At 46.2% G+C, this 57,671-nt stretch carries 55 protein-coding genes, 3 tRNA genes and 1 pseudogene (1 of these 59 only partly in view); 15 read left to right on the forward strand and 44 right to left on the reverse strand.

Annotated features, from left to right (window positions below):
- From MKY54_RS23170 to MKY54_RS23225, 12 genes are all read right to left on the reverse strand, one after another.
- Positions 1-798: the 5' portion of a PTS transporter subunit EIIC gene (locus MKY54_RS23170; protein WP_076148309.1), read on the reverse strand. The gene continues 501 nt to the left of window position 1, outside the view; the window shows 798 of its 1,299 coding nt (coding positions 1-798); the start codon lies at positions 796-798; its stop codon lies off the left edge, out of view.
- A 3-nt stretch (positions 799-801) separates the two neighbouring features.
- Positions 802-1,107 (reverse strand): PTS sugar transporter subunit IIB, encoded by a 306-nt coding sequence (locus MKY54_RS23175; protein WP_036683292.1) that lies wholly within the window; start codon positions 1,105-1,107, stop codon positions 802-804.
- A 1-nt stretch (position 1,108) separates the two neighbouring features.
- The gene (locus MKY54_RS23180; RefSeq protein WP_339191261.1) at positions 1,109-1,447 is read right to left on the reverse strand and encodes a PTS lactose/cellobiose transporter subunit IIA; all 339 of its coding nucleotides are present in this window, start codon (positions 1,445-1,447) and stop codon (positions 1,109-1,111) included.
- A gap of 29 nt (positions 1,448-1,476) precedes the next feature.
- On the reverse strand, positions 1,477-3,414 hold the full coding sequence (locus tag MKY54_RS23185) for a BglG family transcription antiterminator (RefSeq protein ID WP_254848768.1): 1,938 nt from the start codon (positions 3,412-3,414) through the stop codon (positions 1,477-1,479).
- Between the two features lie 312 nt (positions 3,415-3,726).
- Positions 3,727-4,185 carry a TIGR00366 family protein gene (locus MKY54_RS23190; protein ID WP_248549335.1) on the reverse strand — a complete coding sequence of 153 codons (459 nt, stop codon included), beginning with the start codon at positions 4,183-4,185 and terminating at the stop codon, positions 3,727-3,729.
- 88 nt (positions 4,186-4,273) lie between these two features.
- Positions 4,274-6,232 (reverse strand): carbohydrate-binding protein, encoded by a 1,959-nt coding sequence (locus tag MKY54_RS23195; RefSeq protein WP_076279257.1) that lies wholly within the window; start codon positions 6,230-6,232, stop codon positions 4,274-4,276.
- A gap of 381 nt (positions 6,233-6,613) precedes the next feature.
- Positions 6,614-7,624, reverse strand: a complete 1,011-nt coding sequence (locus MKY54_RS23200; protein ID WP_139330107.1) for a glycoside hydrolase family 130 protein — start codon at positions 7,622-7,624, stop codon at positions 6,614-6,616.
- A gap of 56 nt (positions 7,625-7,680) precedes the next feature.
- Positions 7,681-8,517 (reverse strand): carbohydrate ABC transporter permease, encoded by an 837-nt coding sequence (locus tag MKY54_RS23205; protein WP_036683306.1) that lies wholly within the window; start codon positions 8,515-8,517, stop codon positions 7,681-7,683.
- A gap of 14 nt (positions 8,518-8,531) precedes the next feature.
- Positions 8,532-9,434, reverse strand: coding sequence for a sugar ABC transporter permease (locus tag MKY54_RS23210; protein WP_036683309.1), 903 nt, complete (start codon positions 9,432-9,434; stop codon positions 8,532-8,534).
- A gap of 104 nt (positions 9,435-9,538) precedes the next feature.
- A complete protein-coding gene (locus tag MKY54_RS23215; protein ID WP_339188107.1) occupies positions 9,539-10,921 on the reverse strand; it encodes an extracellular solute-binding protein in 1,383 nt (460 codons plus the stop codon).
- Between the two features lie 172 nt (positions 10,922-11,093).
- Positions 11,094-12,725 (reverse strand): response regulator, encoded by a 1,632-nt coding sequence (locus MKY54_RS23220; protein WP_339188109.1) that lies wholly within the window; start codon positions 12,723-12,725, stop codon positions 11,094-11,096.
- A 3-nt stretch (positions 12,726-12,728) separates the two neighbouring features.
- Positions 12,729-14,537 carry a sensor histidine kinase gene (locus MKY54_RS23225; RefSeq protein WP_339188110.1) on the reverse strand — a complete coding sequence of 603 codons (1,809 nt, stop codon included), beginning with the start codon at positions 14,535-14,537 and terminating at the stop codon, positions 12,729-12,731.
- Between the two features lie 200 nt (positions 14,538-14,737).
- Here MKY54_RS23225 and MKY54_RS23230 point away from each other — a divergent pair, with 200 nt between their 5' ends.
- Entirely contained in the window at positions 14,738-15,025 is a 288-nt protein-coding gene (locus tag MKY54_RS23230) for a hypothetical protein (RefSeq protein ID WP_036683320.1), read from the forward strand.
- Positions 15,026-15,321: 296 nt separating this feature from the next.
- Here MKY54_RS23230 and MKY54_RS23235 read toward each other — a convergent pair whose 3' ends face one another.
- The 5 genes from MKY54_RS23235 to MKY54_RS23255 all read right to left on the reverse strand — a co-directional run bounded on the left by MKY54_RS23235 (position 15,322) and on the right by MKY54_RS23255 (position 17,795).
- A complete protein-coding gene (locus tag MKY54_RS23235; protein ID WP_339188112.1) occupies positions 15,322-15,456 on the reverse strand; it encodes a helix-turn-helix transcriptional regulator in 135 nt (44 codons plus the stop codon).
- 205 nt (positions 15,457-15,661) lie between these two features.
- Positions 15,662-15,922 (reverse strand): hypothetical protein, encoded by a 261-nt coding sequence (locus MKY54_RS23240; RefSeq protein ID WP_305954154.1) that lies wholly within the window; start codon positions 15,920-15,922, stop codon positions 15,662-15,664.
- Entirely contained in the window at positions 15,916-16,131 is a 216-nt protein-coding gene (locus tag MKY54_RS23245; RefSeq protein ID WP_076128872.1) for a hypothetical protein, read from the reverse strand. The genes MKY54_RS23240 and MKY54_RS23245 overlap by 7 nt, the downstream gene beginning before the upstream one ends.
- Before the next feature lie 275 nt (positions 16,132-16,406).
- Positions 16,407-17,093: a cyclase family protein gene (locus MKY54_RS23250; protein ID WP_076218835.1), complete on the reverse strand. Its 687-nt coding sequence runs from the start codon at positions 17,091-17,093 to the stop codon at positions 16,407-16,409.
- 183 nt (positions 17,094-17,276) lie between these two features.
- Positions 17,277-17,795 (reverse strand): TetR/AcrR family transcriptional regulator, encoded by a 519-nt coding sequence (locus MKY54_RS23255; protein WP_076128868.1) that lies wholly within the window; start codon positions 17,793-17,795, stop codon positions 17,277-17,279.
- A 199-nt stretch (positions 17,796-17,994) separates the two neighbouring features.
- Here MKY54_RS23255 and MKY54_RS23260 point away from each other — a divergent pair, with 199 nt between their 5' ends.
- Positions 17,995-19,020 carry a 2-dehydropantoate 2-reductase N-terminal domain-containing protein gene (locus MKY54_RS23260; RefSeq protein ID WP_076218836.1) on the forward strand — a complete coding sequence of 342 codons (1,026 nt, stop codon included), beginning with the start codon at positions 17,995-17,997 and terminating at the stop codon, positions 19,018-19,020.
- Positions 19,021-19,218: 198 nt separating this feature from the next.
- Here the strand turns inward: MKY54_RS23260 and MKY54_RS23265 are convergent, their stop codons facing one another.
- The 4 genes from MKY54_RS23265 to MKY54_RS23280 form a co-directional block, all read right to left on the reverse strand.
- Positions 19,219-20,811, reverse strand: coding sequence for a sensor domain-containing diguanylate cyclase (locus MKY54_RS23265; protein WP_076302546.1), 1,593 nt, complete (start codon positions 20,809-20,811; stop codon positions 19,219-19,221).
- 318 nt (positions 20,812-21,129) lie between these two features.
- Positions 21,130-21,215, reverse strand: a tRNA-Leu gene (locus MKY54_RS23270).
- Between the two features lie 159 nt (positions 21,216-21,374).
- Complete coding sequence (locus MKY54_RS23275) at positions 21,375-21,851, reverse strand: WGxxGxxG-CTERM domain-containing protein (RefSeq protein WP_076136668.1); 477 nt, start codon at positions 21,849-21,851, stop codon at positions 21,375-21,377.
- A gap of 75 nt (positions 21,852-21,926) precedes the next feature.
- Positions 21,927-22,613 carry a M15 family metallopeptidase gene (locus tag MKY54_RS23280; protein WP_076220018.1) on the reverse strand — a complete coding sequence of 229 codons (687 nt, stop codon included), beginning with the start codon at positions 22,611-22,613 and terminating at the stop codon, positions 21,927-21,929.
- A gap of 117 nt (positions 22,614-22,730) precedes the next feature.
- Here MKY54_RS23280 and MKY54_RS23285 point away from each other — a divergent pair, with 117 nt between their 5' ends.
- The gene (locus MKY54_RS23285; RefSeq protein ID WP_169744799.1) at positions 22,731-22,895 is read left to right on the forward strand and encodes a hypothetical protein; all 165 of its coding nucleotides are present in this window, start codon (positions 22,731-22,733) and stop codon (positions 22,893-22,895) included.
- Here MKY54_RS23285 and MKY54_RS23290 read toward each other — a convergent pair.
- Both MKY54_RS23290 and MKY54_RS23295 read right to left on the reverse strand, forming a co-directional pair.
- A complete protein-coding gene (locus MKY54_RS23290) occupies positions 22,892-23,227 on the reverse strand; it encodes a YolD-like family protein (protein ID WP_076185234.1) in 336 nt (111 codons plus the stop codon). The two genes, MKY54_RS23285 and MKY54_RS23290, sit on opposite strands and share 4 nt — an antisense overlap.
- A gap of 214 nt (positions 23,228-23,441) precedes the next feature.
- Positions 23,442-24,002: a hypothetical protein gene (locus MKY54_RS23295; RefSeq protein ID WP_076128860.1), complete on the reverse strand. Its 561-nt coding sequence runs from the start codon at positions 24,000-24,002 to the stop codon at positions 23,442-23,444.
- 117 nt (positions 24,003-24,119) lie between these two features.
- Here MKY54_RS23295 and MKY54_RS23300 point away from each other — a divergent pair, with 117 nt between their 5' ends.
- Positions 24,120-24,611 carry a PH domain-containing protein gene (locus tag MKY54_RS23300; protein ID WP_339188114.1) on the forward strand — a complete coding sequence of 164 codons (492 nt, stop codon included), beginning with the start codon at positions 24,120-24,122 and terminating at the stop codon, positions 24,609-24,611.
- A gap of 73 nt (positions 24,612-24,684) precedes the next feature.
- Here MKY54_RS23300 and MKY54_RS23305 read toward each other — a convergent pair whose 3' ends face one another.
- Complete coding sequence (locus MKY54_RS23305; protein ID WP_339188116.1) at positions 24,685-26,160, reverse strand: glycosyl hydrolase; 1,476 nt, start codon at positions 26,158-26,160, stop codon at positions 24,685-24,687.
- A gap of 174 nt (positions 26,161-26,334) precedes the next feature.
- Positions 26,335-26,751 (reverse strand): cytidine deaminase, encoded by a 417-nt coding sequence (locus tag MKY54_RS23310; RefSeq protein WP_339188118.1) that lies wholly within the window; start codon positions 26,749-26,751, stop codon positions 26,335-26,337.
- Between the two features lie 100 nt (positions 26,752-26,851).
- Here MKY54_RS23310 and MKY54_RS23315 point away from each other — a divergent pair, with 100 nt between their 5' ends.
- Complete coding sequence (locus MKY54_RS23315; protein WP_076128851.1) at positions 26,852-27,289, forward strand: NucA/NucB deoxyribonuclease domain-containing protein; 438 nt, start codon at positions 26,852-26,854, stop codon at positions 27,287-27,289.
- Positions 27,290-27,370: 81 nt separating this feature from the next.
- Here MKY54_RS23315 and MKY54_RS23320 read toward each other — a convergent pair whose 3' ends face one another.
- On the reverse strand, positions 27,371-27,520 hold the full coding sequence (locus MKY54_RS23320; protein WP_155288175.1) for a hypothetical protein: 150 nt from the start codon (positions 27,518-27,520) through the stop codon (positions 27,371-27,373).
- Between the two features lie 149 nt (positions 27,521-27,669).
- Here MKY54_RS23320 and MKY54_RS23325 point away from each other — a divergent pair, with 149 nt between their 5' ends.
- From MKY54_RS23325 to MKY54_RS23355, 7 genes and pseudogenes are all read left to right on the forward strand, one after another.
- A complete protein-coding gene (locus MKY54_RS23325; RefSeq protein WP_076098563.1) occupies positions 27,670-27,846 on the forward strand; it encodes a YjfB family protein in 177 nt (58 codons plus the stop codon).
- Between the two features lie 174 nt (positions 27,847-28,020).
- Complete coding sequence (locus tag MKY54_RS23330; protein ID WP_036683410.1) at positions 28,021-28,572, forward strand: ImmA/IrrE family metallo-endopeptidase; 552 nt, start codon at positions 28,021-28,023, stop codon at positions 28,570-28,572.
- Between the two features lie 66 nt (positions 28,573-28,638).
- A complete protein-coding gene (locus tag MKY54_RS23335) occupies positions 28,639-28,800 on the forward strand; it encodes a hypothetical protein (protein WP_155288176.1) in 162 nt (53 codons plus the stop codon).
- A gap of 356 nt (positions 28,801-29,156) precedes the next feature.
- Complete coding sequence (locus MKY54_RS23340) at positions 29,157-29,492, forward strand: DUF3139 domain-containing protein (RefSeq protein WP_076279280.1); 336 nt, start codon at positions 29,157-29,159, stop codon at positions 29,490-29,492.
- 96 nt (positions 29,493-29,588) lie between these two features.
- Positions 29,589-29,726 (forward strand): annotated as a pseudogene (locus MKY54_RS23345) (phosphomethylpyrimidine synthase ThiC); the annotation flags it as partial.
- A gap of 330 nt (positions 29,727-30,056) precedes the next feature.
- On the forward strand, positions 30,057-30,551 hold the full coding sequence (locus tag MKY54_RS23350; protein WP_076136658.1) for a sigma-70 family RNA polymerase sigma factor: 495 nt from the start codon (positions 30,057-30,059) through the stop codon (positions 30,549-30,551).
- The gene (locus MKY54_RS23355; RefSeq protein ID WP_339188120.1) at positions 30,548-31,537 is read left to right on the forward strand and encodes a hypothetical protein; all 990 of its coding nucleotides are present in this window, start codon (positions 30,548-30,550) and stop codon (positions 31,535-31,537) included. The genes MKY54_RS23350 and MKY54_RS23355 overlap by 4 nt, the downstream gene beginning before the upstream one ends.
- 885 nt (positions 31,538-32,422) lie before the next feature.
- Here MKY54_RS23355 and MKY54_RS23360 read toward each other — a convergent pair.
- The gene (locus tag MKY54_RS23360) at positions 32,423-32,926 is read right to left on the reverse strand and encodes a hypothetical protein (RefSeq protein WP_076185238.1); all 504 of its coding nucleotides are present in this window, start codon (positions 32,924-32,926) and stop codon (positions 32,423-32,425) included.
- Between the two features lie 407 nt (positions 32,927-33,333).
- Here MKY54_RS23360 and MKY54_RS23365 point away from each other — a divergent pair, with 407 nt between their 5' ends.
- Positions 33,334-33,699, forward strand: a complete 366-nt coding sequence (locus MKY54_RS23365; protein ID WP_076128842.1) for a hypothetical protein — start codon at positions 33,334-33,336, stop codon at positions 33,697-33,699.
- A 207-nt stretch (positions 33,700-33,906) separates the two neighbouring features.
- Positions 33,907-34,950 (forward strand): sialidase family protein, encoded by a 1,044-nt coding sequence (locus tag MKY54_RS23370; protein WP_254857084.1) that lies wholly within the window; start codon positions 33,907-33,909, stop codon positions 34,948-34,950.
- Between the two features lie 636 nt (positions 34,951-35,586).
- On the opposite strand, the gene MKY54_RS23375 is transcribed toward MKY54_RS23370, so the two are convergent.
- The 15 genes from MKY54_RS23375 to lspA all read right to left on the reverse strand — a co-directional run bounded on the left by MKY54_RS23375 (position 35,587) and on the right by lspA (position 52,847).
- Positions 35,587-36,099 carry a DUF3189 family protein gene (locus tag MKY54_RS23375; RefSeq protein WP_339191266.1) on the reverse strand — a complete coding sequence of 171 codons (513 nt, stop codon included), beginning with the start codon at positions 36,097-36,099 and terminating at the stop codon, positions 35,587-35,589.
- 476 nt (positions 36,100-36,575) lie between these two features.
- Positions 36,576-36,649, reverse strand: a tRNA-Ile gene (locus MKY54_RS23380).
- A 44-nt stretch (positions 36,650-36,693) separates the two neighbouring features.
- Positions 36,694-36,770: transfer RNA gene (locus MKY54_RS23385), tRNA-Met, on the reverse strand.
- An 82-nt stretch (positions 36,771-36,852) separates the two neighbouring features.
- Positions 36,853-37,017 carry a hypothetical protein gene (locus tag MKY54_RS23390; protein ID WP_167347621.1) on the reverse strand — a complete coding sequence of 55 codons (165 nt, stop codon included), beginning with the start codon at positions 37,015-37,017 and terminating at the stop codon, positions 36,853-36,855.
- A 112-nt stretch (positions 37,018-37,129) separates the two neighbouring features.
- Positions 37,130-38,617, reverse strand: a complete 1,488-nt coding sequence (locus tag MKY54_RS23395) for an extracellular solute-binding protein (RefSeq protein ID WP_339188124.1) — start codon at positions 38,615-38,617, stop codon at positions 37,130-37,132.
- 1,404 nt (positions 38,618-40,021) lie between these two features.
- Positions 40,022-40,660: an orotate phosphoribosyltransferase gene (gene pyrE, locus MKY54_RS23400; protein WP_076128834.1), complete on the reverse strand. Its 639-nt coding sequence runs from the start codon at positions 40,658-40,660 to the stop codon at positions 40,022-40,024.
- Positions 40,657-41,403, reverse strand: a complete 747-nt coding sequence (gene pyrF / locus MKY54_RS23405) for an orotidine-5'-phosphate decarboxylase (protein ID WP_076185241.1) — start codon at positions 41,401-41,403, stop codon at positions 40,657-40,659. The genes pyrE and pyrF overlap by 4 nt, the downstream gene beginning before the upstream one ends.
- 111 nt (positions 41,404-41,514) lie before the next feature.
- Positions 41,515-44,742, reverse strand: a complete 3,228-nt coding sequence (carB, locus tag MKY54_RS23410) for a carbamoyl-phosphate synthase large subunit (protein ID WP_339188125.1) — start codon at positions 44,740-44,742, stop codon at positions 41,515-41,517.
- Position 44,743: 1 nt separating this feature from the next.
- Positions 44,744-45,925, reverse strand: a complete 1,182-nt coding sequence (carA, locus tag MKY54_RS23415; protein WP_051491286.1) for a glutamine-hydrolyzing carbamoyl-phosphate synthase small subunit — start codon at positions 45,923-45,925, stop codon at positions 44,744-44,746.
- 115 nt (positions 45,926-46,040) lie between these two features.
- Positions 46,041-47,324, reverse strand: coding sequence for a dihydroorotase (locus tag MKY54_RS23420; RefSeq protein WP_076128828.1), 1,284 nt, complete (start codon positions 47,322-47,324; stop codon positions 46,041-46,043).
- A 109-nt stretch (positions 47,325-47,433) separates the two neighbouring features.
- A complete protein-coding gene (locus MKY54_RS23425; protein WP_036683376.1) occupies positions 47,434-48,339 on the reverse strand; it encodes an aspartate carbamoyltransferase catalytic subunit in 906 nt (301 codons plus the stop codon).
- 4 nt (positions 48,340-48,343) lie between these two features.
- Positions 48,344-48,907 carry a bifunctional pyr operon transcriptional regulator/uracil phosphoribosyltransferase PyrR gene (gene pyrR, locus MKY54_RS23430; protein ID WP_036683379.1) on the reverse strand — a complete coding sequence of 188 codons (564 nt, stop codon included), beginning with the start codon at positions 48,905-48,907 and terminating at the stop codon, positions 48,344-48,346.
- Between the two features lie 1,004 nt (positions 48,908-49,911).
- Positions 49,912-51,165, reverse strand: coding sequence for an LL-diaminopimelate aminotransferase (locus MKY54_RS23435; RefSeq protein ID WP_339188126.1), 1,254 nt, complete (start codon positions 51,163-51,165; stop codon positions 49,912-49,914).
- Between the two features lie 205 nt (positions 51,166-51,370).
- On the reverse strand, positions 51,371-52,342 hold the full coding sequence (locus MKY54_RS23440; RefSeq protein ID WP_076192046.1) for an RluA family pseudouridine synthase: 972 nt from the start codon (positions 52,340-52,342) through the stop codon (positions 51,371-51,373).
- On the reverse strand, positions 52,335-52,847 hold the full coding sequence (gene lspA, locus MKY54_RS23445; protein ID WP_036683603.1) for a signal peptidase II: 513 nt from the start codon (positions 52,845-52,847) through the stop codon (positions 52,335-52,337). Before lspA ends, MKY54_RS23440 begins: the two co-directional genes overlap by 8 nt.
- Before the next feature lie 246 nt (positions 52,848-53,093).
- Between lspA and MKY54_RS23450 the strand changes: the two genes are divergently transcribed.
- Positions 53,094-53,816 (forward strand): TraR/DksA C4-type zinc finger protein, encoded by a 723-nt coding sequence (locus MKY54_RS23450; protein ID WP_076098553.1) that lies wholly within the window; start codon positions 53,094-53,096, stop codon positions 53,814-53,816.
- Positions 53,817-53,908: 92 nt separating this feature from the next.
- On the opposite strand, the gene MKY54_RS23455 is transcribed toward MKY54_RS23450, so the two are convergent.
- Positions 53,909-54,205: a DUF5665 domain-containing protein gene (locus MKY54_RS23455; RefSeq protein ID WP_051491300.1), complete on the reverse strand. Its 297-nt coding sequence runs from the start codon at positions 54,203-54,205 to the stop codon at positions 53,909-53,911.
- A gap of 329 nt (positions 54,206-54,534) precedes the next feature.
- The gene (gene ileS, locus MKY54_RS23460; RefSeq protein WP_076281230.1) at positions 54,535-57,627 is read right to left on the reverse strand and encodes an isoleucine--tRNA ligase; all 3,093 of its coding nucleotides are present in this window, start codon (positions 57,625-57,627) and stop codon (positions 54,535-54,537) included.
- Between the last annotated feature and the right edge of the window lie 44 nt (positions 57,628-57,671).

Below are 57,671 nucleotides of genomic sequence, written 5' to 3' on the forward strand. Positions count from 1 at the left end.
TTGGTAAGCGTCCAGATTCTCAAGTCCCAAAGCCACCCAAATCGGGCCGACAACGGAATAGACTACCAAGGTGCCGTGAACTCCAAAGAACCACAGCAGGTGAATTACGAAGATGCAGATCAGCATCGCCCACCAGGTACCCCCCAGACTAGTCAGTGGCAGTTGGATGATCGAGAAGACAAACTCGTGCATATTGCCATATTTCGTTGCGGCGAAAATCGCCGTCAGCACCAGCATCAGAACCGCTACGATAAAACCAGGCGTAAGCGCGGCAAAAGATTTCTCAACCGTGGGCGGAACACCCTTCGGCATTTTGATATAGAATTTCTTTTCCAATACAAAGGTATAGATCTTACCTACCAGCAGTGCCAGGATGATTGCCACGAACAATCCTTTGGCGCCCAACCAGGAGTAACCAAATGCTTTGGTCACACCGTCATCCAGCAGTCCTTTTGGTGTAACTAGCAAGAAACTCATCAGCGCCAAAATCCCTGCCGAAAAGCCTTGCTGCTTATGTTGGGTAGCGAAATTGTAAGCGATGGAGAACACCGCGTAGAGTGCGATCAAATCGGTGGTTACAGTTGCCGGAATCGAAGTATAAGTTTTGAGTCCAGTGCTTTCCAGGAAATTCTGATAAGGATCAAGCTTGAGTGCATTAATCAGGGAAAAAATAGCGCCCAGAATCAAAATTGGCATCAAGGCCATCAGACCGTTGGAAATAGCGCTGATATAGGTATTTTTTTGGATTTTCGTGCTGACTTTCTGGATCTTGGCTCTCCATTCTGCGCCGCCTGCCATGACTTAAGCCCCCTTCTCCATCAGTTCAAGTGCTGTAGCCAGCACCTTGTCCCCATCCATCATGCCATAGTCCATCATATCGATCGTAGTTACTGGAATGTTCGGATATTCTGCGGCCAGATCGCCTTCGGCATGTCCCATTTGTGGTCCAAGCATAATGATGTCAAAAGGCTTTTGATCGGCGATGTCACTCTCCGCCACCGCATCAATAACCACTTCAACCCCTTGTGTCCGTGCCGATTCTTTCATCCGTTCCACCAGCATACTTGTCGAGAATCCGCCTGCACAGGCGAGCAATATTTTTTTCATCTTAGTTCACCGATCCCTTCAATTCTAGTTCGAGCGCTGTGCGTTCTTTGATTTCTTCGATCAGTTCCACAGCCAGTTCTCTAACCGTCAGGGCATTCATCAAATGATCCTGCGCGTGAATCATCAGCAGCGTAATTTCTGTCTTTTCGCCCCGGCCTTCAGCCTGGATCAGCCCCGTTTGTACTTTATGTGCTTTGGTCAAGCTGGTCTTGGCGTTCTTAATCATCTCGCCCGCTTCTTCCAGGTTTCCGGCGCGCGCGGTTCTTACCGCTTTTAGGCTAAGGCTTCTTGCCTCTCCGCTGCTGGCAATAATCTGCATAATCGTTTGTTCATAATCCATGGGTTCTCCACTCCGTATCGTCATTTTATTTATAGTAGGTTCTCTATCTCATTCATAAATTGCTCATAACTATTCGTGTTTAGCAGCCGGTTACGGCTGTCTTCCTTCTCCATTAGAACCAGTAGCAGCTTGCTGATCTCTTTGTGCAGGAATAACTGCCCCGGACCCAGATTGATCAGAAAAATCAACTGGACCGGCTTACCCTCATAGATCAGCGGTTTCTTCAACACGGTTACACTGATACAGTCGCGGATCGCGCTCATCCGCATCGGATGCGGGCCGGCCACCCCATTTTTGTAAATGGTGGTGAATTTCTGCTCTCTGAGCAGCACTTGTTCGGGAAAATCGTCAGCTGCATAATGATTGCCCACGATCTCCCGGCAGCGCTGCTTTAACAGCTCCATGTAATCTTCGTCCGAACCAGACAGATGAAACAGCTCCCTGCGGAACAAATCCTTGAAATCCATCAGCTTGTAGGATGGTTCTGTGCGATTAATCTGCAAAGACAATATTTCTTTGATCCGCTGAATCTCTTGATCATCCAGCAGCTGTTTGATATGGATCACCGGTTTTTCCTTAATCTCTGTTGCCAGCGGCACAGTAGAGAGGATCAGATCCACAGGCTTGCTGCTGATCTCCTCCACCTCCGTGATGGAGGCTGTGATCACCGACGCTTTGGGGAATACCGCTTCCAGCTTCAGCCGGATTAACTGGGCACTGCCCCCTCCCGTCGAGCAGATCACGGCAATCCGCTTGAACTTCTCCAGATTGCGCTGCTGCATCCGTTCCAGATGGGTGGCAAAATGCAACGCGACATACCCTGCCTCATCGCGCGACATCCGAAACCCGTACTGCTCCTCTACAATCTCAGCGAAGCGGAAGGAAATGACGAACACATTGGCATACTGGCTGTAAACATCCTCCACCAATGGGTTGCCGAGCTGAAGATTGTAATACAACCGGTTCAGCAGCGGGAACATATGCAATAGCAGTGCTTCGCGCAGCTCTTGATCTTGCGTGAATCCAGTAAGGAACTCGCGGTCCAAGCGCTCCAGAATAGCCGTGATTCCCTCCCGCAGATGCGATTTGGTCTCTTCCGACATCCGTTCCATAATGGTCTTGCCAGAAATGTGCAGCGCCAAATAATCAATCTCATCCGCCGGAAGCTTAATCTGGTATTGAGAGGAGATGAAATCTGCAATACTCCCGGCAATATCCTGATACAGCGGCTCAGGTGTTCCCTGCAAGGCTTGTCCAGCCACAATGAAATTGTGCTTGGAAACCCGGTAAAGAAGAATGAACAGATGGGTCAAGATATTATCCAGAAACACATCCGAGATCTTCAGTTCTTTTTCCTTGAGGATTTGCAGTAGAAATCCCTTAAGCTGCTCAGCATCAAAGTCCTGACTAAAAGCATGAAAATCCTCCGTATGCTGCAGCGTATGACCCGATTGCAAGATAAAGTAAGAAAAGGCTTTACGGAAGTCTTGCTCTTCCCCCTCGATTTTCATGCCATAATGAGCCCGACGTTTCAAGCTAAGCCGGAAAGCGGCAAGTCGCTGCTCTACTTCCTTCAGATCGGAAATAATAGTAGAACGGCTAACGCCGATTTCTTCCGCCATGTTATCCATAGACTGATAGTTATCGTTCTGCAAGAGATAGAATAGTAAATACTGCTGGCGTGATTGCTTATTATCGAGATCCACCTGATCCAGCTGCAGCATTCCTTTTTCCTGGTAGCTACTGAATTTGGCTTCATCGCCAATCTCCAGTAGATAACCCTGGCCGCGGATCATACGGATACCGAAACCATTCGCCTCTCCTGTTTTGTCGAGTGCACGGATCACGTCACGGAGAGTCCGTTCGGACAACCCCACTTCGGCAATCAGCTCACTCATGCGCACAGGACTCTTGCGGGTATATAAAATATTAACAATCGTATATTCTCTCACCTTAAATTCCCTCATTTGTGATACTAGTATCGGATGAAGCACTCAGCTGGTTATGAATACATCATACGTGGAAGCGTTATCTTCTGAACAGTTTGTATTCTGCTGTTTGGAACGGCAGAAACTGACGGATAGGTAAATAACGGATTAAATTCTTAGCATACATTATTTGTGGCCACAAATCAGGAGGAAATATACAACAACGAGGAGAGTGTGATGTGAGGGGAATAGGATCAATATGTAGAGTCAAAAATCCCAAGGTCAGTATGACCTTGGGATTTTGATTATCTTCTGCGGGAAATCCCGCATGGCTTTGCAATATGTTATCCACTACATGCCCACAGCTGAGGAAACTGCAGCAAAGATTGCCGCCACCAGCCAAAGAATCGGAAACAGCTTGAGTATTACCTTTAACCATTGTCCAAAATTGATCCGGGCGATGGCCAAACCTGCCAGCAGCACACCACCTGTTGGCGAAATGAGATTCGTTAATCCATTTCCAAATTGGTATGCGGTTACTACCGCTTCGCGGTTAACACCCACAAGATCGCCTAATGGTGCAAGCACAGGCATCGTCAAGGCCGCCTCTCCTGATGAAGAAGGAACCAAGAACGTAATAATATTATGCACGACCAGCATGATGGTGGTGAACAAGTAATTCGGCAAACCCTTAAGCATAGTAGCCAGGCCATTCAAAATGGTATCGATAATCATCCCGTTCTCTGCAACGACGAGGATCCCCCGGGCCAAACCGATGATCACAGCAGCGTAGTGTGAGTTATATTTCATCTTGGCATTAAAAAGGCCTCAATTCGGCGATTCTGCCACAATAATAGCTAGATCCATCTTATTGCAATTAAATCAAACCGTTTCCATTCTATTTGAACTGGAACCAGGTTAAATTTGCAACTGTGGTTGAATCTGACTTAACAAAAGTTACATATACGGTATGGGTCCCTACAGCGGTCCCGGCATTAAGCGGGATATTCTTGACTGACCATGTCTGCCATCCGCCTGTGCTTTCTGCTGTCCAATAACCCAGCATAGTGCCCGTAGGACTGTCCAAGTGGAATTCTATTCTTCCGCCGGAATTAGCGGATGCAACCTTCAAATCAATACTTGTTTTAGCTGTACTACCAAAATCTACATTTTTAAATGCTATATAGTCGCCATTACTCCCTCCACCAACATCCAGCCCACCATCAGTGCTTGCCTCATAGGAAATAACACCTGAACTAAGGTTATAGCCTTCCGCTTCAAATTTCAATGTGTTGAATTTTGGAGCTGCAGCATAGCTGTTAGTATCTGTTATTTTCAATTCTGCCAATGTAGTTGCCGCAACTCCACCGACGCGAACATTGTTTAATGTAACTCCGGAGACAGTAGATGTGTCACTCCAACCCTTCATTATTGAAACTTCACCTAAAGCGCGTAAATTTATATTATTATAGACCACATTTTTTATCGGACCGGTTTTCGCAGAAAGATCAAACCATCTGGAGTGAACACCGGATCTTGGCCAGAAGCCTTCTACATCTATATTGTCAAATATGATGTTTTGTGCTGCTGGAGTTCCATAAAGATGACCTACTGCTAAAGCACGCCAGCACCGGTATACATAAGAGTTTTTAACAACTATGCCATCCTGAAGCTGTTTCACTCCATCTCCAACCTTAAATGCTCCACATCTGCTCCAAGCCAAAGCATCATCCACAACTACATTTGACTGGCTTTCAGGACTTCCAGGCCAGTTTGCAGCTATATCCGTAGTTTCTACATCCCATGTCTTAAATGAGTATGTGTCATCCTCCGATACTGCTACAGTGTGCTTTATGAGTACATTCTGGCTCTCTTGAATGTCGATTGCATCATTTTCATAATCAAGTTCATTGTTGTTGAAGTGCTTTGTATTCTGGAATGTTACGTTATTAGATCTTGTAACTATTGTAGCCCAGCCACCGCTGTCTCTTATTGTTATGCCGTCAACCGTGAAGTTGCTGCACTGCAAGGGTACAAGAATATTGTTCAAATAATTGTTTGTATTTCTCATATAATGGCCATTGCCGTCAATAGTCCCCCTGCCGTATATCTTAATATTGTTTGCATTTGTTTCAGTATAAATAAACCATGTTCCATCCTTACCCAGAGAATTCTTATGAAAATGGGTAGTGTAATCGCTTGGATTTCCTGAACCCCTTATAACAGAACCACCCTCCAGATAAACCGAAACATTGCTTTTTAAAACAAGGTTTCCGCACTTATAAACACCGGCTGGAACGTATACTATACCGCCACCTGCTGCGTTAGCCGCATTTATGGCGTTTTGTATTGCAGTTGTAGCCATAGCGGCACCGGTACTGTCGGCACCGTACCCGGTTTTAACATTGTATATACCTGTACCGGATGAAGCCGGAACATTGGTTTCAAGAGCATCTGCCGCAATAACCAGATCTTTCAGGTTATTGATTTTAACTATAAGATATGTTGGTGATGAAAGTGTAAATGTAAGTGTATTTCCGCTCTTTGTTGCAGTGATTCCCAAAGCTTTGGGAGAAATATTATAGGTATTGATTGTCTCGCTTGCTGTTATTGTGATTGTAGTAGTACCTGAAAAAGAGAAATTACAATAATTATAGTTTACAAATACCGCCGAAGTGTCGATTACCGGTATATTTGTAGAGTCTGCTGTTACCGTGTATTGACTGGTCGTGGTATAGATCGACGGTAATGGATAGCTTACAATTGTGCCCGCCGCTCTTGCTGTCAAAGGAACGACAGCTAAAAGACTGGCGAGCATACAAACAATTAAACTTAATAGTTTTAACCTTTTTAGCATAAATAAACACCTCTTTCATATCTTCAGAAAATACTCTGTCATCAGTGAATAATGATTTCACCAGTGATGCTCTATTACTCTTTTCATAAAGTCGACATATTCCTGTTCAGCTTCGGAAGTGGCAGAGTAATACTAACCTTTTCTGCATCAGCAAAGTTTCCTTTTAAAATACAGCCCCGGTTTTGTTCACCTTTTGCAGGATTTCTGCGTTGGTCGCTACTACTGAGCTGTATTGTTGCATTTTATGCACAATCTCCCCACGGTCACTGCTATTGATTTAGCATTGTTGCACTTCATGCACAATCTCCGCGCAAGCCGCTCCAATCATGGCACATGGCCCTACTGTTACTCCGCATTTCCGCCCTCAGCCTGCTTCCAATCTTATCTATGCTCCGGCTCCAGACAGAGCCGGAGCAGATCGTCCACAAGGGCCGTTGCCAGACATTCCACCGTATCCGCAGAGCCGTAATAGATCTTGACCTCGCCGTCATCCTCCAGAATCATCCCTCCCGGAAAAATCACATGATTGCGGAAGCCCCCGCCAATCTCATAGTCTGTCTCCGGTGCCAGCAGCGGTTGCCTGCTCATGCCGATCACCTTGCGGGGGTCCTCCAGATCCAGCAGCATAATTCCGGCGGTATAGCGCTTCTTCCAGGTGTCCTCCCAACCTTGCTTGCCTCTGGCCGGGTCCACATCCACCGCATGGAAGGTGGTCAGCCAGCCCTTATCCGTCCGGACCGGAGGTGCGGCCGGGCCAACCTTGTCATTGGCAAACGGCACCTGCTCGACGGCGAGCAGTAGGCTGGAGTTGCCCCAATGCTTCAGGTCCGGCGACTCGGAGATCCAGGCATCGAAGCGGTCCCGGCCGCCGCGGCTGTATACCGTGAAGGGACGCTCCAGCCGGACATACTTGCCGCCGATCAACTCGGGAAACAGTACCATATTGCGCAGGTCCGGTGTAGACAGGCTGAGCACCTCGAAGTGCTCCAGATCATCGGTAACGGCAATTCCGCCGCGGATGCCATGGTGCGTATCCACGGCAAAACACATATAACAACGGCCGCCGATCACGGTCAGGCGCGGGTCGTAGGCGCGGATAATTTCCTCGTCATGAATTTTGAACACTGGCTTCGGGCCGGCGGTCCAGCTCAGCCCGTCGTCACTGTAAGCAATGCCGAGATCCGTGGTGTGGTGCGGCTCAAGCGTCTGATCTACCAGTGAGCCGTAATCATTACGGAAGATCATCACATACTTGCCGTTAAATTTCGTTACACCGGCATTGAATACCAGTGCGGTGGGGTAAGGAACCTTCGTTGCATCCAGCACAGGATTGCCCGGATACCGCCGGATGAACGGGGCAGATTGCAGAATTGCCGGAGCGTGTTGAGTCATGGGGTGTACCTCCTTGAATGTCAAATATGGAATATGGGTTGCGCAGGGCCGGACCGCTACCCTTTGAGGGAACCGGCTGTCATCTGCATAAAGGATTTGTTGGCGAACAGATAGGCTACGAGAATCGGCAGAATGGACAAGCAGGCGCCTGCCATCATATAGTGGGTCTGGGAAGCGGCCGAAATCCCGTATTTCAGGTTCGCCAGCCCGACAGTCAGCGTCTGCAGCTCCGGCTTCGTCATCGTGAACACGAGTGGCAGCAGATATTCATTCCACGCGCCGCGGAAGGTGAACAGCGCACCTACGCCGAGTCCGGGTCCGAGCAGCGGCAGAATAATCCGCCAGAAGGTGCGGCCGGGGGAGCTGCCGTCCATCAGCGCCGCCTCATCCAGCTCACGGGGAATCCCCTTCATGAAGCTGGACAGAATGAAGAAGATCGAAGCATGGGCGGAGATCAGAATCAATATGACCCCCCACAGGCTGCTGTGCAGATGAAGCTTGACCATCAGATCAAACTGCGGACGCAGCACGACCGCCCCTACTGCCACGAACATAGTGAAGGATTGCAGGCCGATATACAGTTTCTTGCCTGCAAAATCCATCCGGTCCACCACATAAGCCGCCATGGATGATACCAGCAGCGTGCCAACCACCGCCGCCAGAGAGACAATCAGGCTGTTCAGCGTATATCTGGAGAAATTCGCCTGTGCCCAGGCTTCGGCATAGTTCGAGAAATGCCAGCTATCCGGCAGGAAGGTGGCTCCCGCAGTCAGTTCGGCATTTGTCTTGAAGGAGCCGAGAATGGTGATAACAACCGGAATCAGGGTGATAAAAGCAAATGCCAGCAAAAAAATCCACAGGATGATATTGCCCAGTATGGTTCTTATTCTCATAATAGCCTCTCTCCTCAATCGGTCTGATTCATACGTCTGGATGCGTAGAAATAAATGAGCGATATGATCCCGACGATGACCGCAGACACGAAGGCGACCGCACTGCCGTATCCGAACTCTTGGACCTGGACCGCCGCGCTGCCTCCGCCGACAGGGAAAAATAATTTGTACAAATACAGGAACATCACCTCTGTCTTGCCTACAGGACCGCCTTCGGTCAGCACCATAATGCTCTCGTATCCCTTCAAAGCTGTAATGATCGCCAGCATAATGACCATCTGCATGACAGGCCCGAGCATCGGCAGGGTGACATAGCGGAACTGCTGGAGTCTGCCTGCTCCGTCCAGGGAAGAGGCTTCATAAACATCCTCCGGGATATTTTGCAGACCGGCGAGGAAGAGCAGCATGTAATTGCCGACCGCCCCCCAAGCCGCAACCAAAATGACGGTGAGCATGGCATATTTCGGCCCCAGCCAGTCCACACCGGAATCGGAAAGGCCGGAACGGATCAGGAACTGGTTGAGAATCCCGTTATACGAGTTAAAGATCGTGAAGAAGACTACGGCCATTACGGCGGTACTGATGACGGTCGGCATGAAGAAAATCCCCCGCAGCAGCTGTCTGCCCCGCAGCCCCCGATTCAATATGGAGGCCAGCAGCAGAGCCAGCGGAATAGTGATCAGCAGCTTGCCGCCTGCATAGACAAACGTGTTCACCACCGAATCCCAGAACTGGGTATCCTTCAGGATGCGGCTGAAATTGGCCAGCCCGGTAAACCGGGCCGTTCCGAACCCTTTGTAATCATAGAACATATAGCGGAACGCCCAGGCAATCGGATAAATCCCGAGGACCAACGTGAGCAAGGCACTTGGAAAGATAAAGCTGTATGAAAATAAGGCTTGTTTTGTTTTGTTCATCTGGTTTCTTCCGGCTCCTCTCCCTTGCGGCCAGAGCAGAGGGATGGGAAAGCTGCTTCCTCATCCCTCTGCTTTGGCCTATATCTCTATCCCTGACCTTCCATCTACTTGGCGAACTTGCCGCCCAATGCGGCGGGGTCAAAGCCGGCATCCGGCTCGGCCTTCACGCCATCATTCGCAATCACGCTGTCCAGTGCAGTGTTATAGCGTTTGTTCAGATCGGCGATAATTGCCTTCAGATCGCCGCCGTTCAGCATATACTTGAAGAAGGCGTCATCCGATTTCATCCCTTCCGGTGCTACAGACGGATAGACCGGCCACACTCCATCGTGCTTGTTCGGCAGGAAGCCTTCAATGCCGTTCACATCCGGTGTCTTGGCTACTGCGCTGACGGATGGAACCATGGAGATGCCAAAGCCTTTTTCCTGATAATCCGTCAGCACCTGATCGCCGTACATGAACTCCATGAACTTCCAGGCTGCTCCTTTGTGCTCCGACTTCGAGCTCAGCGCCAGCCACTGGCCCCCGAGGAAGCCCGAAGCCCCCTTCACGGTGCCGTCGATGGTCGGAACCGGAGCGGCTGCCCAGTCAATCTTGGCCGGGAACTGATTCTTGTAGACGCCCGGCTCCGAGGAGTAGGACATATACATTCCGATTTTGCCCTCTGCAAACTGCGCCCGCAGCGGATCAATATCCAGCGATTCCACACCCGGCAGCATGCTGCCGTTGTCCCGGATCTGCTTAAAGGCATTGATGATCGACTCGAAGCCGCTGAAATCGTAGCGGGCCGTCTTGAAATCATACCCGAAACCGCCGTAGCCGCTCATCTCCGCAATCACCCGCGCCGAACGCGCAAACGCGCTTCCGGGGCTTTTGAAGTTCTGGGCGAAGCCGTAAGCGCCGTCCGCTTTACCGGCTTCCGTCAATTTTTTGGCGGTATCCACCAGCTCCTGCAGGGTAGCTGGCGGATGCTCAACGCCTGCTTTGGCGAACAGATCCTTGTTGTATACTAGACGCATGGTTGTTCCATAATTCGGCAGACTGTAACGCTTGCCGTCAAATTCATTCAGATCCGGCATGACCGGGAATTTCGTCTTCAGCTCATCGGTGAGGAACTCGTCAATGGGAGCGAGAAAGCCTTTTTTGTAGAAGGTCTGGATGGTATTCTCCTTCACCCGGATTACATCCGGCGCATCGGAGGTCTGGAAGGACAGATCGAGTGCGGTATCGAAGTCGTCGCCCTTGACGACCAGCTCCACCTCAATCCCGTCAGTATTGGTTGCGTTGAACTCGGCTACCTTGTCCTTCACGAAATCCGCATCGTGACGGTCGCCGGTCCAGTAGCTGATTTTGGTCTTGTCCCCCGAGCCGTCTGTCTTCCCGTCTCCCTTACCTTCTGCAGCATTGCCACCGTTACCGTTGCCGCAGGCTGTCAGGCCAAGTGCCAGGACCAGGCTCAGAGATGTTATTAGCATACGCTTCATCATTGGTAGTTCCCCCTTATATATCCCTGTTGTATTCGCTTACAACCTGATTATAGACGGATTGGCGCATCCGGATAAGGCGGGTAAGCCCACTTTAAGGGCAGATTTCTGCAGGAGCTTTATACAGTGAAGGGAGGCCACCTCCGCCCTGCGGACATGCCTCCCCTGCGCATTTTTATTCTTTTCCAAGATAATGCAGTTTGAACTCGGACGGGGTCATTCCGGTATATTTCTTGAACACCTCGCTGAAATAGCGCCTGTGCTCATACCCGAGATCCTGGGCGATCTCCTGAACCTGCCGGCCGCTGATCAGCATCGCCTTAGCCTTCTCCATCTTCTCGTGCATCACATACTGCTGAAACGAAATCCCCTGCACCTTCTTGAACAGGTTGGAGAAATACCCCTGGCTGAGGTTAATCTGCTTCGCCACCTGCTCCAGCGACAGCCCCGTATCCAGATGGCTATCGATATAAGCGGCGGCCTGGCGGATAATCCGCGTGGACTCCAGGGAACGGGCCTCCGTAACCAGCGCACAGGCCTCCCGGCACAGCCCGGACAGCAGGTCCCGGATATCCTGCAGGGAAGGATGCACCCGGTTCTTCAAGACGGCAATCCTGTGCTCCAGCGGCTCCACCTGCCCGTAGGGGAACTGCTCCAGCAGGACCCGGCAGATCCTGTAGCCCAGCTCATAGCCGACGCTTTCCACATAACGCGGCTCAGGCAAAAGCCCGCTGTCCAGCAGCTCCGCGAATAGTTGATCGAGCATCTGCAGGCTTTTGGCAGAATTGCCGGAACGCAGGGCGAACAGTAACTCCTGCTCAACGGCGGCGGAGTAGCTGTGAAGTGCGAGCGGTTTATTCTCGACATTGCTGTAAATGTAGACCCCGTTTCCTCCGGTGTAGAAATGATAACCCAGCGCGCTAATCGCCTGCCTGTACGCTGTGCCCAGCTCCTGAATCGCCACTGCGCTCAGCCCCACGCCAATGGAAAGCGTATGCCGGGAGAATCGGCTTACATTCGTGCAGCAGGCCTCCGTAACCAGCGCGGCCGTATCCGGGTCCGAGCCGTTCATGATGCAGACGTATCGGTCTGTCGCCTCCCGGATGATAACGCCGCGGGTCCAGGCGGAAATCGTCTCTTCGAGAATATTATGCAGGCTGAACCGCAGCAGCTCGACCTCCTGCACAGGCTGGCCGCTCAGCTTCTCCGTGAAATGATCGATTTCGGCGACAAACACGAAGAAATCATGCTGGTCCAGAGGGATATCGAGATAGGCCCAACGAGAACGTGCATCCGATTCTGTCGTCTGGTGGTGCAGCAGGAAGATGAGATATTCCTGGCGGAGAATAGGTAGACTTTCTCTAATTTTTGCCTCCATCACAGCAAGTCTGGTGGTCTCCTGACGCTCCTCCCGGCACAACTCCCTGGCCTTCAGCACAGCCTGCACAATCTCGTCCAGGGAAAAGGGCTTCTTGACGAAATCAAGCGCCCCTAGTCGGATGGCTTCCTGGGCATAAGAAAACTCCGAGTAGGCGCTGAGGATAATAATCTTGCAGTCCGGCAGTTCCTCCAGAATCGCCCGGGTCATCTGCAGACCGTCCATTCTTGGCATCCGGATATCAGTCAGCACAATGTCCGGCCGGGTCTCGCGGATAATCTGCAGCCCCGCTTCACCGTCCAGCGCTGTACCGACTACCTCAATACCGTGCTCCTGCCATGGCGGCTTGCTCGAGACCATCTCCACCACACTTTTAATATCGTCGATTACACATAATTTGAACTTTTCCAGCTCCAGCTTCCGGTCCATCCTTCATCTCTCCTCTTCTGAGGGAATCCACAGATCCGTCCATGATCCCTTACTTGGTTCGCCGCCCACATCCATACGGGCTTCGTCCCCGTAATACAGCGCCAGCCGGTGCCTGATGTTGAACAGGGCATAACCTTTCCTCGACTGCGGAGCCCTGACCATCCCCTGCTTGACCCGTACAGCATCAAGTCCCCGTCCATTGTCGGTAATGCAAATATGCAGCAGCCCCTGCTCCCGGCTGACCGTGATGTCTATCCTGCCTCCTATAGTCCGGTCGCTGAATCCATGCTGGATGCTGTTCTCCACTACCGGCTGCAGGATAATCTTGGGCATCAGACAGGTAAGCAGTGCCTCATCCTCTACCGTCACCGTGTATTCGAACAGACCTTCATAGCATTTCTGCTGAATAGCGAAATACTGCCGCACGTGGGACAGCTCATCCGCAAGGGTAATCAGATCCTTGCCGCCGCTGAGCCCGATCTGGAACATCTGCGACAACGACAGGATCATCTCATTTACATCGTCATTCTCCCCCATGACCGATTTGCAATAGATGGTATTGAGTGTATTGTACAGAAAGTGCGGCTCCATCTGGGCCGTAAGCGCGCGGATCTCTGCATGCCGCTTGTCCTCCTCCTTGGTCTTCACATCTGCGATCAGCGTCTTAATCTCTGACATCATCCGGTTGAACTGAAAGCCGACCTGGGCAACCTCGTCCTCATAACGGCTCTCATACACCACGCTGAGCTGGTTCTCTTCGACTCTGCGCATCAGCCGCCGCAGCTTGAACAGGGGCTTCAGCAGCACAGATGTCAGCTGGTTGGAGATCAGCCAGGTGGCCAGCAGGAAAACAACGATGACATAGAGGGTAATGCGCTGCACCCGCTGCAGCTTGCCCAGCAGCTGGTCCCGCGACTGCATGCCGGAGATGATCCAGTCGGGTGATACCGCTGAGCTTGTATAATTAACCAGATACTCCTTGCCGCCATAGCTGTAGTAGTGGTCCTGCGGATCGGCCGCTTTCCCGGCTTCGGCAAGCACCGGCTTCCAGGGGAACCTGCCCCGGAACGGCCAGCGGGACTCCACCACCGCCTCTCCTTCCCCGCTCACCAGATAATAATTTCTCCCTGCTTGTTCTCCGCCTGTATTCAGCAGCTCATCTATCCGGCTCTCCCTGATATTGACCACAATAAATACATTGCTGATCGGCGTGTAAGGGTATTCATAAATCCCCCGGACTACGAAGGAGACCACCCGCTGGCTGCCCGTGAACAACCGGTCATAATGTCCTTTGGCCCAGTAGCCGCCCGGCCGCTCCTTGCTCAGATCATATAATTCCGAGCCGTAGAACGAGTTGTCCTGCGCCCGGATCTGCGTAGTGGAATAGAAATCGCCAATCGGGGTAACGATCAGCACGTTTTCGATGATCGGCTGATTGAACGTTACCTGGGAGAGCACATATTGCAGATCCGACAGATGGACATAGTAATTCGACACATCATGGCTGAACACATCGAGCATCATCTTGCGGTACGCATCGCTCAGCATCAGGGACTGCACAGACAGCGCCACATCATTCAGGCGGGAATCCAGCAGCTGTGCCGTCTTGCTTACGGTCTCCCGGCTGCCGGCGTAGGCATTATCCTCGATCTCCTGCGCGGCAATCCAATACGAGAAGCTGCCCATTGCACCGATGGACAGCGTAATCAGCACGATGAACGAGAACAGAATCCTCTGTTTGATGGATATCCGGTAATACCTGCCGGCGATCTGCTGCCGGATCTTACGGCCATAGGCTGTGAATGTATTCATAGTTCCCCCTTCTTGAGCATGTATCTCCCTATGTTTGTATGTTCTTGTCACTTGTACCATATGGCTGCTCCAGTCCGGTGTCAAGACAGGGCATGATTATTTAGCGGATTCCGTCCCTTATTATCAATAGGCAGGGGGCCCTCCGCATAACATGGTGCGGAGTCACTAATCATGGCTCAAGTTGACGGGAAGCTGCGCGATTGAGTAATTATGCTTGTGACGGTCAGTCCATTCCGTTTGATGCCTTTCTGCGGCAAATGTTGAACGATCCAACAGTAGCAGAGCTCACTGATTTTGTTGCCTCATACGTAAAAAATAATACAATTAGCCAAACTGACGGTTTCAAGGGCGATTCTATGAAGCATGAAACAGAGATGGGGGGAACGTTGAGCGAAGTCCTGCCCCAACTGAATACTGGCGGCAACGCAGTGTTCACTTATTATGGCGGCGGGCAATCTGGTCTGCTTCATGTGGTATTCCATGTATAGGTCTGGTAACAATATACTGCTTCCATTTGCTGCTTCGACATCTGGATGTGAAGATGTAAAACTACGTCAAAATTTCAATTTTACGTTTTTATTTCCGCTTGATCATCTTTACAGTAAATCACGCTTAATTTTTGCGATCTGTCACAGTTCTAGCTGTTCTCTAGGGTTAAGCCCCTTAACAGTCTGCAATAACTCCACTACTGTACCACTTAATTCACCAATAGTTGAATGCTCCTTCCCGGTTAAAAGCCATTCATAAGAACAACCGAACTCAGAGCAAATTGAGAAAACCGTCTCTATTGCCGGCTTCCTTTTCCAGATTCCAAATCACTAAGGCTGCCTTGAGAAACACCGATTTTATTAGCAAAATCCGTTTGATTAAGATTATGTATTTTTCGTAGTTGTTTAATATTTGCCCCAATAGTGTTCATTTAACCGCCTCCACACTACGATTTGTGCCAACAATTGATCCACGAGCTTTTGAACCTAAAATCAGTTTTAGCCATTTAGAGTATCTTTAATAATACTCAAGGAAAACCATTAAAAAAGCCCTGATAAATCAAGGGTTTCTTGACCATCAGGACTAAGATACTTGTGCCAAAAATCGTTACAAACGCTGACAAGATGAATTACAACTCACACGTAGATAAATTCTCCGCAACCTTTAACAAAATTCTCGGCAATTTCCTTTTGACTCACCCGGGTTACAATCCCCGAAAAAATACCAAGTGCAAAGAAAAGCGCTCCGATCTCAGTCATATACCAGCCTTTGCTCAGTATTCCCCAGACAATAAGCCCCAAAGTAAAGATGAAGCCGCCAATAATTAATTTATCCCGATTCGAGAAACTTACTTCTATCCCATCGTTCTCCTTGATGAAGTGTTGGCGGTTTAGAATATCATTTTGGAATACCGCTGAAAATCACCATGGCTATCGGAATCACTTTTGAGTCTTCCGGCTAAAGCCATCAGTGCCCGGTCAATCGCCCCCGTCTGCAGAATAATTCTAAAAGCTCCCCCTACAATTAGGACGAAGGCGACGACATCAGCAGCATTGATGATTCCCTCCAACGGCGCACTGGCAATTTGGGCAAATCCTTGTCTCAAATCCCCTTGCTCACTGATTTTAGGAACGATATGATAGGTTCCTTGTCAACTATTAATTTATTCAGAATTCAACTCCAAATTATCTTCGGCAGCGACGATCTGTAATGCTCTGATTTTTAAAATAAAAAAATCGCATGACCTCAATATTTCATGAGAGTCATGCGATCTTCTGGTCAAGGATGATAAGACGGGGATAGAACCCCTACGGTACAGGAACAGTCCGAGATGATGTTGCAGATATAATCACAGGCGAAACAACTATTACTGAATAGCCTTTAATCTTCTATTTCAACGATTACATTAATGATAGAAGCATCATGGTCTTTAATACGAAGTGGTGCTGCGAAGGCAGAAATGAGTTTTTTGCCAACTAATGGAGCTGGGTTAATATCTTCATAAATGAGCATTGTCGGCTCTTTATATTTCTCATGATCTAAAAAGGCATGATGGACAAAATAGCCGTTTCTTTTTGCTTCTGCCAAATTTTCAATGCTCAAGGTATCAATAGCTACTGCTTTGCAGTTTGGGAGCTTCGTCCGGATGTATTCGGCAGCTTCCGAAGAGACAGCAGGAAAATTATTGGCGTATTTTTCGAAATCCGTATCTCTGTGTTTCCAATAGCTCGTGTTGAAGATTAGAATATCCGCTTCATTAAGTTCTTCATATTCCTCAAGCATGTTGATTGTGATAAAGCCGTTTGGGCCAAGCGGGCAGTCAATTAATAGTGGGCTTCTGTAGATGAAGTCTTCTATAGGAACAGCATCTATCCCCTTACCGTTATTCAAATGATGCCATGGTGCATCGACATGGGTACCAGCATGAAGATAAATGCTTAACACACTTCCGTTCCATTCATCTCCTTTAATCAAGCGCTCTCTAGGATCTAATTTCACTTCTGGTAATCCTGGAAAAATAGGCATTCCTTCATAAATTGGGTAACCAATTTCGACGAATTTTGAAATAGTAACACGCTCCTATAGATCACATAATTCCCCTCTACGTATACTCATTTTTTGTACAGGATTTATGCTGGTCCGATAATGTAACGATAATATTACAGCTTAAAGTTGTTGATAAATAGTACATTATTGCAGTAATTATTATATAGCTTCCTAAAATGCCACTCTTAGTGTGTATTTTTCAAACTATTTGTTCTGATGACCCAAAGAATAAATTATATTGGCAATGGTTTGCGGACTTTCTCCACCATTGGACTCGAGCCACTGATTAATGACTCCAATAGATCCATAAACCTTGTAAGTGAAAGAATAGTCCCTTAGAAAGGGTTCGTTCCAATTTTGTTCAAGTAAGACTCGTGTTAAAAATTCACTTTTTCCACTCTCTGAAATTAGAAGCTGATACATGGTTTTCTTATCTTGAATAATGTTTAACAGTTTGACCATGGATTCTTCCGATGTGCAAGGACTGCCTCCTTCTTGTAATGCTTCCACCAATTCTTTATTAAATTCATTCTGCATCACTTCAAATAATTCAAAAGGATCTTTGTAGTGCAAATAAAAGGTGCCACGGTTGATATCAGCGTAGTTACATATTTCAGTGACCGTTATTTGAGGTAACTTTTTGGTTTCTAATAAAACCAGGAAGCTCTCTTTAATGAGATTAATCGTATATTTAGTTCTTCTATTATTCTTGGTTCCAACCATATGCTCCTCCTGTTCTATCCTTTCAACATAATAGATGTAATCTGTTTACTTCATAACATTTACAAAGGTATTGATTATTGTGATTGTTCAGACGTGTAGATTATACTGACAACACGACATTAAATCAACACATGTCCACTTAATGAGGAATTAATAAGCCAAAATCTATTTTTATATAATACAAGGAGATGAACTAACAATGACAATCACTTCAGATAAAACAAACATTCTTATAGTAGGTGCAGGAGCAGTAGGTTTCTCTGTAGGTTACCATCTACACTTATCAGGCACCGATGTTACCTTTCTTGTACGAAAAGGACGAAAAGCAGACTTCGCTCCTCCTCAGAAACTATATTGCTATGACGATGCTACATTGAAAGATTTTAGCAACTTTAATGTCATAGAAGATATAGAAGAAATAGAACCTCAGCAGTATCAATTTATTATTATTACATTGGACGGAAATGTGAGCCGTTCACCAGAAGGCGTAGCTACGTTATCCAAATTGGGAGATGTCGTTCGTAATTCTAAAACTACGGTGATTATGAGTGCGTTTGGAAGCGGGATTCGTGAACATTACATTCAGTACATGAGAATTCCGGAAGACCAGCTGTTAAGAGGAATACTGGGTACGTTAAGTCATCAATCCAAGGCTGATTTGCCTGTGCATGCACCAACAGACCCCAAACTCATTAACCAAGCCATTGTCTGTTACAAACATCCGGCGAACAAGGTCGGTTTCCAGGTCGAGAACAATAATAAATCAGCTGCCAAACAATTTAGCGCACTGTACAATAACTCTGGGGTCTCACGCTGTGGTCAAGTAAGTCCGGCGATGTTCAATATTTACTCTAGTATAGGTTTTCCTGTATACGCTGCTTGTGATATCGTAGGTTGGCCTAAATTCTCAGCCGTTATTGCAAATAAAGATCTTTGGCAGCTCGCTTGCCGTGCTCAGGGTGAAATAGCATCCCTGCCCAAGCATGGTCTAATCGGTAAGATTATGAGTTTTGTGATGGGGCCACGCATGACAGCAAAAATACATCTCAAAATGGAACAAGATATGCTGCCGCTAGATTATCAAGCATTCAATCGTTTCCATCATGGGGGTAAAGTGAAGGCTCAGGATGTAGAATCTATACGGAATTCGATTGTAGAGGGAGAACTTCAAGGCCGGCAGATGAAGGCTTTAAAGGAATTATTGCAACGTGTTGAACATAATTAACATCCGCACAAAAAACAGTATTTCATCAAAGATGAAATACTGTTTCCGCTCCGAACATTCATAATAGCGAATAACATTTTCCTTGTTCAGCTTAGAAGGTTACACTTTCGTCCTTTGCTGCCCGCTGACTTCGTGCCACCCGTGCTGATATGCAGCATTCGGTCAGCCCACATATGGCAGGTCTGCGTAGCCATTGTTTCAAACATCAGCGACCATCGTCTGGTTTCTTCCCCTGCTCTTGGCCAAGTATAACGCCTGATCCGCCTTCTCCAGCAGCCCCTCCCGCTCCAATGTATGAAAAGGATAATGGGCGATTCCTAGAGAGATTGTAACCTGTGTCTCGATTGGCCCCCTGCTTTGTTCCATTGCCCGCCGGACTCTTTCAGCTATGATGAAAGCTTCCTCAGGTCTTGTGTGGGCTAGCAAGATGATGAACTCTTCACCGCCGTAGCGGTAGCAAACATCGTCTGGACGAACCGAGGTAACTATAACTTTGGCTACAAGTTTCAGCACTTCGTCGCCGATGAGATGACCGTAAGTGTCGTTCACGAGTTTGAATTTGTCTACATCCAGTACAATGAGCGAAAACGGTTGTCCTGAGTCAATCCACTGACTCATCGTATACTCTAACGATCTCCGGTTCATTAAACCGGTCAGAGCATCCGTCGTAGCCTCTTGGGTCAGTTGATCCGTCTGCTTCTGAATATCCGTCACGGCAAGCAACACAGCCTTGGTCAGCAGATCTGCCTCTCGGCTCCATTGCGGCTTCGCTTCTGGCAATTCAATCCTTTCCTTGCCCATCCTGCTCACCAGATTTGCCAGGTACACAAAAGGCCGGGCCAGCTTGCGTGCTACGAGAATGACGCCCATCAGGAGGATAATGAACGGAAACAACGAATACCAGAGAATGGTCCGAAGGTGCCCCATCAGTTGATGATGGATGACACTAATCGGCGAAACGACCACAATTCCCCATCCGTTGGCTGGAACGCTGGAGTATCCGGCAAGCATTTCAACGTCACGGGTGTTACGCACTTGCTGTTCCCCACTCTCCCCATTCATGAGTTTCTGCACAACCTTGTTATTGCTGACATCCTCCCCAATGAGCTGCTTATCCGGGTGGTACAACAGATGCCCGCTTGAATCCACAATATAATAATAGGAGCCAGAATCGTCCACGTTATTGTCGCCAAAAATCATAGACAAAATATTGTTCTCCTGCAGATAAAATGTGCCGCTCAAAATACCGCGATATGTACCATTCTTGCTAAAAATCGGCTGACTCATAAAAACGATTAGTCTCTTTGTGGTTTGGGTCATGTAGGGGGAGGATATGTAAGGTTTTTTTAACGCCAGAGCTTCCAAACCGACCTTAGAAGTAATATGGTTTCCTGCTGACCCCAAACTAGTCGGTACTACATTGCGGATCAGCCCGTCGGCATCGAGCACGGCGATAGAATTGAAGTAATTGCTACTATTGCGCATCAGTTCCAAATTATCATCCACTTGCTTCGGCGTTGAGGTTTCGTCATCGGAGAGTGTGTCAGCACTGTATTCCAAACTGCTGCGCATGGACTGAAATAAGGAATCCATTGTTTTGGTCATTCGGTCAGCGTTGTAGTAATTCAGATGGAGTGTAGTCTCCATCAATGATTGTTTTTTAGACTCGTAAGAGCCAATCAGAAGGATGCTTGAGGTTAGTAGAACCACCAGCGTAACCAAGCCCGTAAGCAGCGATGTAAGACTGAGCTTTTTACTTTGACCCGGGTCGGCTCTTCTCAGTGTAAGCAAACTTTAACCCTCCTTGGTTCTTGAAAACTAGATTAATCAATAATACAACAAATTAAGATGTTATTCGACAGTAATCAAAAGGCTCGGATCTCTCATACCACTGTGCGTACCGTTTGATATACGGCGGTTGATGAAATCTTACATATTAAAAAACTCCCTCCAGAGCTTGTGATTAGACAAGCACTGAAAAGGAGTGTTATTACCCTGAGTCCTGTGTGTTTGAATGTGATTCCCAGATATACAGAACCTTAGCTTTTGATGGAAGCTTTACTCAAGAAAAACAAAAAAAACCTTGATTTCTCAAGGTTTTCACTGTGATGCCGAGGACGGGGGTCGAACCCGTACGGTACTCACGTACCGCAGGATTTTAAGTCCTGTGCGTCTGCCTGTTCCGCCACCCCGGCATATTATGTGTTGAAGCTTCATACGTTGTTCACATATAACGCGACAAGAAATATAATATCATGAATATCGATAACGCGCAATCCTTTTTCGAAAAAAATTTATTCACAATAAAAATAACCCGTTCAGCCAGAACCGACACGGGTTATTATAGACGTGGATTATCTACGCTCGTCACTTCTGCTTCTCATTCCGGCAAGACCCAAAAGTCCAAGCAGACCGAGCCAGCCCCAGTTAGATCCTTTGTTAGTTGCAGCATTCGTTGTTGTACTAGTTGCACGGTATTTGCCGGTCTGTGTGGTGTTGGTTGCCGGGTTGACAGTGCTGTTGGTTCTGTAGTTATTTCGGGTGTCATTGTAGTTATTGGTGTTGTAGTTGTTAGGTCTGTAATTATCATCGATGCGGATCTTATCTTTCATAATGCTCTCATGCTGATTCAGCGTTCCCGTGGTGCCGTTCATTAGATTGCCTTCCGTGTTCATCATCCGAGTGTGTTCCGCAGTCCCATCCATCCCGGTATTCGCGGCTGGGATACCGCCCAATGCTGCTGATCCCACGGCATTTGATGCATAGCTAGCTCCCATTAGACTCATTGATAATACAGTACCGCATGCAAGGCTTGTTATCAGCTTGTTCACAGTGTTATGCCTCCCTTTAAGGTTAGTTATCACTGATAATTTCCCCTTGGACGGCACTGTCTATGCATGGTGGTTTTACTCTTTTACTACATTAACTGTCTTTGTCACAGCATCATAAGTAACCTTTGCTCCAAGCGCCTCAGCCAGCGCACGTATGGGTACATAAGTTGTTCCGGTATCGAGAACGCCATCGGTAAGCTTGCGGCCGTTTAGGTTAATGGTCACTGTAACGTCTTTGTTCACCTGATCATCCCCTCCGGTAATCTTTTTTAAAGCCTCTTTGGCTTGGTCCGTCGTTGGACGTTTACCTGCCCGAAGTTGATCTATAGTTAAACCGAAAGTCATTTGCAGATGTGAATAATCTTTAAAAGAGGTCCAGTCCCCGCCCCATTCTAAACCAAGCCGCTTAGCCTCCTGTACAACCTCTTGCCAATCTGCTGTCTTATCCTTATCACCATCACGATTGATATCCCAAGAAAGGCTAGTGCCATTCGGCAGCAAAAGCGCAAAATCAAACGCAAGACCATAATTATGATAGCTGGTACCGCCTTTAGCGTTGGTAACTATCGGTCCTGGTTTGCTTCTACCCTGCGCATACAAAGCATTTTGCTCAGCAATGGTCCGTAGACCCTGAGTAATAACGATAGGGACTCCTCTCGCATGGCTTTGCTGAATCAAAACATTCGCACCTGCCGCCAAGACAGGATGAAGCCCGACCAGACGCGCCGCGGATTTTTCCCTCAATTGCTCCAAAGTCAGCATAGAATCACCCCTTTGGTATATTCAATGATGCCGCTGCCCTATTTGCCTGTACCCCTGTCCCCTTTAGGATGATTTCCACAAAAAAGGACAAAATATTTAACGAAAGGTGGGAGACATATGGATATTCATAGCGATAGCTATAAAGTTGCAGCCCTTAGTGAACAGGAAGAAGCACTGGAAATTATTCGGAATGCTGAAGCTTCCATTGCACATCTGACCGGTAATCCTACCGTTACCTTAATCGCTTATGAAAAAAGCGAAGGCAACGGTTCTCAGCATTAAACGATGTAGACCTCGACAATATCATCCACATCGATCCACTTCCATTCCTCCGCCCACTGCAGCTTAAACTCACGCGAGTGGGTGTGAATGGAAGTCACAAAACCACTTAACATCGTATTTTCAAAAGGGTCAAAAAGAATAACTGTCACTCGTACATGACTCCGCAACGACAAAGCCAGTGTACATTCAATCTCCTCCAGCTTCTGCTCATCCAGAATAGGCTTGATGCGGCGCAGCGTTTCCCGTTCATCTCTTATAATTCGTATCTTATGCTCCGGCAGCATCATGCGGCTGCTTTCCCACAGCCCGTTTTTCTCCAGCTTTTTGCCCATGGTAACCCCTCCTTAATTATATATCTATTCCTCTGAACACGAACGTATGTTTGTATTATATCCGCATCTTCGCATATTAATCAATAATCAGGAAAAAGATACCTTTTTAAGGGTCACTCTTTATTCAAAAGATGTATATTAATGTATATCTATCCAAGCTAAAATTCGCAGCAAAAAGACGCTGACAGATAAACTGCGCAGCGCCTGATTTGATTTATTCTTGAACAACGTCCCCAGACTCTGAGGTAGCCTGACCTTCGGAGTCTATAAGTCCTGTTGCTTCTCTTGCCTCGTTAAGCTTGGAAATACCGAATAACATCGCTACATCAGCGTTCTGATTCAATTCATTAAATTGCTCAGCCGTAACGTTTGCGGAATCAGCACCTTGAGAGGCCTCTTCTTTTAAAGAATAAGCACTTTCAAAGGCAACTTTAGACTCTTCGAGCAACTTACGAATGTCTTCAGGCAAGCTGGAGGAAATTTTTACTTTCTCGGCTTGATTCGATAAATCAGTTGCGGTACTCTGGAATTGCTTAATTTTCTTCTCCAACTGCTTGTCCGTGAGTTCTCCTGCTGAATAACCCGCAATGGCTTCGTTGAACTCCGCTAAAGAAGTTTTTCCTGACTCTTCAAGTTTAGACATTTCATTGTAGAAGTTTTGCACGGTCTCCTGCACTTCTTCCTCCGTGGCAGGTGCCGATGAAGTTGAATTATTGCTGCAGGCGCTAAGGATGACAGTCATCATCAGCATTCCTATTAGTAAAGCTTTTTTCATTATTTATCCCTCCACTTAACAGGATAATGTCGGTTTGTGTAAAGCGCAAATGAAATATATGTAAAATGACTGTTATGTTATAATTATTTTAATTGTGATCAGGAAAGGAGAGTATTTATGCCTTATTGCACCACCTGTGGAGCGGAATACAAGCAGGGCGCTAAATTTTGTGGAGTATGTGGAACCAGCCTTGACGGTACCGCTCCAGTAACCGCTCATCGACCCGCAGTAGATAATAATCATGTCATCCAAGAAGTCGTGCTCTGGAAAGGCAAACCTGCCGGCATCTCGGATCGACTCAAAGGAATCGTAGGACTTAACACAACTTCATATACCATTACAAGTCAGCGTATTATGGTAAAGACCGGACTTATCGGTAAAAATGTTGAAGAAATCGAATTGCTGCGCGTACGCGATTTATCCGTAAAACAGTCTATCATGGACCGGATGCTTGGCATTGGATCATTAACTGTATTTTCTGATGATGCCTCAGCGCCTCAGCTTCTTTTTCGAAAAATCCATGATGCCCAAACCGTCAAAGATGTTCTGCGCAAAGCCGTTCGTGACGAGAAGATCGCCAACAACATTAGCTACCGCGAGCAAATTTAAGACGTTCATACGTAAAAAGGCCCCGGAAAACCGGGGCTTTTTGCTTGCGCTTGCACACTTGAAGTACTCTTTTTTAAGGAAGATAAAATGCCCCCGCTGGGATAACCCCCTTGATCTGGCTCGGACTCTCCCACTGCAAAACAACCCGGGCGTCGCCCGCATTCTCATAATACTCCACCTTTATTTCATACGGCTTACCTGCAATCAGGTTTATACTCCCTTTTCGTTCCTGGCCGCTCTGATTCACCCAACTATCAATGACTAGCCCGCCATCAATCCATACCCGTATCCCATCATCAGAGTAGGAATAAATGGTATACACCTCGCTAAAAGCAGCCGTCAGCTTCCCACTCCACCGCACAGAGAATGCATCTACACGAATGGCAGGATCAGGCGAACCTTGTCTCCATGAAAAGTTAATATTGGCATCCGTTCGCAACAGTGCAGGCGTGCCGCTAAGCGTCATGTTATTGTAATATTGGCCACAGAGTCCACTCTCCAGCACACTATCCCCAATAGCAGCGAAAGCGGCGGCCTCAGCAGCATACTCCTCTCGTGTGAATACCATTTTGTCGTTCATAAAAGCTTTTATCACAGCGTCGGTATTCTTCTCATAGAGGAGTTTCCCCCAGGTCAGCTGATAAGACCATTTGGGCTGTGTTTTGGACAACAGTTCAGCAGACGGAAGCTCTCCATTCTCACCAATCGCAATCAGCTTGCCACGACCCAGATCCCATAAATTATCATAATGACTAATCTTGAAATCCGCGTCATAAATGTCGAGCGCCAGCACATCTACCTTATCACTGCCCGGATAGTATTCTGCCGGCTCATCACACCACTGATTTTTTGCATTTGGACTCCAAACCCACAATAAATTATGCAGCTTATGATAATTGGTAAAACGATCGAACATAAGGTTCCACAATGCAGCGTAATTGCTCTTTTGCCCCCACCAAAACCATCCACCATTCATTTCATGATACGGCCGCCAAAGTACAGGAACCCCTGCGTCATTAAGCTTTTTCAGCGACAGGGCCATCTTATCCAGATCAGCTAACAGAGCATTATACTGGGTGGTACCTGGGGTTATATATTTATCAAAATCAGCATTGCTTAGGCTCGTATTTACATTCCCCCAAGTTGGCGCTGTCCCCGGTAATGCAGCGTGATAACACATCGTTACGATCCCGCCGGCCCTAGACCAGCGTATCGCACTGCTGACGACCCAATTCCGTTGATTGTCAATTAGAGCCTGTGACTGATTATTGATTGCGCCCAGCTCGTAGCCATGCAGCGCAGCATATTGCCCGCTGCTATTTTTAAGCTTCTCCATGAGCTCGTCTGCACTTTCCAAATAATCATGTTGGCCGCTTATCACACCCTTTCCCTGCAAGTAATAGAGGGTATTCAGCAATAGCTGAGCCGAGGACGACAGCCCCGAATCCGCCGGAGCCATTTGTAATCTGCGAAAAGCCATCTGCCACTGCACATCGCCCACGAACCTTGATGCTGAATCAACCATCTGACGAATAATCCGCTGCTCCATCTATTCTCACCATCCTTTTAAATCTTTTTAAGTTATAGTATGGGGACAATAATGACATGAACTCAGCGAATGGACATGAAGTTGTAAAATAAGTTGGGACGATATAAGGAACTGCTGAATAAATTCACGGCTCAACAAAAAAAGGAGCTCCGCGGCTCCTCATTACTTTTTTTCTTATCTCGTGTACCTTAAAGGCAATAGTTCAGTGATTTCATATTTAGCTAATCGGTCATCCTCCGATACAATTATCTTGCAGTCTATTCCGTAATCCGCAATTAACTCTCGGCACATGCCGCAGGGAGAAACTACTTTAATCTCTTTTCCCTCGCTGTCTGGATCAGAATGCCTTACCGCAACAATCGTATCAAATTCCTTATAACCTTCGGATATCGCTTTGCCAATCACCATCGCTTCTGCACAGACTGTAATCCTCCCCATGCTGGCTTCCACATGTACCGCTGTAAAAATCTCTCCTGTTTTAGTACGAAGCGCTGCACCCACATGGTGCCGTCCCCATTCATAACGCCTGATAATTATATCTTCGGCAGCCGCAATAAGCGTCTGATCCTCAATGGTAATTATGTACTCCATATCCAGTTCCGTCCTCCTTTATTTTACCTAATTATATTAAATCGCACTGAATTATGATATAAGATATACTATTTTAAGTGCCAAAAAAGGAGGAGCAGAATTGAAAGTAAAAAAATGGATCTCCAGTCTCATCATTGTTGCATTACTTGCTTTGGCTAGTTACTGGTTTGAACAAAACGGAGAGCCTACAGACCCCTCGTCTCCATCCGATTCGAGTGTTGTTCAGCTAACCTTCCCATCAGACCGCTATCCTGAGACCGCCAAACATATTCAGGATGCCATTGCGAAAGGTGAATCCGCCACATGTACGATTAACCGAGAGCAGGCTGAAGAGAACCGTAAAGAGTCCTTAAAAGGGATTCCCACTAAAAAGGGGTATGACCGGGATGAATGGCCAATGGCTATGTGTAAGGAAGGCGGCGTTGGTGCCGACATTGAATACATAACGCCAAGCGATAACCGCGGGGCAGGAAGCTGGGTTGGCAATCAGCTGGAGGATTATGCAGACGGAACCCGGGTAGAATTTATGTTTAAATAACGGTCTGTCTGACCAGCCCCAGGCAACAGAATAGCCCCACCTGGCATTCGCCAGATGGGGCTACACTGCACATCAGCTAACTTAGAATAAGCAAGCTTTAGTGATGATAACCAGCAAGATGAAAAGTACCAGAATTGCTCCTGTTGAAGTCCAAGGACTACACACCGGACCTACTGATGCTGGACTTACTACCGGACCTACGTTACAACCACAACCATGTTCCATTCCCATTTTCAATTCCTCCTAATGATTAATGACTACAGCACAAGATATGTAAAAAGGAGATAAGCCGTTTGGGCGAATTGGCAAACAAATGCCAATCACCTAATGAATTGAAGGTGGACAGTCGATAAACAGGATATACACAAAGGAGGTGCAATATGGATATAGCTGCATTATCAATGGCAATGAGCCAAGCATCCTTAGCTCAAAATGTTGGGATACAGGTCATGAATATTGCCAAGAATCAGGCTGAAACCCAGAGCCAAACCATGGTGGAAATGCTGGGCAAAAGCGTTGCTCCTAATTTGGGAAAAACACTTGATATTAGTGTGTAATTGCTTTATGCTAAGGATACATGAGAACGAATGTTCCTGTGTATCCTTAGACTTTTTTTACTCTACATAGCCCTTCGGGCTTTTCTTTTGCGCATTTATGCGAACATACGATCCCATTAGTGATTTATTAGTGATTTATTAGTGATTTTAAACGAGGTGAATAAGTTGGAGAACATGAAATCATATTATCAAATGACTGTGCTTGAGAAATGGACGGAGGATTTATACAAGCGATTAAATCTTCATCAGCCTTCACAAATTTCAATATCGTATATTGCAGAGCGGCTTAATATCTGGGTTCATTATTTGGATGTGAGAAGCAAGAGCATTGAAGCGTCTGCAGGGATGTACAGCCTGTTTATCGACAACCGCCTTCCAGCCAATCTTCAACGGCTAGAGTTTCTTCATGAACTGTGTCACCTCCTTCGCCATGGCAGTGATAATCAGACCTTGATGCCAGAGCATTTCACGCGGGCACAGGAGGATGAATCCGAGCGGTTTATCTTGTATGCGGCGATGCCTTACTCCATGATCTCCCGCATGACATTGCCTGAGCAACGAGAGGATGCCATCTCCTATCTCGCAGCAGAATTTCAAGTTCCTGCCGAGCTGGCCTTACAGCGGATTGATCAGATCCAAAGACGTGTGTTCCAAGGGCAATTATTGGCCGTGATGGGAAGAAACGAAGAACGACTGACACATATTCGCAACGGATCACGGAGATAATAAGCTTAGTTGCAATAGTGCTCTGCATATTCATTTATGGTGGAATTTCTCGTGAGGGGGAACGACATGGAAGCCATTAAAGTAATTGAATTATTACTGACTCATCCGGATTATAATGTAGATGCAGTACACCCCGAAATCCCGGATTTCGTGGGCATTGAGACGATTGAGGTGGATCACGAAACGGGGACCTTCTCCATTTTATTGCAAGAACCCAAAGAGGACTAAAAGAGAATCATTATTCTTCATAAGTTAAAAGGCAGCAAATATAGTATGTCCCGGCAATTCTTCGTTCGCTTATGCCTGGATTACTATTGTTATTTGCTGCCTTTTTGTATAATCTGTTATGCAGATACAAACTGTATCACCAATAAGAACTAGAATAATGAATACACCGACAAAACCCCATATTAAAAACCATTAGATTTCCACCCCCGGCAGCCTTGGACTTACCTTGTTCTCCAACATCTTAATTCGCTGCTCCAGTATTTTCTCTTCCTCCTGCGTCATATATCTATGAATGACATACCAGTCTCAGTATATTATCTTATACTATATACAAATTATTTATATGGAGGGAATTAATGAAGAAAAAAACAAAACTAATCTTCATCGTTCTAATCCTTTTAATCTATGGAATAACATCCTTAGCCCTCCACTCCTTCCAAAATCATATGAACAGAGAAGTCATTCATTATCTAGTAGAGACGAGAAATTATAAGAAAGAAGATTTTGATAAAGTATACACCCAGATTGCCAAAGCTCCCCTCGTAAGTACCACGGTGATTTTTGCAGACGAACCCTACGCAAGATACTTTTATCGAAAAGAAAATGGAAGGATCTTTCAATACAGCAGGGCTCCTGTTAAAGGTAATGATCCTAGCTATACATATAAACATATCGAGGAGAATCTCCCGTGAAGGAGTTGCCCTATAAAAAAGACGCGTTTGTCCAGCAGTCAGCACTTGGCTGCTTGGGCAAACGCGTTTTTTTGATCTTCCCTGCTCTAAATAGGTAAACATCGTTTGCGTAGACAGGTGATGGTAGAGGGTTCAGGACATGTGCCGATGTACTTGATTAAAGAGAGTATGGATAAGCAACTTGAAACTTGTAACGAAGCCCCTTTTTATACATTAGGTCCACTGACTACAGATAACATTGGCGTGGTTCTTAGCAGCTATCGGACACAGTTGATCTTATGCGCGGTATAACCCTCCATTTCAAAGTGTAGCGGACCCCATAGCCTTTATTGGCATGAAAAACACCATATAAGACCTCCTTTTTAAGGAATAGCGTCACTGGAGTCCGCGAACCTGCTCAAAAGCCTATAAATATGCAAATAACGACTTCTGAGTCCGTAAGCCTCTGGAGATAATTTATGAATAGGTATTCTTTACGCTCAAACACAAAGGAATTTTCTCAGGAACAAAATGTGACCTAATGCCGTCCTAAATGGTGTTATAGGTAAAGGGGGGCACAGTATCATGCAGCGATCCATGACCCGGCCGGGAAATCATGTGATGAAGAGTTACGAAATCTACGCAGATATGCTGTTCCGGATCGCTTTGGTCCATCTAGGCAACCGGCAAGATGCCGAAGAAGCCACTCAGGATACCTTCATCAAGCTAATAGAAAAAGCGCCGGAGTTCAAAGATGCCGAACATCAGAAGGCATGGCTGATCCGGGTAATCACCAACCATTGTAAAACACTACTGGGCAGAGGCTGGCGCAAGCGCGAGGTTAAGCTGGAGAGCGCTGAGCCAATTGCGGCAGACAGCCCCGAGGATTGGGCTCTGCTGCAGTTAGTTATGGCGATGCCCATGAAGTATAAAACCGTAATCCATCTTTATTATTACGAGGACTATCCCATCCAGGAGATCAGCAAGATTCTGCAGATTAGTCAGTCTGCCGTGAAGATGAGACTTCAGCGGGGACGGCAACTGTTAAAACTGGAGCTGGAAGGAGCGGAACCACAGTGAAGGAAGATCAGTTTCGAACAACATATAAGAAAGCGGTGGATTCGATGAAACCAGGTGAAGAGATGAAAAAAGAATTGTTCAATAAAATAGAGCAGCGGCAGGAGCGGAAGCGTCCGCGCAAAACCGTTTATATCGCGGCAAGTGTCGTGCTCGCCGCAGGAATAGGTCTGGCTGGGCCAAGTATATGGCAGCAGTTGAACAGTCAGAGCTCCCCAGGGCAGGTTGCCCAGGTAACTCCGGAAGCAAGTAATGCTGCCAATTCAGGCACAGCTACATCCGGCAGCATTGTCATTCCCAAGCTGAAACTGCCAGATAAGGAGTCTGGCGTGAAGGCAGATATGATCGCCTTGGTCGTGTATAAAAATAATATTTATACACAGTCAGCGACTCGCATTGACGCTGCCGATGCTGCTGCTCTACGCGGTGATAAGTTGGGACGCACTACAGGCGGCATCAACGAATGGAGCGGTAACGACGAATATATTGAGTTAGCCTCGAACATCGGCGAAACGGATCTCTATTCCGTGAAGGGCTATGACCCCAGCTTTCTGATTATGTCCTATTCGGTAATCAACGGCGAGGTATTCGCCGAACTGTATGAGCACACCAACGGCATCACCATAAACAGCGGCGCCGACCTGTTCGGCAAGCTGAATCTTGAAGGCCGAGTTACTTCAGCTCAATGGGAAAGCTTCAACAGTTGGAACAACGGCCTCCAGCAGCAGGCGCCACTCGCCAATGGCGAGGCGCTTGATAGCTTCCTGACAGCCCTCCAAGCGGCTAAACCACTGGCAGCAGAGCCGCTGATCGAGCAAGGCATCTACGACAGCGAAGACCGTAAGATCATCTATTTACAGCTGGAAGACAACGCCCGAGTAGAGCTGACGCTGTTCGGTCAAGGACTTGTTCGCTACGGTCAAGCACCGGTATTCTTCGAGGTCGAATCCGGGGCATTCCAGCAGCTGTGGAACAGCATGAAACTTTAGGAATGCTGGTGGAAACCCAGGGATAGCGGTTGGGACTGCGATCGGGACTGTAATCAGAACTGCGATCGGGACTGTAATCAGAACTGCGATCGGGACTGCGATCGGGACTGCGATCGGGACTGCGATCGGAACTGCGATCGGGACTGCGATCGGGACTGCGATCGGGACTGCGATCGGGACTGTGATCGGGACTGCGATCGGGACTGTGATCGGGACTGTGATCGGGACTGTGATCGAGACTGCGGTTGGACTGCGATCGGGACTGCGATCGGAAGCAATTAAGGACAACGTTTCGGTCACCCTGCTCTCCATTGGACAATTTAGCTGGCTGCTAACAAAAACGGCGCTGCTTCAAAACCATTTCATGGTTTGGAGCAGTGCCGTTTTGTGCTTTACTGAATGGTTTATGAACTCGCATACTAGATATGCTGGTTGTAGAGGTGAGACTACTGATTGTTCCTTTAAAAGCTGCTTCTCATTGTAATTTCTGCAACTAAATCTGTGAGGAGCACGGCACTAACGAGCTAACGAATTAACGAACTAACCTCCTCCACCTCGAGCTATCGGACCCAGATGTCGCTATTTGCTGATTTTCAGCCTTAAGAGCATGGTTTCGGACTCCATGGACGCTAATGCCTAGAAAGAGGCTCACATGCGGTACTTTTTATGCCCATAGCGACTATGGAGTCCGTTAGAATTGCAAATGTGGAAAAAACCGCTTTAAGGGTCAGCTGTGTCCGACAGGAGAAGCATCGTTCACGTAATTGTTATCGAATCAAATTTCAAAAGAACACAGGGTCTCTCTCCACTTCCGATTGCTACAAAAAAGGAACGCCCAACATGGACGCTCCTTTTTTTCTTATTCGTCTACAAAATTCTAGCTAGTTACGCATTTACACTTTCCGTTTTACGATCCTGTCTTGCGTGTAATGTTTTCATTGCAAATCTTGCGATCGGCTGCGCAACCAACAGTTCAATCCAAAATGCTATTCCAAAGTTTCTCGGCCAGATGTGAAGGAAGTTTTTAAGTGGATCCAGGCTTATTTGTTTCGTCCCAACCCATGTGCCGATAATTGATAGTAAAATAGATAACACTGTGACATTCAATAAAGTATTCAACAGAATCCTTGCATTAAATCCATCGGTTTGTCCCGTGAATTTCGGCATCACTTTTCCAACAATCGGTCCTGCAACTAATCTTACGGATAAAACTACGATCATCCACATAAACGGAATAACCTTTAGTGTATCTATATACACTTCCTTACTGAAGCCGCGTTCCAACCCCACAATAATAGGGGCAATAGTGTTAACTGAAATGATTGAAATAATGAGTAAAAATAGTATACCTTCTTTTCCGTTTCTGGGCAGTCTTGTGTCTCCATGCATGTTTGTCATCTCCGTGAATAATATTTCAGATGGCAGACGTATCATGAGACATATATTTTTGGCCCAATAAAAAAGACCAATATCTCTACACACTGATATTATAATTATAACATTTATTTAAAATGAATGTCAGACCTTCTATTTAAAATTCTTAAAATTCTCGCTGATAACGAATAGTTACCTGCATGCGCCTTACAAGAGCAGCAGTGGCAGAGAAGTCGTAAAAATCGTCAATTGCTGTTCAACTTATAATCAAGTTACTTCAGATCATGCTGAAATTTTATATGTATTTCCCCACCTAATAAGACCCCTCAGTATTCATTTCCGCGATTTTTCTGATTCCCTTGTCCAAACACAATGAATCTCAATTCATATATATATAGCAAACTAATAAAGAGGTGAAGCTCATGGCAACAACAACAGGCATCATTACGAACACAGGGACTACCCCAGCATCCAACGTGCTCATTAATATCGATAATGACAACCTTAGTTTTTCATCTAACGTAGTCTATCACGTTTACGTATGGAATACCTTGGTTAGTAAAGGTTTAGTCTACTCCAACTCATTAAACGTTAATGCTAACACCAGCCAGTTTCTCGGTTTTAATATCGCAGGCAATTCAGCTTATGAAGTCCAATTTCTCGTAACAGGAAACGCACCGGCAGACACGATTATCACGGTGTTCGGAACGGATTCGTCAGGAAACGTCATTCCCCATCAAAGAGTGCTGCAATCCGAACTTACTTTCATAGCTCAGCTGAACCCATAAGTACCGAAAACTCTCTGACGAAAGGAGCTTAGCATGGCTAATATTCAAATTTCGCCGAGCGCAAGCGTTCAGTTTGAGCCCACCATCGCGGTAAATTGGCTTAATCCTTCAGTTATGGTTGCCGTAGCTGTAGATCTTCGATTAGGCCCTCCTAATATAGGTTTATACAAATCTATTGACGCAGGTGCCACTTGGACAACAACGTTATTGCCGTTACCGACAGGATTTGCAGGCATCGAAGCACCACATATTGATTATATTTTCCCGACCACTTTCGTGGTATTAGCCCACGCCTTCGATTCAGACGGTCTCAGCGGGTCGATCGTTTCCTATACTTCTGCCGACAATGCCTCATCATTCGGACCGCCAGTCATCGTGAATCAAGGGTTTGGGCAGTTTGTAAATGATGATCAGGTGGTCGTTGTCACCGACAAAGCTGGATCAAGTCCCTTTTTTGGAAATGTATATACTGGTTATACACATGATTACAACACACAATTCATACCGGGAAATACGATATTCTTCAATCGTTCCCTAGATAACGGTAGTACCTATTCCAGTCCCTCCCTGCTGTCTTCGGTCGAAGAATTCGAAGAATTCCCCGGTATAGCAATTACATTAAATGGGATTGTTATCGTGGGATGGATCAATCAGCCTCCCGGTAATACTGATCTTAAAATTCGCACATCCTCAGACGGTGGGGTCATTTTTACTCCTGAAACCATGGTCGCCAGCGTTGTAGTCCCACCAGATCCATTGCCGGGATATACATTTAGATGTCTGACATACCCTTCCCTCGCAGCAGATATTTCTAATGCACCGACGACGCGAGGTAATGTCTATGCTGTATGGCAAGATTTTCGAGAAGGTTATTCCGATATTTTTCTTGCCACTTCCACCAATTTTGGTGTGGATTGGGGGGCACCAATATCCATTACAGGTAGTCCGGTGGGCTCCCAAAACTTTTTCCCAGCCATCACCGTATCCCCTGCGGATGGTGCAATATTCGTTACCTATTACACTAATCGAGTCAACCCCCTCAACCTTGATGTTTATCTAGCAACATCTAGAGATGGCGGTATGACGTATACAAACACCCGGATAACAACAACTTCCTTTGACGTCACCGGCATCCCCCTAATTGGGGACTACATCGGTAATGCCATCGTCCCCCAAACAGGCCGTCTAGTGAGCGTATGGACAGACACGCGGACCGGTACTGAGAACATCTGGTTTGGGGATAATCAATAAGCTATTAATCAACTTCTGATGATAAATTAAAAGGCTGTTAAGTTAGTATATCTACTTGCAATAAAGGATGCCGAGCGAATATGCGGCATCCTCTATTGCTTCTTATCAAAATTCAGCATTAACCTGTTCAAAGAAATCATCAATTTCAGCGTATTGGACATGCTTTTAATTCAATCAAAATCTACGGCGTATGGTGCTTGCTACTTAATAGTCTATATGTCATGACTGTCCCCTTTCCTCTACAAGAGTAGGGCAATTCCACAGAATACATACTTTTTACCGTTTTCCAGATGATCTGTGATAAAACCAGAGGATCTAATAACGCCGTGACCAAAATGTGATCACGCTGGAAGAACTACCTACTGCATTTCAACGTAAACATAACATTGTCTACATAGGATTGTATACTATCCCGGAACTGAACCATCCATAAGGTTGGCTCGCTGCGGACAGCAGTATTTACAGGGTTTATCGAATAAGCAAAAACAGACCCGTATACATTTGAAGCGCCCCCTCTACCTATCTCAAATAAAACACTCCCCGGAGATCCGATTGCAAAATAAAAACACGCCTATAAGAGCGTGTTGTCACAATGTTTGTTGCGATGCATGGTTCTTATGAACTTTTGCAGAATCATTACTTATAGACTTCATTTTCTAAAATAATAACTTGTTCCTCATTTGAGGACTTCCCTATTTGTTTCGTATTTTCAACCAAACGAAAAATATTATCACAACATTGTTTAGCACCCATTACTAATAAAGGAACACCAATAAAATCAATCATTAATCCTCTTGAGAAGAACCCTCCGATTGACATCAGAATGGGCACCGTGGGTGAAGTATTAGAGAATATTATTTTTTCTTCAAAATGATGTTTACTTTCAAGTAATAAACTCAGGTCTCTTAAAGCTGGGACTACAAGTTTTGATGACTTCCTACCGATTGTATAAACTGCGTCTCCATTTTCATCAATTCCGTGAAAAATAATCTTACCAAAATCATTTTTCGTTAACTTATTAAAAAATTTAACATTCAATATTTCCTCTGAAGTTAATTTCCGCTCAGACTGAGTAATTTGTTTTAAATGATATGCTGCTGCTAAAGAAGTCGTATGTGTCCCACCATAATCATTATAGATATAAATCATAATATCATCCTTCATATTTTTCTCTTATGATTATATCCATTTTATAATGGTGTAATTCGTTTTATTAATTTCAAACCCTAATTGCAGAGTATGGTCTTACTTCCCTTAATAAATACCCTATTTAATTTAATAGGCATTATTATACTTTTCATATTCAAATATTAGGAATGACCTTAAGGAACGCTACACGCAAATTGAGGCTTATTAAAAAATATGGAGACTCATATAAGGATAATGATTTAGTATGTTGCTACCTTGGCAAAAAGTTATACAAAACCAAAACGAATTACTGAAGGTATGAACGTACTAGTACGTAAAGCAGGCGTCAAAAAAAAGATTCCACGACCAGTGAAATAATTTCCGTTAGCAAATCCGTTAGCAAGCTCAAAATCCTGGTCTTTATCCATTCTATTTTCTTAATATCACAAAGCCTACAGACAGCAAAAAACCCTTACAAAGTAAGGGTTTTTGATAAGTGGGCCCTGAGGGACTCGAACCCCCGACCAATCGGTTATGAGCCGACCGCTCTAACCAACTGAGCTAAGGGCCCGGATCTAAAAATATCCGAATGTACAATTGCTGTTGTAATAAAATTGGTTGCGGGGGCAGGATTTGAACCTGCGACCTTCGGGTTATGAGCCCGACGAGCTACCGGGCTGCTCCACCCCGCGTCAGAAATAATATTCAAACAGCGACAATAAATAATATACAGTACAAAATGGGTCTACGTCAAGGATGAATTTGTAAAAGTTCTCAAGGCAAAAATCTAACCCCATATCTTCCTTTGCGGGATCGATAAATCTCCACAAAACTTGGGTCATGATAGCCATAAATCCAGCCATCTTGCTCCAGTCTTTTTGCCAAACAGCCTGCTTGAAATCTCGTTCTGAACAGTTTCGCGAAGTATATCCAATTCATGATGCCCTCTTCTCCTTTTCGCAAATTAATCTTACGCTGCTCTGAACTTATCATGCCCAAGTTCCACAAAATAAGCCACCGGAAATCCGGTGGCTGCTACATATTCCAAAACTCAATCCCCTATGGAGTCAAAATAATATGTGGGATCTTTTTCGAGCGTACCCAGCATCGTATTCCCTTGCTTCTCCCAAGCTTTAAGTGCACTCTCGACCGTTCTCTTGCCCTGATAAACTTCTGTGAACAGTTGGCGCCCAACATCATTAACACGGCTAATTCCAGGCTTCTGTGTTTGTAGGACGTTCATCAAAGGATCATTGGCTGGTAATGGTTTAAGCGTATAGAAGGACTCCAGATTTACTGAAGGTACTTTCGTAGTAATGTAATCCTTACGGGAAGTTAGTTCCCCGCGGGTATGGGCTTTAATTTTAGCTACTTCATTACTGTTGACGAATTTGATCAAATCCCACGCATCTTCCTTATTAGCAGCCATAGTGTTGATAGCCATCATATTACCTACCCAAGTACCTACAGCCACTCCTGGTTTCTCCTTAAAAGTAGGTACGGTAACGAAACCCCAATCGACAGGATTATAATTTTTAATTTTTGCTGCATTGCGGCTCACACCTGCAAGCTCATTAAGATAATCGTATTCTCCAATTACCATTGCAGCTTTTCCGGTAAGGAAGAGATCCCCTTGGACAGGACTATAGGTACTCCGTTCTGTTTCTATAAAATCCATACCGTTTAACCCAGGTGTAATTTGCTTTTTCACCAATTGGCTGTAGGTCGTCCAAGCTTGACTCCACTGTGTTTGGTTTACCTCCATCTTATGTCCCTTGTTGTCATACATAGCAAGCTCCAGCGGTGAGACATAGGTCTGCATATCCCAGAAAGGATCGCTCATATAACGGTTCATCGAAAAGCCATATATACGCTTATCTTTATTTGTCGATTTCTTGGTCACCTTTTCGGCCAGCGCGAACACTTCATCCCAAGTCATTCCATCTGTCGGATAACCTACACCAGCAGCATCAAAAATACCTTTGTTAAAATATAACGCACTCGACATAAAAGTCGGCGCTAACGCGTAAAGACTTCCTCCACCCAGCTCACGAACTCCACTTAGCATCGTAGGCGCCATATTGCTTAAATCATATTGATCTCGTGCGATAAGCGGCTCCAGCGGTTGCACCAGATTATGTTCCACCAAACTCTTCACCAATGTACTATCACCGACGATTACATCAACCGGCTGTGCACCGCCCATAATTGCTCGGATATTCTCCAGATTATCTGGGTTAACCTCTGGATAGGTGCTGTCAAAACGAAGCTCATTCATATTGATGGCTGGAATAATCTCAAGTTTGATTTCAGGATGCTGCAATTCATACATATCTGTAAACTGCTGACGAAAAGAAGAATCGTCCTCTCCAGACCAGAGGCTGCCAATACGTAACACGCGCTGTTCTGCAGATGGCTTAGAAGCCTCCGCCCAGGCTGTATGCCTGCTTTCAGAAATTAAAGGCAATAGGAGTGCTGCACATATTCCAAAGCTTAACCAGCGCCGCCATAGCCTTCTATTATTATTTATATGATTCATTCTTGAACCCTCCCATAAAATACTCAATCCATCCACCTTATGAATAATTACCCATAATTCTAGTAACAGTATATAGCTTTATTCAGGAGGGGAAGTTACAGGCTGTTTAAAGTTATGCTACGATTTCTTCATATTATTTCTATAAAAAACGTTCCGCGAGTTTCCTAAGGATACTGAAATGCCCTTCTGCGACAGGATAATTGCACTTTGTGCAACTATTACAGCTGAGTGTGTTGTGCTTCTCCTTTTAATTGCACTATGTGCAGTTAAAAAACGTTATTAGGTGCTTTCAGCGGATTTCAGGCTGATTTAATTGCACAAAGTGCAACTATATCGCCAGATCCTCTAAGGAAGGTTAGTTTAAGTGCAGAAACTACAACTATTCTGCGTTTGAGACGACAGCGCAATGGAATCACCGGGTGTCAGAGCGTTCAGAGCGTAGAGCGATAGCGCATAGCAGCAGAGTTTCAGAGTATCAGAGTGTTCAGAGCCAGATCATAGAGCGATAGCGCATAGCAGCAGAGTTTCAGAATCCCGAGTGTCAGAGACGCAATATACCAGAGCAACAGAACGCAATATACCAGAACGACAGAGCGCAGGTCAGCCAAGTGTCAGAAATTGATTGTAAATGTAATGTGAATGTAAATACAAACACCAAAACCCTACTCTCCACTCTACTTTTCCTTTTACCAATACAGCATTCGCCTTCCCTACTAACTAACCTGCAGCTTTCCTGTGACCGGCACAAATCGCCCTTCTACGACAGGATAATTGTACTTTGTGCAACTATTAAAGCGGAGTGTGTTGTGCTTCTCCTTTTAATTGCACTATGTGCAGTTAAAAAACGTTATTAGGTGCTTTCGGCGGATTTCTGGCGGATGTAATTGTACAAAGTACAACTATATCGCCAGATCCTCTAAGGAAGGTTAGTTTAAGTGCACAAACTGCAACTATTCGGCGTTTAAGACGACAACGCGATGGAATCACCGGGCAGAGTATAGTATTCCAGAGTGTCAGAGCGTTCATAGCGCAGAGCGATAGCGCATAGCAGCAGAGTATCAGAGTGTTCAGAGCCAGAGCATAGAGCGACAGCGCATAGCAGCAGAGCGTCAGAGCGTCAGAGTGTTCAGAGTGTTCAGAGTGTTCAGAGTGTTCAGAGTGTTCAGAGCCAGAGCGTATAGCGATAGCGCATAGCAGTAGAGTTTCAGAATCCCGAATGCCAGAGTTTACACCTGCCGCGGCTGGATCATTGCATCTTTTTGCAATAAATAGCAGCATACTTCATGCAACTACACAGCTGAGTGCGCTTTACGCTTTCCTTTTTATTACACTCAATGTAGTTAAAAAGAAAAGCCTCCCACCAAAAAGTGAGAGGCCCGTCCAAACTATAATCAGATATTTAGTTTAAACGCCAAATGCGGAAGGATCTTTTCTCCAAGATTTCAGCAGTTCCACATCTGTAGCTGCGATCTTGCCTTGTGTAAGAGCCACATCAATCAATGTGCTGTAGTTGGATAAGCTTTGTAATGGCATTTCAGCTGCGGCAAAAGCATCCACCGCACGGTCCAGCTCGTAGCTGAAGATTGCCAATACAGCCAACGCTTCTGCGCCTGCTTCTTGCACAGCTTGAGCTGCTTTGATGGAGCTTCCGCCAGTGGAGATCAGGTCTTCGATAACGACTACCTTTTGCCCCGGCTTAATCAGTCCTTCGATCTGGTTCTGCTTGCCGTGACCTTTAGCTTTATCGCGGATATAAGCCATTGGCAGATTAAGTTTATCAGCTACCCAAGCTGCGTGAGGAATGCCTGCGGTTGCTGTACCTGCGATCACCTCTGCGTCTGGATACTGGCTTTTAATAAGCTCAGCGAAGGCATCAGCAATATAGTTACGTACCTCTGGGTAAGCCATAGTCAGACGGTTATCGCAATAGATCGGGGATTTAATACCAGAGGTCCAGGTAAAAGGCTCCTGCGGACGTAGTGCCACTGCTCCTATCGTAAGCAGATAACTTGCTACTTGTTCACTTCTATTTAATGTACTCATGCTAGGGTCATCTCCTCAATAATATTTAGTGCTGCTTGACGTGGATCAGCCGCAGTTGTAACAGGACGGCCCACCACCAGAAAGTGGCTGCCTTGCTGAATGGCTTTGCCCGGCGTCATCACCCGGGACTGGTCACCTAGGGATGCACCTGCTGGCCGGATACCAGGTGTAACTGTACAAAATGCGGGCCCACAAGCCTCTGCGATCGCTGAAGACTCTTGCGGTGAAGCCACTACCCCATCCAGACCTGCAGCGGCTGCCAGCTTAGCGTATCTGACCACAGTATCTTCTACTTCTCCTGCGATTCCAATTTCGTTATTCATCACTTCTTGGCTCGTGCTGGTCAGCTGTGTAACTGCGATAATCAAAGGCATTTTAAGCGCAGCATTCGCATTAACTACTGAAGCAGCGCCTTCCCGGGCTGCAGCCATCATCGCTGAGCCTCCTGCGGCATGTACGTTAAACATATCCACACCGAGGTTCGTAAGGCTTTCTGCCCCGCCTTTTACCGTGTTAGGAATATCATGCATTTTGACATCTGCAAATACAGAATACCCCCGAGATTTCAGTTCATTAATGAATTCCGGTCCGGCTGCATAAAAAAGCTGCATTCCCACTTTCATATAACAAGGAATCCCTTCCAGCTTGTCAATCAAGGTTCTTGCCCCTGCAACATCAGGGTAATCTAAGGCGATCATCAAGCGATTCGCCATTTCATTCCACTTTGCATCTCCCTGTCCCATAACCGTTCTCCCATCCAGTGCAGACTTAAATCCACACTCTTCATTTATTAGCCCCTAGGCATAGCGGAACGGTCTGCGTAAACGCAAACCGCCCTATACATCTTTATGAGATTAGTTTAATTGACCGACAAAAGCAGGCATGGACTGTGACGAGAAGTTGATCGTCTGCAGCATTCTGAGCAGTGCCGTTACTGTATCGAGTGATGTCATACATACGACGCCATTCTCAACCGCTTCACGACGGATACGGAATCCATCACGCTCTGGTGTTTTCCCTTTAGTCAGTGTATTAAAGACGAAGTTGGCTTGCCCACCACGAATCAAGTCGAGAATGTTCGGCGCACCTTCATCCAGCTTGTTTACGTTCATTACGTTGAGACCTGCTTCTTCAAGCGCTTGAGCGGTGCCTCCGGTAGCAATGATCTTGTAACCCAGCAAGTGGAAGCCTTTCATAAGCTCTACAGCTTCTGCTTTATCTTTATCTGCCACTGTAACGATGATAGCGCCGGTTGCTGGAATTTTCATTCCTGCTCCGATTAGACCTTTATACAAAGCTTTTGCATACAATTTATCTCGGCCCATAACTTCACCCGTCGATTTCATTTCAGGTCCGAGCGTTGGTTCTACTCTACGCAGCTTGGCAAAAGAGAACACCGGCACTTTAACCGATACATAATCACTTTCCGGCCATAGACCTTCTGTATAACCGTCATCTTTCAGCTTGCCGCCGAGAATGATTTTGGTTGCCAGATGCGCCATTGGAATTCCAGTTACTTTACTCAAGAATGGAACCGTACGCGATGAACGTGGATTTACTTCAATTACGTACACTTCATTTTGATAGATTACGAACTGGATGTTGACCAGACCAATCGTTTTCAATTCCTTAGCAATCTTGATTGTGATCTCAGCAATTTTTGCTTTCAGACCTTCATCCAGATATTGCGGAGGATATACAGCGATGGAGTCACCGGAGTGAACACCGGCACGCTCAACATGCTCCATGATCCCTGGAATAACTACCGTCTCACCGTCACAAATTGCGTCTACCTCAACCTCTTTACCTAACATGTAACGGTCAATCAATACCGGATGCTCCGGATTTACCTTAACCGCTTCTACCATGTAGCTAAGCAATTCCGCATCATTATATACAATTTCCATTGCGCGTCCACCCAGTACATAGGAAGGACGTACCAACACCGGATATCCAAGCGATTGTGCAGTTTCTACTGCTTGATCTACGTTGATAACCGTCTTTCCTTTTGGTTGGGCAATATCCAGACGAGCCAACAAAGCTTCGAATTTCTTCCGGTCTTCAGCTTCGTCAATACTGTCTAGGCTAGTTCCGAGAATCTTAACGCCAGCCGCACTTAGTGGTGCAGCAAGGTTAATGGCTGTTTGGCCTCCGAACTGTACGATAACCCCAATCGGATTCTCTTGCGCAATTACGTTCATTACATCTTCAAAGAACAAGGGTTCAAAATACAACCGGTCCGAAGTATTAAAGTCGGTAGATACAGTCTCAGGGTTATTATTGATAATAACCGCTTCATAACCTGCCTTCTGAATCGCCCACACCGCATGCACAGTGGAGTAATCGAACTCAATCCCTTGGCCGATCCGGATTGGACCCGATCCAAGCACGATAACCTTTTGTTTATCGGAATGAATGACCTCATTTTCAGTCTCATAAGTAGAGTAGTAGTAAGGTGTAGAAGCTTCGAACTCAGCTGCACAGGTATCTACCATTTTGAATACAGGCGTTAATCCTCGCTCTAAACGAAGCGCGCGTACATCAGCTTCTTTGGTGTATTTACCGTTTGCTTGTCCTTCTGCACGTATCTCAGCAATCGCACGGTCTGTAAAACCTCTGCGTTTAGCTTGATACAAGGTTTCTTCTGATAAGCTTTCATCCCCACGGATGACCTCTTCAAAGTTGATCAGTCCCTCGATTTTGGACAGGAACCACCAGTCTACGTTAGTAATGTCTTGAATCTCTTGCAAGCCAAATCCGCGGCGGAAAGCTTCAGCGATCAAGAACAACCGCTCATCATCAGGTTTTGCCAGACGTTCACGCAGGACGCTTTCTTCCAGATCCTCAGCGCCCGGCAGACGGAAACGGTGTACACCGATTTCCAGGGAACGAATTGCTTTATGAATGGACTCTTCAAAGGTACGACCGATGGCCATAACTTCTCCAGTTGCTTTCATTTGTGTGCCCAGCTTACGGTTCGCATGAATGAACTTGTCGAACGGCCAGCGTGGGATTTTGCTTACGATATAGTCAAGTGTAGGCTCGAAGCAAGCATAGGTCTGTCCAGTAACTGGATTGACGATTTCATCGAGTGTGTAACCAAGTGCGATTTTGGCAGCCATTTTGGCAATCGGATAACCAGTTGCTTTCGAAGCCAAAGCCGAAGAGCGGCTGACACGTGGATTTACTTCGATTACATAATATTGATAGCTTTGCGGATCCAGTGCGAACTGCACGTTGCAGCCACCCTCGATATTCAGCGCACGAATGATTTTGAGTGAAGCGCTGCGCAGCATTTGATATTCACGGTCGGATAAAGTTTGGCTAGGTGCCACAACGATACTGTCACCCGTATGCACACCTACCGGGTCAAAGTTCTCCATGTTGCAGACAACGATACAGTTGTCATTCGCATCACGCATAACCTCGTATTCAACTTCCTTCATGCCGGCAATACTTTTCTCCACCAAACATTGTCCAATTGGACTATAACGAATACCTGCTTTGACAGTCTCAAGCAGCTCTTCTTCGTTGTCGCAGATCCCGCCGCCGGTGCCGCCAAGCGTATAGGCTGGGCGTACAATCAGTGGGAAACCAATTTCCTCAGCGAATTTCATCGCTTCATCTACTGTGGTAATAATAGTGCTCTCTGGTACAGGCTGTTCCAATTCGCGCATCAAATCGCGGAACAAATCGCGATCCTCTGCTTTTTCAATGGATTCAAGCTGGGTACCTAGAAGCTTAACATTCTCTTGTTCTAGTACTCCTGCACGAGCCAATTCTACAGCCATATTAAGACCTGTCTGTCCTCCCAAAGTTGGCAACAAGCCATCTGGGCGCTCCTGGCGGATGATGCCAGTTACGAATTCAAGGGTAATCGGCTCGATATAAACTTTATCAGCCATATTGGTGTCAGTCATGATAGTCGCTGGGTTACTGTTGATCAGCACAACTTCCACGCCTTCTTCTTTCAGGGCCTGACAGGCCTGAGTTCCGGCGTAGTCAAATTCTGCGGCTTGCCCGATAACAATCGGTCCAGAACCAATTACTAATATTTTTTTAAGCTTTTCATTCTTAGGCATGTTATAGAGCTCCTTTCACGGCTTCAAGCTGTTTTACTGTAGGTTTTGGCGCCGTGATTCTGGCGTTTGCCGCAAGCTGCGCCTGGCGCGAGCTTACAGGTGTGTTAGCTTTATGGTCAGCGATCATCTGTAAGAAACGATCGAATAAATAGCTGCTGTCATGAGGTCCCGGTGCTGCTTCTGGATGGTACTGTACTGAAAATGCAGGGTAACGGGTATGTTTAAGTCCTTCAACGGTCTTATCATTATTATTAATGTGAGTAACTTCTAGATCCGTGCTCTTCACAGAATCTTCATTCACTGTGTAGCCATGGTTCTGAGAAGTAATGAAGCAACGTCCGCTCTCCAATTCTTTAACCGGATGGTTACCGCCACGGTGCCCGAATTTCAGCTTCTCTGTATCCGCGCCACAAGCCAGTGCAAACAGCTGGTGACCTAAGCAGATGCCGAAGATTGGGTATTCACCAAGCAATTCCGAGATCGTCTTCACTGCGTGTGGGACGTCTTTCGGGTCCCCAGGGCCGTTGGACAGCTGGATACCATCTGGATTGAGGCGACGAATCTCATCAGCGGTTACGTCATGAGGTACAACTACAACGTCACAACCGCGATTGTTCAACTCGCGCAAGATACCAGCCTTCGCACCGTAATCTACAAGCACGATGCGTTCTTTAGTTCCTGGGCTATTGTACATGCTTGGAGTAGATGTGCGAGCTACCTGATTGCGCAATTCTTCAATTGAGGTGTCGCCCATCATTTCCATCAATTCCTCTACACGTTTGTTAGAGGTAGTCAGGATCGCCTTCATTGTTCCGTAGTGGCGAATAATCCGCGTCAACATCCGGGTATCAATCTCGCTGATTCCAGGAATATCATATTCTTTCAGCAGGTCGTCCACACTGTATTCTGCGCGCCAGTTACTTGGAACTTCTTCATGACGACGCACTACAAAACCGTGTACGAAAGGTCGAACAGATTCGAAATCATCCCGCGTAATCCCGTAGTTCCCGATCAATGGGTACGTCATGGTAACGATTTGTCCGCAATATGAAGGGTCAGACAGCACCTCTTGATATCCTGTAATTCCTGTGTTAAAAACAACCTCGCCTGTCTTTTCACCTTCAGCGCCAAATGCGGTACCTGTAAATAAAGTTCCGTCTTGAAGCAGCAATCTCGCCTGCATTCCCTTCCACTCCTTCATGTTCTGTAGTCTGATACGTATGCCTTGCATGCCTTCCGGAGTGTACGCGCTCAAATTGCTGATCTGTAAAGATCAGCAATTTCGCCTCACCAGTCCGCTAGTTTTTCTCAGTCCATACGGCTTTGCCGTCCACCCAAGTTTTTACTGGCCAACCCTTAAGCTTCCAGCCGCCAAAAGGAGTGTTACGTCCTTTGCTTGCGAAGGAACTTGGGTCTACTTCTTTTTCCTGCTCCAGATCGATCAGTGTCAAATCTGCAGGAGCTCCGATCTCCATAACCCCGGTGTTCAATCTGAATACCCGTGCAGGATCGGCAGTCATTCTTTGTACAAGTAAGGATAAATCCCATTTTCCGGTTTCTACAAACGCCGTGTATAAGAGTGGGAAAGCTGTCTCGAATCCAACGATACCAAAAGGTGCCAACTGCATTCCTTTAGCTTTCTCTTCCTCACTATGTGGCGCATGATCTGTAACAATCATATCTAGTGTGCCATCAAGCAACCCTTCGATACACGCTTCAACATCGCGGCGGGAGCGCAGCGGCGGGTTCATTTTCCAATTGGCATCCAGGCCTGGAATATCGTCTTCAGCAAGAAGCAAGTGATGCGGACATACCTCAGCAGTTACTTTAATGCCGATCTCTTTTGCTTGGCGAATCAGCCGCACCGACTGTTCAGTACTGACATGGCATACATGGTAATGAACGCCTGTCGCTTCTGCCAGCAAAATATCGCGTCCAACATGGATCGCTTCTGACTCATTCGGAATTCCTTTGAGGCCATGCTTCTTAGCGAACTCACCTTCAGCTACACAGCAGCCTTCAACCAGTGAATTATCTTCGCAGTGGGCAATGACTGGCATATCGAGCGATGCTGCGATGTTCATTGCATCTTTCATCATTTGAGCACTTTGTACGCCCACACCGTCGTCTGTATAACCAATAGCTCCAGCTTCTTTGAGCGCCGCAAAATCCGTCAACTCACGTCCGAGCTCATTTTTCGTAATGGCTGCATAAGGAAGCACTTTAACTAGTCCTGCTTCACGCGCCTTGTCTTTCACAAATTGCACGATCTCCGGGCTATCTGTCACCGGACGAGTATTTGGCATACATGCAATGGTTGTAAATCCGCCTTTAGCAGCTGAGCGACTTCCGGTTTCCACTGTTTCCTTGTGTTCAAATCCCGGTTCACGCAAGTGCACATGCATATCAATGAGTCCCGGAATGAGCAGCTTACCTTCAGCATCAATGATCTCCGTGGCTTCTCCGATAGCTTCATTTCCGTCGATTATAGCCGAGATCACACCCTCCTGAAGTTCGATGTGTTTGCGCTCAAGCAAGCCTTCCTTATTCAATACGCTGGCGTTTCTAATAATCACTGTCATGATTCTACCTTTACCCTCAGATCACAGCTGCGGGCCCTCTCGTTATTATATAATAAAAATTCATCTTTGTGTATATTTATTAGTCTCTATACGTTAGCATTCTGTAAGCTTATAGTAAAGCTCTTTCGAGAACCGCCATCCGGACCGGTACGCCATTAGACATTTGCGGGAAAATCCGCGATTGACTGCACTCAACTACTGCATCATCAATCTCTAGATTCCGGTTAACCGGAGCTGGATGCATAATGATTGTGTCTTTGGCCAGCTTAGCTGCCCGCTCTTCTGTTAGACCATAGTGGCTACGGTAATCTTCAGCAGACAGCTTAATGCCGGAAGTATGGCGCTCAAGCTGTACTCGAAGCATCATTACTACATCCGCTTTAAGAGCTTCTTCCATAGTTACGTAAGGCGCATACTCCATAAGCTCAGGAGCCTTCATATTATCCGGTGCGCAGAACTGCACCTTGGCTCCCATTTTCGTAAGCCCCCAGAGATTAGAGCGCGCTACGCGGCTATGCATAATGTCCCCAATGATGGAGACTGTCAGACCCTTTAGTTCCCCAAAGGTTTTGGTCATGGTGTATAAATCAAGCAGCGCCTGCGTAGGATGTTCATTGTTGCCGTCGCCCGCATTGATAAGCGGTATGGACACCTTCTCAGCTAACTGCTGCAGCACACCTGCAGGCTTCAAACGCACAACTCCGGCATCGATCCCCATCGATTCCAGTGTGCGCACTGTATCGTAGATCGACTCCCCTTTTTCTACACTAGAAGCTGCAGCCGTAAAATTAAGTACTTGCGCACCTAGTCGTTTCTCTGCCATCTCGAAAGAGAAGCGTGTGCGTGTGCTGTTCTCAAAAAACATGTTAGAAATAAAATGGGAGTTCAAGATGGGCGTTAGCTTTTCACTTTGATTGTCCCAAAATGCTGTTCTGTCAAGCAGTTGGATAATTTCCGACCGGTCAAGCTCTTTGATTCCCAGCAGACTACGTTCCTTTACCTTGGTAAGTGTCATGATGTTATCGTTCCTCCCGGTTTGAAATAATGTAGACCTCATCTTTGCCGTCGTATTCCTTCAGCGCCACTTCAATCTGCTCGTGCTTTGAGGTAGGTACATTCTTACCGATGTAGTCCGGCCGGATCGGCAGCTCGCGGTGTCCGCGGTCAGCCAGTACTGCCAGTTGAATCATTCGTGGGCGTCCGCAATCCATCAAAGCGTCCATCGCCGCGCGGATGGTGCGTCCGGTGTAAAGTACATCATCGAACAAAATGACTTTCTGATCATGAATGCCAGCACTTCCTGAAGTAATAACGACGTTGCTCTTCACTACTGCTTCACTGCCTTCCACTTCACGGTCATCCCGGTAATGTGTGATATCCAGCTCACCGTATGGAATCTCGACGCCTTCAATCTCCTTGATGCGCTCAGCGATACGCTGTGCCAGATACACACCTCGTGTCCGAATGCCGACCAGCAGACAATTCTCGATACCTTTGTTCTTCTCCAAAATCTCATGAGCAATACGCGATAAGGCCCGGCGGATCGCCGTTTCATCCATAATGACATTTTTCTCAGTAACCATAATCTTGTCACCCTCCAGCTTGTTCGCCTATTCAAGTTCCCGGAAATCAAAAAACTCCTTGCCTATAACAGGCAAGGAGTGAAATCCGCAGATGAGGAAGATGACGGCCGCGCGCATAAAAAGACAGTTCCGTATTTACACACGGATACCTTTCTAAGAGTCGCGAACCTCGATTCACGTTACCTTGCCAGCCTCACAGGACTGAATTAAAGGCGCTATTCATTTAACAAGAATTATGACAGAACAACCCCCTCATGTCAACTTTCTCTGCCTAAACTTTTGCACTTCTCTTCCTTACTTCTATTAACAACAAGGGGGAGGCGGTACTCAGTATATCTGCATAAAAAACGAGGCTGGTCCCAAATAGCCGTTTCATCGCTTTTTGGACAGCCTCGTTTATGTTCTTAACACTACTTAATGTCCAAATGATTCAAAAGGCGCACCTAGTAATGCTGAAAATGATGCAATCGGTGAGGTACTTATATAGTAATTAAGGAATTTCTCCCTGAAATTCAGTGATTTCTGTTCATCAGACTTGTTATTAGGGAAAACTTCCCTAATTATTGGCCAGTTCAGTAAATAATATAGAAAACCCGCTGATTATTAGGGAACTTTTCCCTGATTTCGTACATTTAGAGCGAATATCGGCTAATTTCAGGGAGTTTTTCCCTAATTAGTTTATAACCCACTCTTTACTTCGCACAAACACAGAACGCATATCGCTCACCACACAAGCCCACCGCAGAAAGTCCACTGCACAAATTCCACCGTCACAGCTACCACAAATCATCTACTGCAAGCTGTACGAAAATCAAATATTGCAGTCAACACCACCCACCCGAATAACAGAACACTACACTAAAATGCACTACAATACACAACACGTGGCATATAGTCATAGGGCACAGTAACATCTACAACATTTCCTATTCCATAAAAAAGAAGCTGCCCCAAAGTAGAATTCACTACTTTTGGGACAGCCTCATTAATTTCAATAACAATGCTTAAAACTCAAATTCCACATCGCTAAGACGTCTTTGAATTTCAGAGATGACACGTCTCTCTTCCTCTTCACCTTTAGCAATAAAGGTAACGGAGAAACGAACAAACGGACCTGCATCGTCCCAAGGCACAGTGGAGATCAGCTTCTCACGAATCAGGAATTGGGAGAAATCTTCACCGGATTCAAAGCGACGGCCGTCTTTGATTCCCTTAGGTGCAGCGACATACAGGAAGAAGGAGCCTTTTGGCTTCTCAGCTTTAAAGCCGAGGCTATTCAGTGCATCAACCAGCAGGTTGTGACGACGGGAGTATTTATCCGCAATCGCTTCAGTAATCTCCGGGTGAGCAAGACCATAAGCCGCTGCTTTTTGAATCGCGATAAATTGGCCGGAATCGTTATTATCCTTCACATCGCTGAAGGCTTTAACCACTAGCGGATTACCAGCCACAAAACCAATTCTCCAACCCGTCATATTGTAAGACTTAGAAAGAGAATGCAGCTCTACACCCACATCCTTTGCACCTGGAACGGAGAGGAAGCTAAGTGGCTTCAAACCATCATAGGTCAAGGCAGCATAAGGTGCGTCATGAATAACCACTACATCGTATTTTTTCGCCCATGCAACGACCTCAGCAAAAAACTCAGGAGTGGCACTAGCGCCCGTTGGATTGTTTGGATAGTTTAGATAAAGAAGCTTAGCTTTACGAGCAATGTCTTCCGGAATTTCATTCAGAGCTGGAAGGAATTTGTTCTCCTTCTTCAGCTCCACTGTAAATACTTGTCCACCCAAATATTTAGTATGTGTACCCAAGACTGGATAACCCGGCACGGTCATAATCGTGATATCACCTGGATTGATGAAACAAGATGGCAACATTGCCAGCGCAGGCTTCGATCCGATGGAGTGAACTACCTCCGTGTCTGGATCAATTCCTTCCACCCGGAAAACTTCTCGCAAATATTCAGCAGCAGCAGTCTTGAATTCGGCAATTCCATTGTCCGCATATCCGCGGTTTTCTTCCTTCGCTGCTTCTTCAGCAAGCTTAGCTACGATACCCGCATCAGCCATCTCATCCGGCTCGCCTACGCCCATATCAATTAGTTCAATGTTAGGAAAATCCTGTTTTGCGGATGCTTTAGCACGTTTGATTTTCTCGAATTTATAAATCGAAGTGTCTTTGCCATAATTGGCACCGCCGATGCGGTCTGCAAAATTAGTCTGAATGAAGCTATCTTGGTATTGTTCAATACTCATACTGTCATCTCATCTCCTGAATATCTATTCTACTTTTAAAAGAAACGGCTTCGCCGTCCCTTGGATGGCGTATGTTTCCGGATATCCGTTTCATTATAAAAATAAGGATAAAGAATAAGGCATTACCCTTTCTTTATCCTTATGTTTTTAAATATGCCGTAAAGTAGTGTTCAATACCATAGACTAATTATCACTTCATTTGTACTTATCTGCTGCGTAGTGTGAACAGCACTTCTTCCATATCCTCTGGAATAGGTCTGCTGAATTCTTTATATTCACCTGTGGTAGGATGAACAAATCCAAGCACCGCCGCATGCAACGCTTGTCCATTCATCGTAGTGCCCTTGCTGCGTCCATATATCGGATCACCTACAAGTGGATGGCCAATGAACTTCATATGTACCCTGATTTGATGCGTGCGGCCAGTCTCCAGCTGCAGCTCCAGCAGTGTACAATCTCCGAAACGTTCCATTACTGTAAAATGGGTTACGGATTTCTTGCTGTTCTTTTCGGTTACTGTGTATAGCTTGCGATCATGTGGATCTCTGCCAATCGGTGCGTCAACAGTGCCCTTATCATGCGACAAGTTGCCGTGTACGACTGCAATATATCGGCGCGTAACACTATGCTCTTTAAGCTGTGCGGCAAGCGAGGCATGACTGGCATCATTCTTAGCCACCATGATAAGACCAGAGGTATCCTTATCGATCCGATGGACAATACCTGGACGAATCTCACCGTTAATGCCGGACAGATCCTTACAGTGATACATCAGCGCATTTACTAAGGTGCCTGACGGATGTCCCGCAGCTGGGTGCACAACCATGCCCCGGGGTTTATTAATCACAATGACATCGCTGTCTTCATATACAACTTCAAGAGGAATGTTCTCCGCGATCAAATCCGTTACTTCTGCTTCAGGGACAACAACGCTAACCACGTCGCCTTCCGATAACTTATAGTTGGCTTTCACTGGCTTACCATTAACCGTAACGTTACCGCCGCTGATCCACAGCTGCACCTGAGAACGGGAAATTTCTTCTTCCCATGATTCCGTAATATATTTATCGATTCGCTCCCGCGCGTTCTCTGCCGAAACGGTCCATTCCGTGACGTCCCTCTCTTCTTCGCTCGTAGATGCCGCTTGGTGATTGACGTCTTTATTCAAATCATTCATTCCCTTCTCTTACTTCCTTTGCTTCTTTTACTTCTTTTATTTCCGTAATTTCTTCGCCATTCTTAAGGTCACGAAAAGAATCCAAAAGAATCAATCCAACCCCAATGACAATACAAGAATCCGCCACGTTAAAAATCGGGAAGCTATAGCTCCCAAAATTGAACAGAAGGAAATCAACAACCTCACCATTGATTATCCGGTCCAGGAAGTTACCGATAGCTCCACCCAGTACAAGCCCTAGGGCAACAGATAACAGCTTCCGCGAGTGTCTAGTCTTGTTCAAATACCAAACGATACCACTAACCACTACAACCGTAACTAGAAAGAAGAACCATTGCTGACCTTCGAGAATCCCAAAAGCAGCCCCGCGATTGCGATGAGAGGTAATCAGGAAAAAATCTCCGATAACAGAAATCTGTTCTCCGATCTCCAGACGTGTAGCAATGAGATACTTTGTCCCTTGATCCACCAAAAATACAATAAGAGCAATCAAATAGTACACCACAGAAGTTGTCACTCCGTTCTTATTTTTCCCGCTAAATGCGGTACGAATACTGTTTAAAGACTTGTATATTGTAGCACAGCCCTTAAAGAATCGTCTATTGCGGGACATCCGCTAAGTTCAATCTTGGGGACTATTTTCCAGCGCTAAAATCCCTGCTCTCCGGTCAACCTAACAGAAGAACCATCCGGTGTTATCCGGCAAGTCGGAATGATTCTTATAAAAGGTACAGAAAGGAGCTTTCTCATTATGACGCACCTGACAGTACAGCAGCTCTCAGAGCTACGCGCACGATTGGAAAAAGATCGGGATACGATTCAGCACAGGCTTCAGAATAATGAACATTACGGCTTAGATGAATCCATGCGGGATGGCTCCGGAGAACTTTCCGAGAATGACAACCATCCAGGAGATGCAGCCACCGATTTGTATAATCGCTCCATGGACATTTCACTGTTAGAGCGGGACGAGCATGAGCTGGACGATATTGAAGCTGCTTTATCTGCTATGGATAATGGCACCTATGGGATATGCAAGGCTAGTGGTGAGCCGATCCCTTTTGAACGTTTATCTGCCATCCCTTCCACACTTTATTGTAAAGAGCACAACCCGCGGCAAAACGCACCTTTCACTCGACCAGTAGAAGAGGAGCTGTTATCTCCACCTTTTGGACGCACCAGTCTGGATGAGCGCGACGATCAAAACGGTTTTGACGGCGAGGATGCCTGGCAGATTGTAGAAAGCTGGGGTACCTCGAATTCTCCCGCCATGGCGGAGGGCAACAATATTGATTCTTATAATGATATGGAGATTGAAGCCGATGAGCTGGAAGGCTGCGTAGAGCCTTGGGAGAACTTTATCGCCACTGATATCACGGGCAACAATCTAATTGTAGTGCCGGGACGGAGCTACCAGCGTTATTTGGACAGTGACGAGGCAACTCATAGCCTAGATCCTCTCGACGAAGACTAAACACAAATGTCCCCTATACAAAAACATTTAAACAGCGTACTGTTCCAGTTTTGAGGAATGGTTCGCTGTTTTTAATCTTAACGTTTCGATGACTATTTGAACTCTAGCTGACGTTGTACGATCCGCACAATATCCGCAATATAATCACCAATGATCGGTAGATTGAGCGCGCCTAGTCCCTGAAGGATATAAATAATCGTTGCCGCAAAAAAAGTAAAACCCAGTGCAATCCCAACTCCCCGAGCTGCTCCAAATAAAATATTTCTCCAAATCAACCGCCAAGGTGAATATAGCAGATCCGTATATTGATAAATTCGGGATTTTTCCAAAATATGAGCCCACTCAAAGGTCAAACGGTACATCGTATTCATTTTTTCTTCCAGCGGAATATCCTCGGGATTACGCGGATCTGCTGTTAGATACTCAGGATTAACTTCAGGAAAAGCCTTATTCTCCTTTTCCTTGTCTGGGTTATTCTTATTGCCGGATGTCTTAATGGAGATTCTCCTCTTATTTCCCTCCACAGCTACGGCTCCTCTCATATGTCTTTCCTTCGCTACAAAGTAAACGAGCCCGGCCAAAGAGAATTCATCTCCTTAAGCTCGGGACTCGTTAGTTTTGCGCCGAAATATAAAGACTATATTTCCCGCATAAACGGAAGATCTCCGTTTACACTTATGCCGCTAGTATATGCTGTTTTGGGACAGGTAATGCAGAATTATGCTTCGATATGGATACCGATGGATTTATCACCGACTTCTACCGTCTCAAAAGCATGTTCTCCATCAAAATCAACCGTAGTCACAAGAACATTGTCTCGCAATACATTGTCAAATGCTGTAACAGCTGCTTTTAGCTCATCATCTAACTTCAAAGTGAGTGCGATCCGTTTCTCGATCGGCAGATCCAGACGTTTACGGTAATCTTGAACCGCACGAATGATCTCACGAACCCAGCCTTCTTGTTCAAGCTCAGGCGTGATTTCGGTATTGAGCGCAACCGTAACTCCATATCCGGAAGCTGCGGCGAAACCTGCTTTGGCTTGTTTTTCAACAAGCAGCTCTTCAGAAGTGATTACAAGCTCTTCACCTTCAGGTGTCGCAATTGCAATTTTACCGTCCTGTACCGCTTTGCGGGTAGAATCACTGTCGAGGCTTTTCAGGAAGCCTTGCAGGAAGCCTACATTTTTACCGTATTTTTTACCGGCTACCTTAAGATTCAGCTTGAGTGTGAAATCAACAAATCCGCTGTCACTGTTCTCCAGCACGATGTTCTTGATGTTGATCTCATCTTTGATGATCTCTTCATACTCAGCCAAATGGAAGTCACGGTTCATCGAAACGATCAGCTCGGACAGCGGTTGACGATTCTTAATGCCTGTTTCGTTACGTACGTTACGCGCCAACTCAACGATCTGTCTTGCACTTTCCATATCCTCTTCCAGCTCTTTATCGATCAAGTTCTCGTCAGCAACCGGGTAGTCTGCCAAATGCACACTTTCTCCGCCGCCAAGGTTCGTGAAGATATCTTCGGACAACATCGGTGTAAATGGAGCCATCAAAGTTGCTGTCGCCAAAAGCACATGAGTCAACGTACGGTAAGCATCCAGTTTATCTTCACCTAGACCACTCCCCCAGAAACGGTCACGGGAACGACGGATATACCAGTTACTCAGCTCATCCACAAAGTTCTCAATAGCTCTAGACGTATTCACGAAGTCATTTACCGCAAGCCCTTTATCCACCAAAAGAATCAAGCTGTTCAGACGGGACAGAATCCAGCGGTCCAGCTTATGTTTTGATACTTTAAAAGGATGATCGGCTGGATCGTAACCATCAATGCCCGCATACAGCGTCAAGAAGGCATGTGTATTTACCAGCGTATCCACTACTTTAGATTTCGTCTCACCTACAAGACCACGCGAGAAACGTTTATTATTCCACGGTGCACTGTCGGACAAAATAGCCCAACGGAATGCATCCGTGCCGTAATCGTTCATGATTTCCCAAGGATCAATAACATTACCTTTGGATTTAGACATTTTTTGACCATTCTCATCGAGGATATGACCGTGAGCAATAACTGCTTTATATGGAGCTTTACCCTTGAACAAGGTGGATACTGCAAGCAAGCTGTAGAACCATCCACGGGTCTGGTCGATCCCTTCACAGATCATATCTGCCGGGTACTGATCATCCAGCTTATCCTCGTTCTCAAACGGATAATGGCTTTGTGCAAAAGGCATCGAGCCACTATCGAACCATACGTCGATCACTTCCGATGTACGAACCATCTCTGCACCTTCGCTAAACGGACTGCGCAGCTTGATCTTATCCACGAAAGGTTTATGCAGTTCGATATCTTCCGGAACATCACCAATCGCCATCGCTCTTAGCTCTTCAATGCTGTGTGGAGCAAACTCTTTGCCCGTTTCTTGACATACCCAGACATTGAGGGGTGTACCCCAATAACGGTTACGGCTGATATTCCAGTCAACCAGTTCATCCAAGAACTTCCCGAAACGGCCTTCTCGTACATGCTCAGGGTACCAAGTTACACTGTTGTTGTTAGCAATCAGCTGATCTTTGATCGCTGTAGTGTTGATGAACCAGCTGTCTGTTGCGTAATACAAAAGTGGGGTATCACAACGCCAGCAGAACGGATAGCTGTGCTCGTATTTCTCTTTACCGTAAAGCAATCCTTTTTCAGACAAAACCTTAATGATATCCAGATCGCAATCCTTAACAAAACGTCCCGCAAAATCAGAGACTACATCCGTATACTTACCGGAATTATCAACCACATTTACGAAGCTGATGCCATTCTCACGGCAAGTCTTGTAGTCATCTTCACCATGTGCTGGTGCCATGTGTACGATCCCTGTACCACTGGAATCTGTAACGAAAGAAGCGCCTACGATAACATTGCTTTTCTCTGCCTTAATATATCCGAATGGAGGTGCGTAAGTTTTACCGATAAACTCGGAACCTTTATGTGTAGAAAGGACTGTGTGCTCACCTTTCATTACTTCTTCGACCAAGTTTTTAGCAACGATGTACACACCATCTTCTTGTTGCACACGTACATAATCCATGTCCGGGTTCATAGCTAGCGCCATATGGGCTGGCAAGGTCCAAGGTGTTGTCGTCCAAGCCAATACGTAGTCTCCGCTGTCATCCAGCTTGAACTTCGCGGTCGCACTGAGATCCTTAACGGTTTTGTAGCCTTGAGCAACTTCATGTGAGCTTAGTGTAGTCTGGCAGCTCGGGCAATACGGGCTAACACGGTGTCCGCGGTAAAGCAACCCGTTCTCATGCACTGTAGCCAAGATGTTCCATACACTTTCGATATAGGTGTTATCCAAGGTTACGTAAGGATTATCTAAATCCGTCCAGTATCCGATTGCTTCTGTAAATTCACGCCATTGCTTCTCATAACCGAAGACGCTGTCTTTACATTCCTGGATGAATTTTTCTACGCCATATTCCTCGATCTCTTGTTTGCCGGAGATGCCAAGCTTCTTTTGTACGCCTAGTTCTACTGGCAGACCGTGTGTATCCCAGCCCGCTTTACGTACCACGCGGTAACCTTTCATCGTCTGGTAACGACCGATGAAATCCTTGATTACCCGTCCCAGCACGTGTCCGATATGCGGCGCACCGTTTGCTGTAGGCGGACCTTCATAGAATACATAATTTGGACGTCCCTCACGGTTCTCCATGGACTTGCGGAACGTATTTTCGTCGCTCCATTTCTTTAATATGCGGACATCTCTTGCCCGCGCCTTTTCTCTGACATCTACTTTTTGCATGTGATGGTCAATCCTTTCATGGATTAGTCTATAAAGCTCTTTTC

It is taken from the genome of Paenibacillus sp. FSL P2-0121 (assembly GCF_037975345.1).
Lineage (GTDB): Bacteria > Bacillota > Bacilli > Paenibacillales > Paenibacillaceae > Paenibacillus_AQ > Paenibacillus_AQ odorifer.

Bases quoted from the DNA above. Each gene is read 5' to 3' on its own strand.
- MKY54_RS23175 (WP_036683292.1), bottom strand. From the start codon at position 1,107: ATGAAAAAAATATTGCTCGCCTGTGCAGGCGGATTCTCGACAAGTATG.
- MKY54_RS23180 (WP_339191261.1), bottom strand. From the start codon at position 1,447: ATGGATTATGAACAAACGATTATGCAGATTATTGCCAGCAGCGGAGAG.
- MKY54_RS23185 (WP_254848768.1), bottom strand. From the start codon at position 3,414: ATGAGGGAATTTAAGGTGAGAGAATATACGATTGTTAATATTTTATAT.
- MKY54_RS23190 (WP_248549335.1), bottom strand. From the start codon at position 4,185: ATGAAATATAACTCACACTACGCTGCTGTGATCATCGGTTTGGCCCGG.
- MKY54_RS23195 (WP_076279257.1), bottom strand. From the start codon at position 6,232: ATGCTAAAAAGGTTAAAACTATTAAGTTTAATTGTTTGTATGCTCGCC.
- MKY54_RS23200 (WP_139330107.1), bottom strand. From the start codon at position 7,624: ATGACTCAACACGCTCCGGCAATTCTGCAATCTGCCCCGTTCATCCGG.
- MKY54_RS23205 (WP_036683306.1), bottom strand. From the start codon at position 8,517: ATGAGAATAAGAACCATACTGGGCAATATCATCCTGTGGATTTTTTTG.
- MKY54_RS23210 (WP_036683309.1), bottom strand. From the start codon at position 9,434: ATGAACAAAACAAAACAAGCCTTATTTTCATACAGCTTTATCTTTCCA.
- MKY54_RS23215 (WP_339188107.1), bottom strand. From the start codon at position 10,921: ATGATGAAGCGTATGCTAATAACATCTCTGAGCCTGGTCCTGGCACTT.
- MKY54_RS23220 (WP_339188109.1), bottom strand. From the start codon at position 12,725: ATGGACCGGAAGCTGGAGCTGGAAAAGTTCAAATTATGTGTAATCGAC.
- MKY54_RS23225 (WP_339188110.1), bottom strand. From the start codon at position 14,537: ATGAATACATTCACAGCCTATGGCCGTAAGATCCGGCAGCAGATCGCC.
- MKY54_RS23235 (WP_339188112.1), bottom strand. From the start codon at position 15,456: ATGAACACTATTGGGGCAAATATTAAACAACTACGAAAAATACATAAT.
- MKY54_RS23255 (WP_076128868.1), bottom strand. From the start codon at position 17,795: ATGGTTGGAACCAAGAATAATAGAAGAACTAAATATACGATTAATCTC.
- MKY54_RS23260 (WP_076218836.1), top strand. From the start codon at position 17,995: ATGACAATCACTTCAGATAAAACAAACATTCTTATAGTAGGTGCAGGA.
- MKY54_RS23280 (WP_076220018.1), bottom strand. From the start codon at position 22,613: ATGCTGACTTTGGAGCAATTGAGGGAAAAATCCGCGGCGCGTCTGGTC.
- MKY54_RS23285 (WP_169744799.1), top strand. From the start codon at position 22,731: ATGGATATTCATAGCGATAGCTATAAAGTTGCAGCCCTTAGTGAACAG.
- MKY54_RS23290 (WP_076185234.1), bottom strand. From the start codon at position 23,227: ATGGGCAAAAAGCTGGAGAAAAACGGGCTGTGGGAAAGCAGCCGCATG.
- MKY54_RS23295 (WP_076128860.1), bottom strand. From the start codon at position 24,002: ATGAAAAAAGCTTTACTAATAGGAATGCTGATGATGACTGTCATCCTT.
- MKY54_RS23300 (WP_339188114.1), top strand. From the start codon at position 24,120: ATGCCTTATTGCACCACCTGTGGAGCGGAATACAAGCAGGGCGCTAAA.
- MKY54_RS23305 (WP_339188116.1), bottom strand. From the start codon at position 26,160: ATGGAGCAGCGGATTATTCGTCAGATGGTTGATTCAGCATCAAGGTTC.
- MKY54_RS23310 (WP_339188118.1), bottom strand. From the start codon at position 26,751: ATGGAGTACATAATTACCATTGAGGATCAGACGCTTATTGCGGCTGCC.
- MKY54_RS23320 (WP_155288175.1), bottom strand. From the start codon at position 27,520: ATGGGAATGGAACATGGTTGTGGTTGTAACGTAGGTCCGGTAGTAAGT.
- MKY54_RS23325 (WP_076098563.1), top strand. From the start codon at position 27,670: ATGGATATAGCTGCATTATCAATGGCAATGAGCCAAGCATCCTTAGCT.
- MKY54_RS23330 (WP_036683410.1), top strand. From the start codon at position 28,021: ATGAAATCATATTATCAAATGACTGTGCTTGAGAAATGGACGGAGGAT.
- MKY54_RS23335 (WP_155288176.1), top strand. From the start codon at position 28,639: ATGGAAGCCATTAAAGTAATTGAATTATTACTGACTCATCCGGATTAT.
- MKY54_RS23340 (WP_076279280.1), top strand. From the start codon at position 29,157: ATGAAGAAAAAAACAAAACTAATCTTCATCGTTCTAATCCTTTTAATC.
- MKY54_RS23350 (WP_076136658.1), top strand. From the start codon at position 30,057: ATGCAGCGATCCATGACCCGGCCGGGAAATCATGTGATGAAGAGTTAC.
- MKY54_RS23360 (WP_076185238.1), bottom strand. From the start codon at position 32,926: ATGCATGGAGACACAAGACTGCCCAGAAACGGAAAAGAAGGTATACTA.
- MKY54_RS23365 (WP_076128842.1), top strand. From the start codon at position 33,334: ATGGCAACAACAACAGGCATCATTACGAACACAGGGACTACCCCAGCA.
- MKY54_RS23375 (WP_339191266.1), bottom strand. From the start codon at position 36,099: ATGATTTATATCTATAATGATTATGGTGGGACACATACGACTTCTTTA.
- MKY54_RS23390 (WP_167347621.1), bottom strand. From the start codon at position 37,017: ATGAATTGGATATACTTCGCGAAACTGTTCAGAACGAGATTTCAAGCA.
- MKY54_RS23395 (WP_339188124.1), bottom strand. From the start codon at position 38,617: ATGAATCATATAAATAATAATAGAAGGCTATGGCGGCGCTGGTTAAGC.
- pyrE (WP_076128834.1), bottom strand. From the start codon at position 40,660: ATGAGTACATTAAATAGAAGTGAACAAGTAGCAAGTTATCTGCTTACG.
- pyrF (WP_076185241.1), bottom strand. From the start codon at position 41,403: ATGGGACAGGGAGATGCAAAGTGGAATGAAATGGCGAATCGCTTGATG.
- carB (WP_339188125.1), bottom strand. From the start codon at position 44,742: ATGCCTAAGAATGAAAAGCTTAAAAAAATATTAGTAATTGGTTCTGGA.
- carA (WP_051491286.1), bottom strand. From the start codon at position 45,925: ATGCAGGCGAGATTGCTGCTTCAAGACGGAACTTTATTTACAGGTACC.
- MKY54_RS23420 (WP_076128828.1), bottom strand. From the start codon at position 47,324: ATGACAGTGATTATTAGAAACGCCAGCGTATTGAATAAGGAAGGCTTG.
- MKY54_RS23425 (WP_036683376.1), bottom strand. From the start codon at position 48,339: ATGACACTTACCAAGGTAAAGGAACGTAGTCTGCTGGGAATCAAAGAG.
- pyrR (WP_036683379.1), bottom strand. From the start codon at position 48,907: ATGGTTACTGAGAAAAATGTCATTATGGATGAAACGGCGATCCGCCGG.
- MKY54_RS23435 (WP_339188126.1), bottom strand. From the start codon at position 51,165: ATGAGTATTGAACAATACCAAGATAGCTTCATTCAGACTAATTTTGCA.
- MKY54_RS23440 (WP_076192046.1), bottom strand. From the start codon at position 52,342: ATGAATGATTTGAATAAAGACGTCAATCACCAAGCGGCATCTACGAGC.
- MKY54_RS23450 (WP_076098553.1), top strand. From the start codon at position 53,094: ATGACGCACCTGACAGTACAGCAGCTCTCAGAGCTACGCGCACGATTG.
- ileS (WP_076281230.1), bottom strand. From the start codon at position 57,627: ATGCAAAAAGTAGATGTCAGAGAAAAGGCGCGGGCAAGAGATGTCCGC.